Origin of the sequence: Kribbella jiaozuonensis, from assembly GCF_005233875.1 — a bacterium.
Classification (GTDB): domain Bacteria; phylum Actinomycetota; class Actinomycetes; order Propionibacteriales; family Kribbellaceae; genus Kribbella; species Kribbella jiaozuonensis.
The window spans coordinates 2,203,496-2,260,187 of record NZ_SZPZ01000001.1; the positions used below are offsets into that span (position 1 = coordinate 2,203,496).

The window sequence follows — 56,692 nt, forward strand, 5'->3', positions numbered from 1 at the left end:
CGGCGCCGTACCGAACGAGGTCACCGCCGAGGGGTGACCCGCAGGCAGGGTGGTCGACCCGGCTGCGTCTAGGCTCGTTGTGCAAGGCATCGATCATGACGAGAGCGCGGCCCCGACCAGACCGCGCGGCGGACGAAGGACGAACTGATGGCGAACGAGGCGGAATTCGCCCACTACACCGACCAGATCGCGAAGGCGGTCATCGAGGTGAATGCGACGCTACGGTCGGTGACCTACGATCTCGGCGACGATCAGATCGGCCGGGTGCTGGGCAGCCGCTCGGACGATCTCGCGATGCTGAGACCGGGTGTCGACGGCCTGGCCGCAGCGGAGCTGACGGTGCAGCGGGCCGAAGGCGCCGCCGTTGCTCCGGCCAAGGGGAACCTGGTCCACACGCTCGCGGCGTACCAGGGCGACGTCGAGGCGCAGTCAGCCCGCATCGGCGGCGTCCAGCGAACGCTGGGTGAGCAGCGCACCGGCACGAACCCGCAGGACCGCCACTGCCTGCAGGCCGGCTCGCAGGCGCTGGAGAGCGCGCTGAAGGATCTGGACAGGATCGAGCAGCTGCCCGGTCGGGCGACGGCCGACGTGGCGAAGCTCCGGACCGGCGTCGAGTACCTGAAGAACGTCGTCGATGTCGTCGACAGCCGGGTAGATCAGATGACCGCCCAACTGTCGGAGGGCAGGCAGGCGGCGTACAAGTTCCACACCGCCGCGCCCAGCGAGCTCCAGCCGTCTGCCGATCTCGGCCGGACCATCGGCCGGATGCAGGACTCGATCGCCGACACGCGTGACAACGCGCAACGTCTGCACGCGGACCTCGCGAAGAGCAGCGGCGGTTTCCAGTCGGTCGCCGAGTTCGCCGTCGGCGTCGCCAACGGCGCGCATGCCGAGCAGCAGGACGCAGCCCAGGAAGCCGAACAGCTGGCCGATGCGGTGCGAGCCGGCGTGAACCCGACCGCTCGCGCCGACCAGCACCCCGTCGCGCACCAGCCGGAGTCGGATCTCAGCCGCCGGCTCAACGGTCCCGCCCAGGAAGGCGGCCTGAAGCTCTAGCGACCCGGTGACGGCAGCAGGCCGCGCTCGATGGCGACCGTCACGGCGCGCGTGCGGTCGTCGACGTCCAGCTTGGCAAAGAGCCGCTGCAGATGGGTCTTCACCGTGGCCTCGCCGATGAACAGCTCACGCCCGATCTCCGCGTTGCTGAGCCCGCGCGCCACCGCGGCCAGCACCTCCAGCTCACGGGGCGACGGCGAAGCCGCGGCAGGTGCAGCCGGCGTACGAAGACGAGACATCAACCGCGCCGCAACCGGCGGAGCCAACACGGTCTCACCACGAGCAGCCGCGCGGATCCCGTTGAGCAGTTCGGCGTGCGGGGTGTCCTTCAGCAGATACCCGGCCGCGCCCGCCTCGACCGCGTGCAGGATGTCCGTGTCGGTGTCGTACGTCGTCAACACCAGCACCCGCGTCGACGGGTACCCGGACACGATCGCCCCGGTCGCGGTCACGCCGTCCATCCGCGGCATCCGCAGATCCATCAGTACGACGTCAGGCCGCGTCGACTCGACCAGCGCCACCGCTTCCGAACCGTCGCCGGCCTCGCCGACCACGGAGATGTCCTCGGTCACCGACAACATCCCGGTCAGCCCCGACCGTACGACCGGATGATCGTCGACCACCAGAACCCGAATCACGCATCCTCCTGCACAGCCGGGATCAACACCTGCACGCGCGTACCGCGTCCCGGCGCACTCTCCACCTGGACCGAACCGCCCGACTCCTCGACCCGCCCGCGCATCGCGTTCAACCCGAACCCGCCGGACACGGTCGCCGGCGTGAACCCGGAGCCGTCGTCCCGGATCTCGATCCACACCCCGTCGTCGGACAACCCGAGCGTGATCCGCACCTGCGTCGCGCGCGCATGCTTGCGTACGTTGGCCAGCGCCTCCTGCGCCGACCGCAACAGTACGACCTGCTGCGCCTGCGGCAGCGCCGCGACCTCGTCATCAGGCAGGTCCAGCGACACCTGTACGTCGACACCGGTCTCGGTCGCGAACCGCTCCGCCTGCCGCCGCAGTACCTCGGTCAACGTTGCCTCCGACAACGCAACCGGGGTGAACGCGGCAACCAACGCCCGCGCCTCCGCCAGGTTCTCCCGGGCAGTGTCCTCGATCGCCGCCAGCCGCGCCGAAGCGTCGGCCCCGCGTGAAAGCTCGACCGCCGCCGCCTGCGCCAGCATCACGATGCTCGTCATCCCCTGCGCGAGCGTGTCGTGGATCTCCCGCGCCATCCGCTCCCGCTCGGCCATCACACCCGCACTGTGGTGCGCCTCGGCGAGCTCGTCCCGCGCGGCCTCGAGCTGCTCGATCAGCTCGGCGCGCTGCTGGCTCTGCGTGATGACCTTCTCGATCCAGATCCCGAACAGCAGGCTGACCACGAGGCTGACCAGCATCCACGGCAGGATCTCCCAGAACGCCTTCCAGCCCCACCCCGCGCTCCACAACTGCGCCGTACCCACGCCGAGTATCAGCAGGACACTGAGCCCGATCCCCTCACGGATGTCCTCGCACAGCAACCAGATCTGCGCCGACCCGATGAACATCAGGAACACCGACTGCGGATAGATCCCGATCAGCACCACCAGCGCCGCGATCAGTACCAGCCGATACGCGTACCGCGGAAGCCGCTCCCGCGACCGGATCGCGGGCAGCCCGATGAACTGGTACGCCGCTCCGAGCACCACGACCGTACCGGCGAACACCGACTGCCGGACCGTCCCGAGATGCCCCAGGAACGACAGCGCCAGCGTCATCCCGAGCAGCACCCAGAAAACGATGTGCCAACCGATCAACGCCCGGGTCCACACGGGCTGTCCGGCGCCACCGCTCGAGCTCTGCACGGACCCCATCTTCCTCCACAACAGGATCCACACACGAGGTCCGGTCCAGGCAGGCTCAGGAGACAGCTCGGTACGACGCCGGTCCGGAAGGGCCGACGTCGTACCGGTGACCTCGTTCATCAGCCCGCGTCCCGGCGGGTCCAGCGGAACACCCGCTGGGCGAGGAACAGGCCGACGACCAGCCAGATCGACAGCACGATCGCGCCGGTGCCGAGCTGCCACGACTTGGCCGGCTCGGTCAGTTCGAAGCCGTCCGGCAGGAACACCGACCGCATGCCCTGGGCCAGCCACTTCAGCGGGAAGATCGCGGCGACGTTGCGCATCCAGGCCGGGAGGCTGCTGTAGACGAAGTACACGCCGGACATGAACTGCAGCAGCAGGACGATCGGCGTGATCACCGCGGACGCCGCCTTGCCGGACTTCGGTACGACGCTGAACGCGATCCCGAGCACCGATCCGGACGCCGTACCGAGGATGAAGATCCAGACGAAGTTCGCCCACTTGCCCGGCTCGGTCGGCAGGTCGACGCCGAGCAGCAGCCCGGAGATCGCCAGCAGCAGCGCGATCTGCGCGATCGAGGTGATCAGGACCTGGCCGATCTTGCCGATGAAGTAGGCCTGCGGCGGCATCGGCGTACCGCGGAGCCGCTTCAGCAGGCCTTCGTCGCGCTCCAGCGCGATGCTGATCGAGAGCGACTGGAAGCTGCTCAGGAAGATGCCGGAGGCGATCATCCCGGGGGTGAAGTAGGTCGCGGCGTTGACGCCGTTGAAGTCGGTGTTGCCGAACACGGCGGAGAAGATGCCGAGGAAGATGATCGGGAAGAAGAACGTGAAGATCAGCGCTTCCCGCTCGCGGAAGAACTCACGGACCTCGAGCTTGGTCCGGGCCAGGCCGATCGCCAGGGTCGACGGCAACGCCTTCGAGGTCGGGCGCTGCGTGGTCGTGTTCGCCATCAGAGTGCTCCAGCTTCCATCGCGAGTGCGGCGGTGTCGGCGGCGGTGGCCTTGCCGATCAGGTCCAGGTAGATGTCTTCGAGGCTCGGACGGCGGACCTCGAGCTCGGGAACCTCGCCGCCGAAGCGGGCCATCAGGGCGGCCACCTCGGCGGTCGGCTGGTCGGTGCGCAGTTCGTGCTGTCCGTCGGCGTCGGTCCAGGAGACCCGCGCGGTCCGGGCGCCGCGGCCGCCGAGTGTTTCCGGCGTACCGATCTCGATCATCCGGCCGTCGGCGATCACGCCGACCCGGTCGGCGAGGTGCTCGGCCTCGTCGAGGTAGTGGGTGGTCAGCAGGATCGTGGTGCCCTCGGTGCGGAGCTCCTCGATCAGCGTCCAGAACTGCCGGCGCGCCTCGGGGTCGAACCCGGTCGTCGGCTCGTCGAGGAACAGCAGCTCCGGGTTGCCGATCACGCCGAGCGCCACATCGAGCCGCCGGCGCTGACCGCCAGACAGCTTGCGCGGGCGGGTCTTGCGCTTCTCCTCGAGCCCGACGGCGGCGATCACCTCGTCGGGGTCGCGCGGGTTCGGGTAGTAGCCGGCGTAGTGGTTGACCAGCTCGGAGACCGTCGACTCGGCCTCGTCGCGGGACGTCTGCAGGACGATGCCGAGTCGGCTGCGCCAGGCCCGGTCGCTGTGCGCCGGGTCCGTCCCCAGCACGCTCACTTCTCCCTCGTCGGCCCGGCGATACCCCTCCAGAATCTCCGTGGTCGTCGTCTTACCGGCCCCGTTCGGGCCGAGCAGGGCGAAGACCTCGCCCCGGTGGATGTCCAGATCGACACCGTCGACCGCGACCTTGTCCGGGTACCGCTTGACCAGGCCGCGCACCCTCACTGCGTTGTCGTTCTCCATGCCTCAACTCTCGCGGCCCGGGGCCGGTCGGCGGGAGCACCGGCTGACGGACTGTGTGTCCACCGACCGGGGGACACGGCGACGTACACGCCGAGGGGGCTGACGGGAGTGGGGGCGGGCGGTTAGGTTCGGGGAATGGCTCAGACGGTGCGTGGCGTGGTGGCGGCGGGCAAGGGTGCTCCGGTGACGATCGAGGAGATCACGATCCCGGATCCGGGTCCGGGCGAGGCAGTGGTGAAGGTCCAGGCCTGCGGGGTCTGCCACACCGACCTGCACTACCGGGAGGGCGGGATCAACGACGACTTCCCGTTCCTGCTCGGGCACGAGGCGGCAGGGATCGTGGAGTCGGTCGGCGAGGGCGTGACCGACGTACAGCCGGGGGACTTCGTCGTACTGAACTGGCGGGCGGTGTGCGGGAACTGTCGCGCCTGCCTGCGCGGGCGGCCGTGGTACTGCTTCAACACCCACAACGCGAAGCAGAAGATGACGCTCGCGGATGGGACCGAGCTCAGCCCGGCGCTCGGCATCGGGGCGTTCGCCGAGAAGACGCTGGTCGCGGCGGGTCAGTGCACGAAGGTCGACCCGGCCGCGAAGCCGGAGGTCGCCGGGCTGCTCGGCTGTGGCGTGATGGCTGGTCTCGGTGCCGCGATCAACACGGGCAACGTCGGTCGCGGTGACACGGTCGCGGTCATCGGTTCGGGCGGCGTCGGTACGGCGGCTGTGGTCGGAGCCCGGCTCGCCGGCGCCGCGAAGGTCATTGCCATCGACATCGATGACCGCAAGCTGACCGTGGCGCAGGAGCTCGGCGCGACCCACGCGATCAACTCCAAGAACCTCGACCACGACGGCGTCGTCGAGGCGGTTCAGGAGCTGACCGGCGGATTCGGCGCGGACGTCGTGATCGACGCGGTCGGCCGTCCGGAGACGTGGAAGCAGGCATTCTACGCGCGGGACCTGGCCGGGACGGTCGTGCTCGTCGGCGTACCCACACCTGACATGACCCTCGAGATGCCGCTGCTCGACTTCTTCGGTCGCGGCGGGTCGCTCAAGTCCAGCTGGTACGGCGACTGCCTGCCGACCCGCGATTTCCCACTGCTGATCGACCTCCACCTGCAGGGTCGCTTGCCGCTGGACCGCTTCGTCTCCGAGACGATCGGGCTGGACGACGTGGAGGCAGCCTTCACCAAGATGCACCACGGCGACGTACTCCGCTCGGTGGTCGTCTTCTAGGCCTGGCGGACGCTGCGGGCGAGGAAGCTGCCCGCGACGATGCCGATCGCGGCGACAGCGGCGAGGTACCAACTCGTCGTGGTGAGCGAGCCTGTCGACAGGTACAGGGTTCCGAAGATCGTCACGCCGCCGACCTGGCTCAGTTGGATGGTCGTGGTGAGTACTCCGCTCGCATCGGCCGCTCTGCTCAGTGGGACGTGGACCAGGGCTTGGGTGACGAGCGGGCTGGCGGACAGGCCCATGCCGGCCCCGGCCAGTACCAGCGCCGGCCACACGAATGAACCGGCGCCGGCGTACCCGAGCATGCACAGCGCGAGGCCGGTGGGAACGACCAGGTAATGCAGCCGGCCCGGGAGGGAACGCCAGAAGAACCCGACCAGACCGAAGGTGACGGCGAACGGCAGCCAGGTGAGCCCGGAGTGGAGGGCCGATTCGCCGAGACCGTCCTGCAGGTGGAGGGTGAAGCTGAACATGAACCCGCCGAGTGCCAACAGCGTGCAGGTGAGCGTCGCGATACCCGCCACGAGGCCGCGGGCACGGAGTACGTCGAGATTCAGGAGCGGATCGTCGACCCGGCGCTCGACCCGGACGAAGACCACCGCGAGCACGAGCCCCGCGCCGAAGCAGACGAACCTCCACCGCGGCCAGCCGAGCTCGTGCCCGATCACCATCGGCAGCACCAGCAGGAGTACTGCGCAGGTCGAGATCGCCAGCCCGGTCAGGTCCAGACGACGCGCGGCCGTCGGACGGTCGGCCGGTACCAGCCGGGGGACCAGGACCGCGAGAAGGATGCCGACCGGGACGTTGATCAGGAAGCTCGGGCGCCACTGAGCGCCGAACAGGTTCGCGGCGAGGAGCAGGCCGCCGACGACCAGGCCCGCCACCTGGCCGGCGGACAGCGTCACGCCGTACGCGGACAGGGCCTTGGCGCGAGCGGGGCCGGTGAAATGGGTCTGGATCACGCTGATGATCTGCGGCACCATCACTGCGGCTGCGATGCCTTGAGCGAAGCGGAACAGCACCAGCGGCAGGATGGCCGGAGCCAGGCCGCAGGCGAGCGACGCGAGCGTGAACAGCACGACGCCGATCAGGTACATCCGGCGGCGGCCGTAGAGGTCGCCTAGCCGCGCACCGGTGATCAGGGTCATCGCGTACGCGACCATGTAGCCGCCGACGACCAGTTGCAGCCAGGCGCCCGATGCATGGAAGTCGGTGCCGATGGTGGGCATCGCGACGTTGACGACGGATGTGTCCAGCAGTGCCATGAACTGGCCGAGCAGCAACACGGCGAGCATCAGTCCGCGCCGGGTGCCGACGTCAGCCGGGCGGTCGATCATCACAGCGGCCATCAGGTTTTCTCCCTCGTTGAGTCAGGACGTGGGTATGTACCTGGCGCACCTCGCGGATTCATCGGCCGCGCTGCGATGAATTCCGGCGGCCCGCGCGGTACGTACTTCCACAGACCCTGATCAGTGGGAGGCTCGCGACGTGGACCGAGACGACTTCGACCAGCAGGTGGCGCCGTACCGGCGTGAACTGCTGGCGCACTGCTACCGGATGCTCGGTTCGGTGCACGACGCGGAGGATCTCGTCCAGGAGACCTTCCTCCGGGCCTGGCGCGCGATCGACTCGTACGACGCGGAGCGGGCCTCGCTGCGCACCTGGCTCTACCGGATCGCGACCAACGCCTGCCTGACAGCGCTCAAGGGACGTGGACGGCGTGCGCTCCCGTCAGGTCTGGTCGCAGCGGCGACCGATGCCCAGGCACCGATCGAGTTGGCCCTCGACGTGCCCTGGTTGCAGCCGTTCCCCACCAGTGGCGACCCTGCTGCGGCCCTGGCAGCCAAGGGGAGTCTGCGGCTCGCGCTGGTGGCCGCGATGCAGTATCTGCCCGCTCGGCAGCGGGCGGTGCTGGTACTGCGGGACGTCCTGGACTGGTCAGCCGCCGATGTCGCCGAGGCGTTGGAGACGACCCCGGCCTCGGTCAACAGCGCCCTCCAGCGTGCTCGGGCGCGCCTGGCCGAGGTAGATGTCACCGAGGACGACGTCGACGAGCCCACCGACAAGGAGATCAAGGGGATCGTCGACGATTACGTCCGCGCCTTCGAAGCCGCCGACGTACAAGAGCTGAGCCGGCTGCTCGCCGAGCGGGTCGTGCTGGAGATGCCGCCGGCGCCGCTGTGGTTCGTGGGGCGCGACGCGTACGGCGCGTTCATCGAGCGTGTCTACGCGATGCGCGGTCCGGCTTGGCGGATGGTGCCGACGACGGCGAACGGCCAGCCCGCCGTCGGCGCGTACGTGCGCACCGACGACGGGCGCTACCACCCGCACACCCTCCAGGTCTTCACCGTCACCAGGGCCGGGATCACGCACAACATCACGTTCTTCGACCAGGGCCTCTTCGAGTACTTCGGGCTGCCGTCACACCTTGAATGAGATCCACAGGTCCGGAGTCGCGTCGGGTTTGCCGGCGATCGGTCGGGCCTCCTGGGTCCAGACATCGCCGGATACCTCGGTCGCGACCCGCTGCCAGAAGCGGACTGCCTTCTCGTTGTTGCCCTGGAACGCGACGTCGCACGGACCGGGGTGGTTCGACAGCACCTCTTGTACCGCCCGCAGTCCCAGACCGCTCCGGCGTACCGGGCGCACCATGAAGAACGCGTTCAGCACATGTACCGGCTGCTGCAGCGCGCGCATGAAGCAGAAACCGACCGGGTTCTCGCCGACCGAGATCAGATACCCGGCCCACTCCGGATCGCCGGTGAGAACCTTCTCCAACCACTCGGTGCGGTAGCTGCCGTCGGGCCGCGGCAGCTGGCCCTGGAACTCGGACATGTCGTGGCGAAACATCAACCACAGCCGCTCCATCAAATCCCGGTCGGAAGGCTGGACACGGCGCACCAACAGATCAGACATACGTCTCCTCAGAACGTGATCAGAACGCAGAAAAGCCTCCCGCCGGAAGAGTCCGGTACGGAAGGCTTACTGCGGTCAGTTTATCAGTTCTGCGGGGCCGTCTCCCCGGCGACCCAGTTCATATCCGGGTAGCGCAGGCCGACCGGGGTCAGCTTCGACAGCCCGGCCACATCCTCCGCGGTCAACGAAAGCTCGACCGCCGCCGCGTTCTCCTCCAGGTACTTGCGCCGCTTCGTCCCCGGGATCGGCGCGATATCGTTGCCCTGCGCAAGCACCCAGGCGAGTGCGACCTGGCCCGGCGTGGCGTCGTACCGAGCCGCCACCGAGCGGATCTCCTCGACCAGCGCGAGATTCGCGTCGAGGTTGTCTCCGGAGAAGCGCGGCAGGGTACGGCGGAAGTCGTCGGCCGGAAGCTCCGACGGCAACGCGCCGGTGAGCATGCCGCGACCGAGCGGCGAGTACGGCACGATCCCGATGCCGAGCTCGCGACAGGTCGGCAGTACCGACTCCTCGATGTCCCGGCTGAACAGTGACCACTCGCTCTGCACGGCGGTGATCGGATGTACGGCGTGCGCCCGCCGGATCGTCTCGGCCGACGCCTCCGACAACCCGAGGTACCGAACCTTGCCCGCCTCGATCAGCGAAGCCATCGCCCCGACCGTCTCCTCGACAGGTACGGCGGGATCCATGCGGTGCTGGTAGTACAGGTCGACGTGGTCCACGCCCAGCCGCTGCAGCGACGCGTCGATCGCGGACCGGACGTACTCCGGCGTCCCGTTCACGCCGCGCTTCGACGGGTCGCGCCCGTCGCCGGTGATCCCGAACTTCGTCGCCAGGAACACCTCGTCCCGGCGGTCGGTGATCGCCGCGCCGACCAGTTCCTCGTTCGCGCCGAAGCCGTACAGGTCGGCGGTGTCGAGGAACGTGATGCCGAGGTCGAGCGCGCGGTGCAGGGTGGCGACGGACTCGTTGTCGTCGGCTGCGCCGTACGCGTAGCTCATTCCCATGCAGCCGAGTCCGAGCCGGCTGACCTCGGCGCCTTGACTACCCAGTTTCATCAGAATCTCCCAGAAGTTGGCATGGCTCCGCCCGGGTACCCCGGGGTGAGCGCGGAAAGTTACGGAGTGGCAGTGCCGCCGTACACGTCGATCTTGTAGTCGGTCACTGCGAGGGCGAGCTGCAGATCACGCAGCTGCCGGTGGATCTTGGCGCGGTGCTCCTGCATCAGGGCGAGCCGCTGGGGTGCTGTGTGGTCGCCCTCCTGCACCAGCGCCAGGTAGTGGCTGAGTGTGCCGATCGGCATTCCGGAGGCACGCAGCCGGCTGATGAACAGGATCCGCGCCATCGCCCGCCGGTCGTAGCTGCGGTAGCCGGCCGCGTCCCGGCCCACCTCGAGCAGACCGATCCGCTCGTAGTACCGCAGGGTGTGGGCGGTGAGGCCGGTGAGCTCGGCGGCCTCGGCGATCGACAGCTGCTCGGGCAGATCGTCCGGGAGCTCGAGCAGGCAGAGCAGGTCCGGGTCGATCGGTTCCAGCTCCGGGTGGTGTGCCGCGATGGCGGTACGGCGGTCCGTGAGCAGCTCGGTCGCGTTCATGTCTTCGACCGTACGCCTTAGAGCGCACTCAAAGGCAAACTCTCATCCGATCAAGTTGTGCAGCTGGTGCCGGCCGGAGATGCCGAGCTTGGGGTAGGCGCGGTAGAGGTGCGAGGCGATGGTTCGCGGGGAGAGGAAGAGACGATCGCCGATCTCGGCGTTGGTCAGGCCGCGGGCGGCGAGCAGGACGATCTCGCGTTGCTGTGCGGTGAGTTCGGCGAGGGCGTCGGTGATGGTGGTCGGGGTGAGCGGCTCGGCTACGCCGCAGGCGCGGAGTTCGGTCTCGGTACGCCGGGTCCAGGGGACCGCTCCGAGTCGGCGGAAGGTCTCCAGCGCGGCGGCGAGGACCGGCTTGGCGTCGTTGATGCGTCGTTGCCGCCGGAGCCACTCGCCGTAGTCGAGCCGGAGCAACGCCCGCTCGAACGGCCACTGCTCACCCGCGGGATCGGCCAGCGCCTGCTCGAACCACTCCGGTTCGCCGATGAGCGCCCGGGCTCGTGCGACCAACTGCCGTTGACGCGGGCCCATCGCGACTGCGTTCTCGACGAGAGCATGAACCTCGGGGGCGCGTTCGGCCCGGACGGCGGCCGCGGCCAGGTCGGCGATCGCCAGGTACGACACGTGGTGATGCAACGGCTCACCGGCATCGGAGAAGAGCCGCCGCAACTCGGTGTACGCCGAGCCGTAGTTGCCCGCACCGAATGCCGCCTTCCCCGCCGCATGGAACGCCCGCGCGGCCACCGACCGGTACTCCCGCTGATCCGCGGCCTTCGTTGCCCTGGCCAACAACCGTCGCGCTTCGGCGGCCTCACCGCGGAACGCCAGCACCGTCGCCGTACTCAGATCGGCCGACGCGGCAACAGTCTCCATTTGGTATGCCAAAGCGGCGTCGTACGCCTCCCGGCCGGCCGCGAGCGCCTCGTCCCAGCGGCCGCTGTCGATACAGGCCCACTGCAATGCCGACAGCGCCGCGCCGCTTCCGCCACGCATCCCGGGTTCGCGCAGCCGACTGAGTGCCTCGCGCAACAACTTCACGGCGAGTTCCGTTGCGTCGAGCAACCACGCGGCCGCGCCGGCCATGCCCGGATCACTGACCTTCCCGAGCCGATCCAGCTCACCGACAAGCTCCGCCGACGGCTCCACACAAGCCCACGCCCAGAGCCGAGGCACAACGTCACCGGGCGGCAACAGCTTCAACCCGTCGAGTACGGCGGACCGATCGCCCGGATCACCCGACTGGTACGCAACTGTCGCAGCCAACGCGATCGCATCCCAGGCGATCGCCGGCTGCCGTGCCGCCGCCTCCGACGAGACCGTGAGCAGCGTCGACAACGCGGCGCCGTGCTGGTTGGACCAGACCAACGCCCAGCCGATCAACTGCTGAGCAGCAATCCGCACCGACGGATCGGCGGTCAACGCCAGCGCTCGCGCAGCGAGATCCTCGACCCAGTCCGCCTGACCGCTCGACAGCGCGAGCCCGGCCGCCGTCAATAGCCGCCGAGCCCGGTCGCCCTCCGACGGACTTAGCTCGGCCGCCCGCTCCAACGCTCGTGCCGCCGCGGCCGCACCGCCACGCTGTTGTGTCTGCGCGGCCGTCGCCTCCAACAGCGCCGCGAGCTTCTCGTCGGGTTCGAGCGCCGCTGCCGCACGGTGCCAGGCGTGCCGATCCGGCTGATCGACCAGTGCATCGGCGATCCGCGCATGAGCCGCGGCCCGTTCGGCAAAGGGCACCGAGTGATAGACGGCGGCACGCACCAGCGGATGCGTGAACTGAGGCCCCGAGCCGTCCACCCGGATCAGCCCGGCCCGCTCAGCGGGAGCAAGAGCCTCCAGCCCAGGCACCTGCAACGCCAGCTCCGGACTATCGGCGACTGCGGCCAGCAGCAGCGCCGTACGCGTCGACTCAGGCAGTACGGCGACCTGTGCGGCGAGCACGCTGCGCAGTCGATCGGTCAGCGGCAACGGTTCGGCCGCCCAACGCCGGCCGGCACCTGGATCGGCGGCGATCGCCTTCGACAGTTCGATCAGTGCGAGCGGATTTCCGGCGGCCTGGGCGAGGACCTGTTCTCGCGCCCGCTCGCGTGGCGGATGCGGCTGCTGATCGAGCAGCAGCCTGGCGTCCGCAGTACCCAACGGCTGCAGGCGGAGTTCGGCGAAGTCGAACCCTGGCGGAGCCGTCGCACCACGGGCGGCGATCAACATGACGAGCGGTTCGGAGTCCAGCCGACGCGCAGCGAACGAGAGACTGTCCAGCGATGCGCGATCCAGCCACTGAGCGTCGTCGACGGCGACGAGCAGGGGAGTGGTCTCGGCCACGAGCGACAACAACGTGAGTACGGCGATTCCCGTCAGCAGGCTGTCCGCCGGGACCGGTTCGTCGGTCAGCGCGAACGCACCGAGCAGCGCCTGTGCCTGGCGGTTCGGGAGCTTCGGGACGACGTCGAGCACCGGGCGGAGCAGCTGGTGCAGACCGGCGTACGCGAGATCTCTCTCCGACTCGCGGCCGACGACGCTGAGTACGCGGCGGCCCGCGGTGCGCGCCCGTTCGGTCACGTCGGCCATGAGTGCTGTCTTGCCCAGGCCGGGATCGCCGAGCAGGACCTGTACGCGTGGCGCGGTGTGGGGTGCGGCAACGAGTTGCGCGAGCTGGAACAGCTCAGTGTCCCGTCCGATCACCCCGATGCCAGTGGGAGCCACTTGAGCAGTCTCCCACCGGGATCAGTCAACGTGCGGATACCCCTGACCGCGGCCGGCTCGCGAGCATGAACTCAAGACTGCGATGAAAGGACCTCCCGAGATGGACAACCGACCGAACATCGTCCTCGTGCACGGCGCCTGGGCCGACGGCTCGTGCTGGAGCGGCGTCATCGAACGGCTGCAGGCGGACGGGTACCGGGTGACCGCTCCGCAGTTCCCGCTCACGTCGCTCGCCGCCGACGTCGCGCGGCTGCGGCAAGTACTGGAACTCCAGGACGGTCCGACGATCGTCGCCGGGCACTCGTACGGCGGTCAGATCGTCACCGCGCTCGGCACCGAGGCGCCGAACGTGGTCGGCCTGGTCTACATTGCCGCGTTCGCCCTGGACAACGGCGAGGCGCTGGGCGCGCTGCTGTCCCAGGGGCCGACACCGGCGGCGCTCGTCCATCTGTTCACCGACCAGCAGGGCTTCAACTGGTTGTCCGAGGACGACTTCGTCGGCCACTTCGCCGGCGACCTCGAGCCCGCCAAGGCGAGGGTCCTGTACGCCGTGCAGCAGCCGCTCGCCGGGTCGACGTTCACCGACGTGATGGGCGTACCGGCGTGGAAGTCCCTGCCGACCTGGTACCTGGTCGCGAAGGGCGACGAGGCGATCCCGCCGGACGCCGAGCGTCAGTTCGCCGGCCGGATGGGTGCGACGACGGTGGAGGTCGAGTCGGGCCACGTCGCGATGGTCTCCCACCCCGACGAGGTCACCGACCTGATCCGCACCGCCGCGGAGGGCGTGCACTGATCGGGGCAGAAGCCGCCGGCAGCGCTTTGCCGGCGGCTCAGGCCTGGCAGTCCTGGCAGGTGCCGAAGATTTCGAGGGTGTGGCTGATGTCGGCGTACCCGTGCTCGGCGGCGACCTTGTCGGCCCAGCGCTCCACGGCCGGTCCCTCGACCTCGACGGTCCGGCCGCAGTTGCGGCAGACCAGGTGGTGGTGATGACCCTTCGAGCAGCGCCGGTACGCCGTCTCGCCGTCGGCGTTGCGCAGTACGTCGACCTCGCTGGAGTCCGCGAGCGCCTGCAGGGTCCGGTAGACAGTGGTCAGGCCGACGTTCTCACCGGCGGACCGGAGGTCCTGGTGGATCTCCTGGGCGGTGCGGAATTCGTCGAGCTTGTCAAGCGCTTGCGCGACCGCCGCGCGCTGACGGGTCGAGCGTGTTCCGATAGCCACCGTTCCTCCTGTCATCTCATCACCACGCCCAATTCTCTCAGAAGTCAGCAAGTGTCAGTGCTCATCCCAGTGATCCCCGTGTGCCGCGTGCAGGTGCCCGTCGTGCACATAGTCCACGTGGTCACCGTGTTCGACCTTCTTGTGACCGCAGACCTGGTTGTGCGCGTGCGGGTGCCCGGCACTCACCACATGCGGCTCAGGCGCGGGTACGCCGACCTCCGGCTCCTCGTCCGCGAGCGGACGCGCCCGCCCGGACCGCCGCCGGAGCAGCGTCCCGACCGTGGCCGCCACCACGAACCCGGCCAGCGCCAGTACGACGATGGTCGCGCCCGGAGCCACATTCGCGTTGTACGACGTGACGATCCCGGCCAGACACGCCAGCACCCCGATGATGCACGCAGTGACAAACGTACTGCGGAACGAGCGCGTCACCTGCTGCGCTGTCGCCACCGGGACCACCATCAGCGCACTGACCAGCAGCAGGCCCACGGTCCGCATCGCCACGGTGACCGTCACCGCAGCCATCACAGCGATCACGAGGTTGAGCAGCTGCACCCGGAGTCCCGTCGTACGGGCGAACTCCTCGTCCTGGCACACCGCGAACAGCTGCGGTCCCAGACCGATCGCCACGACCAGCACGGCCACGGCCAGGCCGACGACGACGTACAGGTCACTCTGGGACACCGTGGTCAGTGAACCGAACAGATAGGTGTTCAGGGTGGCCGCACCTTGACCAGCCAGCCCGATGAGCAGCACACCGCCGGCGATACCGCCGTAGAACAGCAGGGCGAGCGCCACGTCCCCAGTGGCCTTGCCGCGCGCCCGGACCAGCTCGATAGCGGTCGCACCGGCGATCGATACGAGTACGGCGGTCAGGACCGGGGCGCTCCCGGTGAGCAGCCCGAGTGCGACGCCGGTGATCGCGATGTGGCCGATGCCGTCACCCATCAGCGACAGCCGCCGCTGCACCAGGTAGGTCCCGATGGCCGGGGCGGACAGACCGGTCAGCAGGCCGGCGATCAGCGCCCGCTGCATGAACGCGAGCTCGAACATGCTCATGAAGGTGTCCACCCCGCTCCGTCGTCGATGTCGTCGGTGTGTGAGTGGTGGACGTGGGCGTGGGTCTGCGAGGCGTGCGGCGGCCCGTCGTACACGATGCGGCCGCGGCGCATCACCACCGAGCGGTCGATCAGCGCGTCCATCGGGCCGAGATCGTGGCTCACCATCACGACCGTCGTACCGCTGGCGACCCGGTCCCGGACCGCGTCGGCGAAGATCTGCTGGCTGGCCAGATCCACGCCGGCGGTCGGCTCGTCGAGGATCAGCAGCTCCGGGTCGGACACCAGCGCCCGCGCGATCAGGACCCGCTGCTGCTGCCCGCCGGACAACTCGGCGACGGCGTCCTTGCGCCGGTCGGCCATGTCGACGACCTCGAGGGCCTGCTCGATCGCCAGCTTGCCGTCCGCCCCGAGCGGGCTGAACAGTCGCCGCTTGGAGAGCAGGCCCGACGAGACCACCTCGTACACGGTCGCCGGTACGCCGCCGGCCGCGGTGATGCGCTGCGGTACGTACCCGACGCGGCGCCACTGGCGGAAGCGGGGGACCGGAGTACCGAACAGTCGCACCTCGCCGCGGGCCGCCGGCAGCAGGCCGACGATGGTCTTGATCAGCGTGGACTTGCCGGACCCGTTGGTCCCGAGCACGGCGACGACCTCGCCCTGCCGGATCCGCAGATCGATACCCCGAAGCACGAGCCGACCGCCCAGATCCACCGAAAGATCGGAGACCTGGACGGCCCTGGGGGAGTCTTCAGGTGTCATTTGCAGCCGTTCGCCGTCCGCAGTTCCTGCAGGTTCTGCTGCATGAGGGTCAGGTACGTTTCCTTGGAGTTGGCGTCGGACAGGCCCTCGATCGGGCTGAGCACGGCGGTCTTGACACCGACGTCGTTCGCGATCGTGTCGGCCACCTTCGGACTGACCAGCTCCTCGTAGAAGATCGTCGTCACTTTCTGGGCCTTCACGATGTCCTGGACCTCCTTGATCCGGCTCGGCGTCGGCTCGGCGTCCGGCGTGAACCCGGCGATCCCGACCATCGTCAGACCGTATCGCTTCGCCAGGTAGGCGAACGCCTCGTGACTCGTCACGAACGTGTTCAGCTTGCAGTCGGTCAGACCGGTCTTGTACTGCGCGTCGAGCTTGCTGATCTGACCGAGCAGGGCCTGGGCGCGTTCGTGGTACCCGGCGGCGTTGGCGCTGTCGACGCTGGCCAGCTTCTCCTCGACCGCCTTGACGACCTCGGCATACCGCACCGGGTCGAGCCAGAAGTGCGGGTCGAGCGCGTCCTCCTTGTGGGCGGCCGGCGCCGCACCGTCGCCGTGCTCCTCGAAGTCGGCGCCCGTCGTCTCCAGTTGGGCGGCCGGCGAGACGTCGAAGCCGGCGTCCTGCGCGTTCTGATCGACGGCCTCGTCGACGGCCGGCTGCAGCTTCTTCTCGTAGATCACGACCTTCGCCTCGACCATCGATCCGACCTGCTTGGGGGTCAGCTCCAGGTCGTGCGGCTCGACACCCGGTGCGGTCAGGGTGGTCACGTGCACGGCGTCGCCACCCACCGTGCGAGCGATGAACTCGAGCGGGTAGAACGAGGTCACGACGTCGAGCTTCCCGTCCGCGGCGCCGGTGGCCGACGGGCCACCGCATCCGGCCAGGGCGAGTGTCGCCGTGACGACGGCACCGGCGACAATAGCTCGAAGACCTGATCTCATGACAATCATTTTCATTTTATTGGAACTGGTTGTCAAAACAAGGAGTCACTTTGGCCAGCCGCAACGTCGGGCGTCGGCGCGCAGACCACCGGAGCAACCGGCGCCGGAAGCTGGAAATTCCCCAGGGCCACGGCCACGGTCATGGGCACGGTCACGGCGACCATGTGGTCGACACCTCAGTGGTGAACGACGATGCGATCGTCGCTCGCCGGGTCCGCATCGTGGTCGCCGCGGTGCTGATCCCGCTGCTCCTCGCCGCGGTCGTCGGCATGATCGTCATGTGGCCCAACGGCGACGTGAAGGTTGCGTCGTACCAGACCCAGACCGCCCGCGGCGAGGTCACGGCGATCAAACCGTGCCCGGCCCCGAAAGCCGGAACCCCGGCCCAGTGCGACCAGGCGACGGTCAAGCTCACCAGCGGCCCCGACAAGGGCAAGGTGATCCCGGTCGAGGTCCCGCCGGCCAATCAGACGTCGATCCCGGTCAAGGTCGGGCAGTCGATCATGCTCGGCGTGCAGGACGCGCCGACGGTCGCCGAGCGGTACTCGTACGTCGACCACGACCGCACCAACTCGCTGTTGGTGCTGGCCGCGATCTTTGCCGTGGCGGTCGTCGCGCTATCGCGCTGGCGAGGGTTCGCGGCATTGATCGCGCTTGCGGTGACGGCGGTCATGCTGACGCAGTTCATCCTCCCGGCGATCCTCCATGGCGAGAACGCGCTCCTGGTCGCGGTCGTCGGCGGCACGGTGATCATGGCGATCGCGTTGTTCCTCACGCACGGGATCAATGCCGAGAGTTCGATCGCATTGTCCGGGACAGTGGTCGCACTCGGGCTGACGGTCTTGCTCGGCTGGTTCTTCACCAAGTTCTGCCAGCTGAGCGGCCTGGCGTCCGAGGGCGCGTCGGGTGCCAAGTCCCTGGTGCCCGACATCGACCTCACCGGCCTGCTGGTCGCAGGCATGGTGATCGGCGCACTCGGCGTACTGGATGACGTGACGGTCACCCAAGCGGCGGCCGTCTGGGAGTTGTCGGCAGCGAACCCGACCGCCAACCGCCGCGAGCTCGTCGCCGCCGGCCTGCGCATCGGCCGCACCCACGTCGCCTCGGTGGTCAACACCCTCGTCCTCGCGTACGCCGGGGCAGCGTTGCCGGTGCTGCTGGTCTTCGCCATCCAGGACCTGCCCGGCCGGGCCGTCCTGTCCACCGAGTCGGTCGCGATGGAGATCGTCCGCGGTCTCGTCGGCAGCCTCGGCATCATCGCCGCCGTACCGCTGACCACCGCGCTCGCCGCGATGGCCGTCGCGGACCGCTCTCGCGAACTGGTTGCCGAACCCGAACACATCACCAACTGAAAATCAGCCCTTCCGCCCAGGCCGTCAGGCTCCTAGAGTGCTGATAGGTCACGGAGAGTCCGCCCGCAATTACCTTCGGTGGCCTAACGGGGTGAGGAGCGCTGATGAGATTCCGTCATCGGGATGGTTCGATCGTCCATCTGGGGTACTGCGCGACCGTGCATCCGGCCGGAGAGCTGGACGAGCTGATCGCCGGTCTCGACGACTGCGCCGGCCCGGTGCGGGCGGCCCTCGACGTACCTGTGCTCGGGGTCGGGCTGTGGCTCCCGCATCAGCTGGCCGATCGGCTCGCGAACTCGCCGGCTTCGCTCAGCAAGCTCCGCCGATCGCTGCAGCGCAATCGGCTCGAGGTCGTCACGCTGAACGGCACGCCGCACTCGCACTTCACCGACAAGATCGTCGGCACCAAGCTGTACTGCCCGGACTGGACCGACCCGGAGCGCCTTCGCTACACCCTCGACCTGGTCGACGTACTGGCCGAGCTGCTCCCCGCGGACGCGTCGTACGGCTCGATCTCGACCGTGCCGCTCGCCTGGCGCGTGCCGTGGTCGAAGGCGCGCAACCGTGCCGCGCGCGAAGCGTTCGACCGGGTAGAGCAGCACCTCGCCCGCACCGAGACGAGGACCGGCCGGACGATCCGGCTCGCCGTCGAGACCGAGCCCGGCTGCGTCCTCGAAATGGTCGGCCAGGCCGCTGCGTGGCTGGACCGCTACTCCAGTCCGTACGGCGGTACGTCGCGCATCGGGCTGGGATTGGATGCGTGCCATCTGGCCGTGCAGTTCGAGGAGCCGGCGGATGTGTTCCAGATGCTGTGGCGGGCGGGTGTCGATGTGGTCAAAGGGCAGTTGTCCGTTGCGCCGACGCTGGTGGACCCGTCTGATGCGGCGGCTCGGTACGTGCTCAGCCAGCTCGGCACGCCGAAGTACCTGCGTCAGGTGCGTGAGTGGGGCGGGCCGGGCGTGGATGACGTGGCGCAGGCGTATGAGCTGTCCGGGCACGCGGCCTGGCGGATGCATACGCACCTGCCGGCCCACAGTGCGGCGCCGGACGGGTTGAGCGTGACGACCGGCGTACTGGACGACTGTTTGACCAGACTGGTCGGTGGAGGCCATCCACTCACGCACCACCTCGAGTCCGAGGTGTACACGTGGCCGCGTGGTCGACACTCCTTGGTCAAACGGATCACCAAGGAGCTGGCGTGGCTACGCGGCCGCCTGACCGACCTGGGGCTGGACGAGGTCCACTGAGCTGAGCGTCTTGCCCACAGCGTTCTGCGACCAGATGAGACGCTGCACTCCGGTCGGCAGCTTCGCCAGCGATGCAGCGGCGAACGGCATCAGCCGCAGTGCCAGCGGGCTGCCCGGGATGATCGTGCCCATCAACTTCGGACCGATCCGCCGACTCTGGTCAACCAGCGGCCTGATGATCCGCTCGTAGCTCTTCAGCCCGGACGCCAGATCGTCGCGTGCCTTGGCCAGCTCGCCGGCGAGGACGTACGCCGTGATGACGGCCAGACTGGTCCCGCCGCCGACCGCTGGGCCGGGGCAATAGCCGGCGTCGCCGACCAGTCCGATGCGGCCGGTGCTCCACGTGTCCAGGGTGATCTGTGCGATCGAGTCGAAGTAGAAGTCCTCGGCCGACTCCAGGTGCTCCAGCAGCTGGGGCACCTTCCAGCCGTAGTTGCTGAACTCCCTTACCAGCAAGGCCTTCTGCTCGTCCTTGTCGCGGTAGTCGTAGTGCAGCTCGTGCGGCGTACGGAACAGGAAGCCGCTGCGGGTCTGGCCGGTCTGGTGCACGCCGTAGATGCCGACGAGCTTGTCGACCGACAGATGCGCGAGGGTGTGGTTGCCGACGTCGAAGATGTCCGGCATCGAGAAGACGGCGAGGTAACCACCGAGCCAGCGGCGCAGCGGTTCCTCCGGCCCGAACGCGAGGCGGCGTACGTTCGAGTGCAGGCCGTCGGCCCCGATGACCAGGTCGAACCGACGTTGTGTGCCGGAGTCGAAGGTGACGTCGACACCGCTGCCGTCGTCGTCCAGGCTCGCGATCGAATCGCCGAAGATGTACTCGGCCGAGTCGCGCGAGGCGTCGTACAGGATCCTGGTCAGCTCGCCGCGGAGGATCTCCACGTGGCTGCTCGAGATCCCGGCGTACATCCGGCTGAGGTCGACCTCGACAGGGCGCCGGCCGAACCGTTCCATCGTCATCGACTCGATCCGGGTGCGGGCCGCGTCGATCGCGTCCCAGCAGCCCATCCAGCGGGTCACCTCGGCGGCCGAGCTGAACAGGTCGACGGCGTGACCGCCGAGGCCGTGCCGCAGCTCGGGCGTGCGCTCGACGATCGTCGGCTCGAAACCGTAGCGGTGCAACCAGTGCGCGAGCACCGGACCGGCCACGCTGCCACCCGAGATCAGGACCTTCATCGCGAACCCCCTTTTGTTTACTTAACGGAAGGTAAGCAAACCCGCCCGGCGATGTCAATGGCTTACTTACCGGAAGGTCAGTTAATCTTCGGGGTATGCCGAGACAACGGACCGGGGACACCCGGGCGCGGATCCAGCAGGCCGCGCTGGACCTGTTCGCGGAGCAGGGCCTGCAGCAGACCAGCCTGCGCGATATCGCCGACCGGCTCGGGGTGACCAAGCCGGCGTTGTACTACCACTTCGCGTCCCGCGAGGATCTGCTGAACAGCCTGGTCGAGCCGTTGATCGCCGACTTCGAGGCGTACGCCGCCGCGCAGCAGGCCGCCGCGCCGATCGCGCCGCGCGAGCTCCTCGGCTCGTACTTCGACCTCGCCTACCGGCACCGCGCGCTGATCCAGCTCGCGATCCGCGACCTCTCGGTGCTGCACGAGCTCAAACTGGCCGAACGCTTCATCGAATGGCGTGGCGCGCTCGCGGAGCTGCTGATCGGCACGAACCCGTCGCTGTCGGATGTGGTGCGCTGCATGGTCGCACTGGGCGGCCTGTCGGACTGCGCGGTCATGCTCGACCACGATCCGGTGTCGGAGTTGCGTGAGGCCGCGGTCGAAGCGGCGTACGACAGCCTCGGCCGGCCTTGATCAGCCGTTTGCGATCCGCGACACGGCGAACAACAGAATGACGAGAATCGAGAACAGCCGCAGGAACTTCGGCCCGCCCGTCACCGCCGGCCACGACAGGAATGCCAGCCACCCCAGCAACAACGCCAGCAGCACCAGCGCCGGCACTCCGATCACCACCGGAGCGAACACTCCGGCCAGTGCGAGCACCAGGGTGATCCCCGGCAACGTCAACTTCGGCGCGGCGTGCAGCTTTGCCACATACGGATAACTGACCTTCGTGATCCGCTGCCGCAACGGACTGCTGGGGGTGCTCATACCTCTATTGTTCCAGGTCCTATGGTTGGGCCCGTGTTCGTGGTGATCAGGTTCCGGGTGGCGGAGTCCTCGCAGGCCGAGTTCGCGGAGCGGGTGAAGGCCGCGGTCGACGTGCTTTCGCAGCAGAAGGGGTTCGTCTCGGCCCGGGTCGGCCGGAACGTCGACGACCCTGAGTTGCTGGCGCTGGACCTGGAGTTCGTGAACGTCGGGAGTTACCGGCGGGCGTTGTCGCCGTACGACGTGAAAGTGGCCGCGGTGCCGCTGTTGTCGGAGGCGATCAACGAGCCGACGGCGTACGAGGACTGGCCCGGGGATTTGCTGACCTAGCACGGATTCGATGGCGGCCACCAAGGACCGATAGCCTGGACCTTTCCGTAGCTTCACCTGTGCCTGTTCTGGAGTCGAAAAGTGCCCGTGGAAACCGTCGATGCCGTCGTCAGCCTCAGCAAGCGGAGAGGCTTCGTGTATCCCTGCGGCGAGATCTACGGCGGTACCAAGTCGGCCTGGGACTACGGACCGCTCGGGGTCGAGCTGAAGAACAACGTCCGGACCCAGTGGTGGCGGACGATGGTGACCGGCCGCGACGACATCGTCGGCCTCGACTCCTCGGTGATCCTGCCGACCCAGGTCTGGGAGGCCTCCGGCCACCTGGCCGAGTTCGTCGACCCGCTGACCGAGTGCCAGTCCTGCCACAAGCGGTTCCGCGACGACCACCTCCGCGAGGACTTCGCCCGCCGGAAGAACAAGGGCGTCGACGACGTCAAGCTGGCCGAGATCGCCTGCCCGAACTGCGGTAACAAGGGCACGTTCACCGAGCCGCGGATGTTCAACGGCCTGCTGAAGACCTACCTCGGCCCGGTCGAGTCCGAGGAGGGCCTGCACTACCTCCGCCCGGAGACCGCGCAGGGCATCTTCATCAACTTCGCGAACGTGATGGGCACCGCCCGGAAGAAGCCGCCGTTCGGTATCGCCCAGGTCGGCAAGAGCTTCCGCAACGAGATCACGCCGGGCAACTTCATCTTCCGGACCCGCGAGTTCGAGCAGATGGAGATGGAGTTCTTCGTCGAGCCCGGCACCGACGAGGACTGGCACGAGTACTGGCTGAAGGCCCGCTGGGACTGGTACACCGGCCTCGGTCTGAACCCGGACAACATGCGGTTCTACGAGCACCCGAAGGAGAAGCTGAGCCACTACTCGAAGCGCACCGTCGACATCGAGTATCGGTTCAACTTCGGCGGCAAGGAGTTCGACGAGCTCGAGGGCATCGCGAACCGCACCGACTTCGACCTGTCCACACACTCCAAGCACTCCGGCGCCGACCTGTCGTACTTCGACCAGGAGAAGGGCGAGCGCTGGACGCCGTACGTGATCGAGCCCGCGGCCGGCCTCACCCGCAACGTGCTCGCGTTCCTGCTCGACGCGTACACCGAGGACGAGGCCCCGAACGCGAAGGGCGGGGTGGACAAGCGCACGGTACTGCGGTTCGACCCGCGGCTCGCGCCGGTCAAGGCCGCCGTACTCCCGCTGTCCCGCAACGCGGATCTGTCGCCGAAGGCGCGTGATCTCGCCGCCGAGCTGCGGAAGAGCTGGAACGTCGACTTCGACGACGCCGGCGCGATCGGGCGGCGGTACCGGCGACAGGACGAGATCGGTACGCCGTACTGCATCACCGTCGACTTCGACACGCTCGAGGACCAGGCCGTGACGATCCGGGAGCGCGACTCGATGAAGCAGGAGCGGGTCGCGTTGACCGAGGTCACCGGGTACCTCGCGCAGCACCTGGTGGGTTGCTGAGGATGAGGCTGTCGCGGGATCGGGTTCGCTTCGGGCTGGCCGTCTTCGGGTTGTCTGCGCTGGCGGTGTTCTTGTTGTCTGCTTGCTCGGACAGCAAGCCTTCGGCCGGGAGCTCGCCGTCCGCGTCTTCCTCCGCCAGCGCGCCGTCCAGCGCCCCGATCCCGACCGCTTCTACGCCTTCGCTGACCCCGCTGCCGACGCCGTCGAAGCCGTGGCCGACGCCGAAGGTGACAGGCGAGCCGGCCGACGACGCTCCGCTGGCGTCGCGGATCACCTTCGCGATCTCCAAGCAGGCGCAGATCGCGGCCGGCAAGGCAGCCACCACGACGGTGAAGTGCCCCGGCATCGACAAGGTCGAGACCGCGGGCCAGCACGAGCTCACGTGCACTGTCACGTACGCCGGGAAGTCGTACAGCGGCACGTTGACGGTCGACGCGAAGCAGTACTCGGCGTCGTACAAGTTCACGTCGGACTCGGTCGCGATCGTTCGCGCGAAGGTCGTCGACGCCGTGCAGCGGTCGGCCGCCGATGCCGCGAAGGTCACCTGCACGATGGATGATGTTGCCGTGGTCAAGCATTCCGACGCGGGGATCGCGTGCGACGTGACGACGACGGCGAACGCCGTACAGCCTTATAAAGCACAGGTTTCCGGCAACGGCCAGGTGCTGGTGGCGAAGGCCTGATGTTGCAGCTGGGCGGGCTCACGATCGACACGCCGGTGGTGCTGGCGCCGATGGCCGGGATCACCAACGCGGCGTACCGGCAGCTGTGCGCGGAGCAAGGTGCGGGGCTCTACGTCTGCGAGATGATCACGTCCCGCGGGATCGTCGAGGGTGACCAGAAGTCGTTGGACATGCTGACGTTCGCCGACTCCGAGACGGTGCGGTCGGTGCAGCTCTACGGCGTCGACCCGGTCTACATCGGGCGTGCTGTGCAGATCCTTTGTGATGCCTACGGTGTCGCGCACATCGATCTGAACTTCGGCTGCCCGGTCCCGAAGGTGACGCGTAAGGGCGGCGGTGCCGCACTGCCGTGGAAGCGGAACCTGCTCGGCGCGATCCTCCGCTCCGCGGTCCACGCGGCGACGCCGTACGGCATCCCTGTCACGATGAAGACGCGGATCGGGATCGACCACTCGCACCAGACGTACTTGGATGCCGGGCGGATCGCCGAGGAGTCGGGCGCGGCCGCGATCGGTCTGCACGGGCGTACGGCGGCACAGGCCTACTCCGGTCAGGCGGACTGGTCGACGATCGCCGCGCTGGTGGAGCACGTATCGATTCCCGTGCTGGGGAACGGCGACATCTGGGAAGCCGGTGACGCCCTCCGGATGGTCGCCGAGACAGGCTGCGCCGGGGTGATTGTCGGGCGCGGGTGTTTGGGGCGCCCGTGGTTGTTCCGGGATCTTGCTGTGGCGTTTGGTGGCGGCGAGGCGCTGAACCTGCCGACGCTCGGCGAAGTCGCCGTCGTGATGCGCCGCCACGCTGAGCTGCTGGCCGAGCTCATGGGCGAGCAGCGCGGGCTACGCGACTTCCGCAAGCACGTCCCCTGGTACCTGAAGGGTTTCCCCGCCGGCGGCGAACTCCGCGCCGCCCTGGGCATGGTCGACACCCTCACCCACCTGGACGAACTCCTAGCCCAACTAGACCCCATCGTCCCCTTCCCAGTAGCCGAACTAGGCGCCCCCCGAGGCCGCCAAGGCAGCCCCCGAGACCACGTCGTCCTACCCCAAGGCTGGCTAGACGACACCGACGGCCTGTCCACGGATCTAGCCGAAGCCGAGATCGGCGTCTCCGGCGGCTAACAGCTGAAGGACACCGGCCAAAGGACACCGCTTCGCGGCGACTGGTCGATTGGCCGCCTTCGGCGGCGCGGATCGTGCTCCGGCCGACCCATCTGGTGCAGATGATCGCCGGTTCGCCGGACCGCTCTCATCGGATGAGGACGAAGGCGATCGCCAGGGCGGATGTTGACTTCCCGCCCACCCACTCAAATGTGGTGAGGGACGGTGTGATTGCCGGCGTGTGGTTGCCCGCCCGCCCACCCAAATGAGGTGGGGGAGCACGTCGTGTCTGGCGTGAGGGTGGCTGCCCGGCTGCCCACCACCATGTGGTTGGGAGGATGCGGTGTCGTTCGAGTGAGCGTGGTTTCCTCCCGCGCTCGACCCTGGAACGCGCCAGGACTGTTGCCTCCGAGCCGCCGGCCAGTGGGGCTAACGCATCGACGCCTGCCAGGATCTAGATGCTGAGGGCAACTACCTGTCGACTGGTCAGCTCATGCCGACCGTCTGGTGGTCGGGTTCTACGACGATGACGACCCGCTCGTGGTCGGGGGGGTACTTGATGTCTATGTACTTCGCGACCAGCTGGTCGATGATCGCCCATGCCTCGTCGCCCTCGATCCACTCGACGGCCCGGCCGCGGATGGCGATCGGTTCGAAGGGGTTGTCGGCGGGGACGATCGAGAGAGCTAGGCGGGGATCGCGGCGTAGGTTGCGGGCTTTCTGCATGCCGGGGCCGGTGAAGAAGACGATGTGGTTGCCTCGGGTGCCGGCGTACACCGGGGTGCTGTGGGGGGAGCCGTCGGGGAGGGTTGTTGCTAGGTGGGCGAAGGCGGGGCCGGCTAGGACGCGGCGGATGGTGGGGTCGAGCATGGGTGAGGCCTTTCAGCGTGGGTTGGTGGTGCGCCAGGTGATGTAGTGGGCGACGGCTTCGGGGAAGGTGAAGGTGGGGGTGAAGCCGGTCTCCGTTGTCAGGCGGGTGATGTCTAGGTGTGGACTGGTTTCGCCGCCGGGCTCGACGGAGAGCTGGTCGGCGGCGTCGGCGTACGTGAAGGGGGTGCCGCTGGAGACGTTGTAGGTGGTGTGGTTGAGGACCTCGGCATTGACCAGGGACGCGATCGCGCGGCCCATGTCCGGCGCGTAGCACCAGTCGCCGCCGGTGTCGGCGGGTAGGGGAGTGGGGGTCTCGCCGCGGAGTACGGCGCTGACGTACGGCGGGATCGGGCTGAAGATCGACTCCGGGTCCATCAGCGGGCCCCAGGTCGAGCCGATGCGGAGCACGATCGGGTGGATGCCGGTTCCGGCGAGGCTGTGGGTCGTCACGGGCTCGACGGCCTTCTTGAAGGCGACGATCAGGTGCGGGAGGTCGGCGGTCGGGAGCGGGAGGCCTTCGTGCCAAGGGCTTTCGTCCTGCCCGATGTACACCCCGATGCTGCTGGCGACCGCAAACCGCCGTACGCCCCACGTCCGCGCCGCATCCAGCGCGTTGAGCAACCCGACGGTGTCGTGGCGGAAGTACGCGACCGGATCCTCGGCAGGAATGCTCCCCGCGAGATGCACGATGTCGCTGATCGCGTACCGATCGCCGAGCTCGAGGAAGGCGGACCGGTCGGTGACGTCGAGCTGCTCGACGACGACCTTGCCGTCCAGGAACGAAGGGGCATCGGTACGCCGGTGGGACGTGATGACGACCTCGTGCCCGAGGTCGAGGAGGGCGCGGGCGGTGTGGGCGCCGATCATGCCGAGCCCACCGGTGACGAGAATCATGCCCGCGACGCTAAGACCGCGAAGACGTCCACTGCTTGAACGAATCCCGCACGATCCCTTGACCCGACCCCCGAAATCAGGGGACGTTAGACGGCATTGGATTTACGAATCACTTCCGAACCTGGTTCGTTGAAGGAGTGTCGTGGGCATCGTGATCGGCGTCGTCAGGCACGCGACCCACCACGAGTTGTACCACGAAGCGGCCCGCACGCTCGGCGGTGTCGACCTCGAGTGGGTCAGCTACGACCACGAGGACGAGATCCGGGACAAGGTCGCCGAGTTCCTCAGCACGACGCGACTCGACGGCTTCCTCGCCGGACCGGTCCCGTACGCCGCGAGCCGCGAACTGCTGCCGCCCGGGCTCCCGGTCGGCGTGATCCGTTCGTCGGCGCTCGATCTGACGCTCGCGCTGTACCGCGCCCAAGAACGCGGTTGGGGTCCGACACCGGTCAGCATCGACACGTTCCCGGCCGAAGCGGTCGAAGCGGTGGCGAGTGCACTGGACCTCGACCAGGACCAGATCGATTGTTTGCCCTACGCACCGACCCAGACCGTGGACGAGATCGTCGACTTCCACCGTTCGGTATACCAAAAGTTCGGCGACCGCAGCTACGTGATCAGCGGCCGCGCCGCGGTCCGCGAGCAGCTGGACGGGCAGCTCCGGATCATGAGCGGTATGCCGGTGCCGGCCACGATTCGCACCGAGCTGCACGAGCTCGCGCTCAGGATCGAATCCGAGCGTGCCAGCGCCCAGCGGTTCGCCGCCGGTGTCTTCCTCATCGACCGATCGGCGGACGTCGAACGCGCCCGGATCGGGCTGATGAACCACCTGCTCAACACCCCGGAATTCGCCGGCGCCTGGATCGAGAACCGCGGGCGCCGCGGTGTCGTCGTCTTCGCCCACAAGGCGTTGTTCGAGCGCATCACCCGCAACTGGGTCGCCGTACCCGCGCTGGCCGAGGCCGCCGCAGCGCTCGGCGCACAGATCTCCGCCGGCTTCGGCGTCGGCGTGTCCGCGCGCAACTGCGTCCTCCTCGCCGAGCAAGCCGCCGCGCGTGCCGAGCTATCCGAAGAACCCTGTGCGTACCTCTTCGAGGACAGCGGCGTCGTCATCGGCCCGATGGGCCCGGCCGGCGAAGCGCTCCGGTTCTCGTACCGCGAGCACGGTGAAGAGGTCGAACAACTGGCGAAGTACGTCGGTCTGAGCGCGACCACCGTGTCACGGCTGGCCGCGCTGGACCACGAACTCCAAGGCCGCACGCTCTCGCCCGGAGAGCTTGCCGGTCATCTCGGCATCACGGATCAGAGCGGACGCCGTCTCGTCCGCACCCTCGACGCAGGCGGCCTGGTGAGCGTCGAGGGCACCGCCCAGCACCACCCCAAAGGACGCCCGACGCGTCTCTACCGACTGCGCATCGTCCAAGCGCTGGAGAACCGAGAGGAACGCTCTTGAGAGACCCCGAGAATACGACCGTCGAGGTCGAGCTGCCCGACGACTTCGACGACTTCTGGGCGACCGGTCTGGCGGACTGTGCGTCGTACCCGCTGGACCCCGTCCTCACCGAGATGCCGACGCTCTCGACCGACAAGGTGATCGTCTACGACCTGCGCTATACCAGCTACGGCGGTCTGCGGATCGCCGGCTGGTATACCATCCCGCGCGATCATCCGGCGCCGCTGCCGGCTCTGGTCACGATCCCCGGCTACATCTCCGAGCCGACGATCCCGAAGGAATGGTCCGAGCTCGGGTACGCCGCACTCGCCGTCGCGCCGCGCGGCAAGCTCAGGTCGAACGAGACGTTCAACCCGGGCTACCCGGGACTGCTGACCCACAACATCGTCGACCCCAACACCTACGGCTATCGCGGGTTCTATCTGGACGTAGTCCGCGCAGTCGAGGTGTTGCTGGATCGTCCCGACGTCGACAACGGGAGGATCGGGCTGCAGGGATCGAGCCAGGGCGGTGGGCTCGGAATCTCCACAGCCGCGCTGATGCCCGACGTGATCCGCTGCGTGGCGGCGGGAGCGCCGTACCTCTGCGGCATCATGACCGCGCCGACGCTGACCCGCTCGTACCCGTACGAGGAGATCAACGAGTACCTGCGGATCCACCCGAAGGACGTCGACCGCGTACGCGAGACGGTCGCGTACTACGACGGCCTGAACTTCGCGCCGAAGGTCCAAGCGCCAACTCTCCTGTACGTCGGCCTCGAGGACGACGTCTGCCCGCCGGAGACCGGGTTCGCACTCCACCGCGCGCTGACCTGCGAGACCACGCTGCGGACCTATCCACACTGCGCGCACCACGCCGGCCTGCCGGACGTGATGCGGGTCGTCGAGGACTTCCTCGCCGAGCACCTCACCCCGGGACGGTGAACGAATGAACTTCGACAGCTATTGGTCCGCCGTCGACGACGAGCTGGCGGCGATCCCAGGCCGGCCCGTCCTCGATGTCGTACCGGCGCGGACGACCGACGAAGCCACGTTCTACACGCTGCGGATCACCAGCACCGGCCCGTACCGCGTGTACGGCAACCTCAGCATCCCGGCCGGCGACGGACCGTTCCCCGCACTCCTCATCACCCCGCGCTACGGCAGCGTCAACAACATCCCGCACCCGAACGACCGCAGCCGGTACGTCGTACTCAGCCTCATGCACCGCGGGCAGCGGCTCGCCGACGAGGGGTTCGCGGCGGCGTACCCAGGTCTGCTGACGATGGGCATCGACGACTCCGCGACGTACATCTACCGCGGCATCGCCGCCGACTGCCTACGGGCGGCCGAGTTCCTGCACGGACTGGCCGAAGTGGATCCGGAGAAGGTCGCGGTCACCGGCGACGATCTGGCGATGCTGACGGCTGCACGGCGCCCCGGCTTCAGCTCGATTCGCGTGACGGATCTCTTGTTCTACAGGGCGATGGAGGCACGCCTCAGGTCATCCCTCTACCCGCTGGAGGAGTTGAACGATCATCTCCGCACAGGCTCCTCAGCCGAGACCCTCGCCACCACACTGTCGTACTTCGATCCGGCGCGCCACGCGCCCGCGATCAGCTGTCGGACGTTGTTTGCCATCGACAACGAAGAATGGTGCGAGTCGCTGATCTCTGCCACCCGAGATGCCGAGGTCTACCACGTGACTCACAGAGACGGCACCGACAACGACTTTCTCGACGCCTGGCTCGCGGAGCGATCCGGAGTACCTGCCATGTCAAAGTTCATCGCATGAGCACCCCGCTCGGCGTCCGCCAGGTCATCAACGCCAACGCCACGGTCACGTTCCTCGGCGGCTCGCTGATGCCGCCGCCTGTTATCCAGGCGATGGCCGACGCCGCCACCCGCTTCGTCGACCTCCCCGAGTTGCAGGTGCGCGCGGGTGAGCGTCTCGCCGAACTGACCCACAACGAATCCGCCTACGTCACGTCCGGCGCCGCGGCAGCCATCACCCTCGCGATCGCGTCGTGCATCACCACCGAATCGCAAGCGTTCCCGACCGACGCCGAGGTCGTGATGTTCGCGAGCCAACGTAACGGCTACGACTACTCGGCCCGCTTCCTCGGCGTCCACATCGTCGAGATCGGCCCGTCCGTCGAGGAGCTACAAGCAGCACTCGTACGACGGCCCGCCTGCATGCTCTGGATGGCTGGCGCGCACTACGCGGCCGGCGCTCTCCCGATCGAGGAGGTAGTCCGGGTCGCGCAGGACGCCCCCGCTACGCCAGTGATCGTCGACGCCGCGGCTCAGATCCCGCCGGTCTCGTCGCTGTGGCGGTTCACCCGGGACATCGGCGCCGACGCGGTGATCGTCAGCGGCGGCAAGGGCCTGCGCGGGCCGCAGGCGAGCGGCCTTGTGCTGGGGAAGGCCTGGCTGATCGACCGGATCCGCGCGCACTCGTCGCCCAACCACGAGATCGGCCGCGGGATGAAGGTCGGCAAGGAGGAGCTCCTCGGCCTGCTCGCCGCGGTCGAGTGGACCCTTGAGCAGGACGAGGACGCGATGCTGGCGTCGTACGAGCGGATGGTCGACGACTGGATCGCCGGCTTGCAGGCGGTCCCCGGCCTGGTGGTCGAGCGCGGGTACCCGAGCGAGGCGGGCCAACCGCACAGCCGAGCGGTGCTCAGACTCCCCGGCACCCGCGACGAGGTGATCAAGAAACTCTGGGACGGCAACCCTCGAATCGCCGTCGGAACCTTCGGCCTCTCCGACGACGCGATCGCCCTCAACCCGCAGACGCTCCAACCCGGCGAGGACAAAGTGGTTCTCGAAGCCCTCATCACCCTTCTAAGCTCTGGGGATGGCGAGCAAGCCGGATGAGACGCGGGACGGCGTAGACCTGACCAACTTGGATCAGCCGTTGTTCGACGGGGCGGAGGCGACCAAGCGGGATCTGGTCGACTACCTGGACGCGGTGCACGAGCGGATCCTCCCGGAGCTGCGGGAGCGGCCGTTGTCGGTGATCCGGATCCGTCCGGGGCAGCCGAAGTTCATGCAGAAGAACGTTCCGAAGTACACGCCGGACTGGGTGAAGACCGTGCAGGTGTGGGCCGAGGCGTCGAAGCGCGAGGTGTCGTACGCGCTGTGCGACGACCGGCGGACGCTGCTGTGGTTCGCCAACCAGCGTGCCGTCGAGTACCACCCGACACTGATGCGGGCCGGTGCCTGGGACCACGTCACGCATCTCGTCCTCGACCTCGACCCGCCGGAGGGTGAGACATTCACGATGGCGGTCCAGGCGGCCTTGCTCGTACGCCAGGCGCTGACGGACTCCGGCCTGTCCGGCGCGGTCAAGACGAGCGGCGCGAAGGGTGTGCACGTGATCGTGCCGATCGTCGACACGGTGTCGATCGAGGACGCGGCGGCCGCAACCAGGGCGATCGCGGCGCGGGCGGAGAAGATCGATCCGGCGGTCGCGACCACGGCGTACATCAAGGACGATCGGCACGGGAAGGTGTTCGTCGACTCGACCCGTTCCGGCGGCGCGACGATCGTGGCCGCGTACAGCCCAAGGGTCCGGCCTGGTACGACGGTCTCGTACCCGGTGGGCTGGGACGACCTGGAGAGCGTCACCCCGCGCGACTTCACCGTCCGGAACGCGGTCCAGCTGCTGGGCGACCGCGACCCGTGGGCCGACGAGCTCCCGGCGCCGCAAGACCTCCCCGAGGACCTCCTGGAGGAAGGCCGCGCGATCCCGATCGCCCGAGTCGTCGCCATGCACGAAGGCAAACGCCGCAAACGCGCCCGCGAAGCCGCCGGCGAGGAATCCTAGACCTCGGTAGCCGTCTTCACACTGAGCGCTTCCTGCCGTACGTCGGGATGCGGATGCTTGCGCAACTCGGCCAGCAACTCGCGCCACACCGGAGCCCAACCGGTCCGGTGACCCGCCTCGGCGATCAGCGAACCGGCCAGCAATCCCGCCGCCAGCGTCTCGCCGCGAAGCAGGGCGCGGGCCGGCTCCTCAAGCAGCTCCGGTGTCCAACGCGAGGTGAGCACGCCCAGCCGCCCGCCGAGCCGGGACGACGCGTAGTGCGCCGCCAGCGGACGCCTTTCAACGGCCTCGACGAGAGCGCCGAGATCGGCCTGCAGGTTGTGCCAGTCGAGTGAATCGACGAGCAGATCCAACCGCAGCTGCAGCAGCTCCGGGCTGTCGAGTTCCGCGGCGACCGTCCTGAGGATCTGCCGGTCCGGCTTCGCATAGAACGTCTGGGTCAGGCGCTGCACCAGCACCTCGAGCCGCTGCCTCGCGGGATGATCGCGGTCGGGCGTCGCATCGGGCCGGCGTGGGTCGGCCTCGAGCCGGACCAAGAGACGGGCGGCCCGGACGAGCTCGTCGCCTACCAGCTCGGGGTCGATTGCGACCAGGGCTGTCGTCGCGTCGTTCCACACCATCGCTGTCGACAGATCCGTGATGAAGTCCACGCAGATCGGCGCCACCGCGGGATTCCACCGCGCCCACCGCGGCAACGACCGCACCGCACTCCGCACCACCTCAGGCTCAGGCCGGTTCGTCACCGCGACCAGCAGATCGGCATACCGAGCGCGGTACTTCGCCGCCATCCCGTACGCCGGCCGCTGCGTCAGAACCGTCGCCGTAGCCGCGCTGTCATGCACGGCCTGCTGCAGCAACGCCCAACTCGCCGGCTCATGCAGCAGGTACTGCGAAGCCGCACTGGCAATCGCAGCCTTCACGTCGCGATGCGCCGAGGCCCACGCGTCCGCAAGAACGGCACTCGCACCAGGAGCGCGGAGCTTGCCCAGCAACCGCGCCGCCTCCTTGCGGGACGTGATCTTCACGCCCTCGCCGACCAGCACCGGATGCAACAACCCCGGCAACCGACTCGGCCGCACGAACATCGCCGCCCGGGTCGCCGCATACATCGCGACCCGGGCGCGGTCGTCACCCGCGTGCGCGAGCAAAACCGGCAACGCCTCCTGCGGCGAATCCGTCCACGCCAACGCCCCGAGCGCAGCCTCCTGCAGCAGCACGGATTCATCCGTCAGGAACGGCTCGAGCGTTGCCCGCCCCGCGCTCGGCACATGCCCCAGCATCGACACCGCGTTCGCACGAGCCCAGTCCGGCATCCGCTCGTCAGCGGCCGCGCCGGCCACGAGTTCGGCGTACCGCGCCTGTTGGCGGGGGAGCCAGCGGCGGATCGCGCGGTCCGAGACGTTCCAGGCCGGATGGTCCCGCTCGAACCGGCGGATCCGATCGGGATGCGCGAGTACGTCGTCCAGCAGATCGGTCCGTACTTCGGTCACCGCCTGCCAGACCGGATCCCAGCGCGCCATCCCGACATCGCGTCTGATGATCCGCTCGACCCGCTCGCCGCGCGTCGCGGACGGCCACAACCACAGCTCGGTCGCCTCGCCGACGGTGTACTCCTGGTTCGACCAGACCGCCTGTTCGAGCGCGGCCTGCAGGTGCTCGTTCGACCAGCCGCGATCGTCGAACGCTCGCGAGATCGCGAACGGCAGCCGGAACTCCTTCCGCGCCACCCCGTCGTCGACGTACTTCCGCAGTACGTCGTAGACAGCCGTCTCCTGGCCGCGCGGCAGCCCTTCGATCAGCCCGTACAGCGGGATCGAGCCCTGGTTCTCCGTCATCCGCCCGTGCGCCTTCAACCCCCACTCCAGCAGGACCGGATCGTTGCGTCGGGCACCTTCCTGGACGGCGGTGGTCGCGAGCGTGCTGAGCGCTCGTTGGGTGCCCCAACTGGTGTCGCGCGCCTCCAATGCGCTCGTCAGCAAACTCTCGAGCGAGGCTGTCAGAGCGCCGCTCAGCATCGACGGCGGAAGGTTGCTGAGGGCACGCAGGACGGTCTGCCGAACGGTGTCGCGATCGTTGCGGGCTCGCGTCACCCAGGCGACCGCAGCCTCGACGGCGGCCGGCTCCCGCGAGTGGCCGGCCGACGCTACGACTAGCTGGTATACCAAAGCGCGATCGTCTGCGTCCGGCTGCGTGATCTCCGGCTCGAGCAGCGCGAACGCTTCGTCGTACGGCAGGAACGCGGTGGTGTGCCAGCGCGAGTGGTTGCCCTCAGCAATCGTCGGCAGGGCGAGCATCCGCCGGGCCTGCTCGAAGCGCACGGAACGGGGGAGGACGGCGAGCAGGTCCTCGCCGAGCACGTGCTGGCCGAGGTCGACCGTGCTGGTGATGCCGTTGAAGACCGTCGCGCGGCGGGACGGCGGCAGGTCGCCGAGCAGCTCGGTCAGGTTCGGCCAGAGCAGTCGACCGAGCGCGATCAGTTCGTCGTCGGAGTAGCGGTAGAGCCGTCGGCGTACCGCGGGAGTCAGAGCAGCCCACCTCGGCCGCTCGGGCGTCAGCAGGATCTGCAGAACCGCTTCCGGATCCAACCGGCCGAGGATCGAGGTGATTGCTGGAGGCAACTGATCCGGCAGGAGTGCCGATGTCAGCAGCTCGGTGACCTGGGCGCGATCGTGCTCGAGCGCCCCGACCACGCCGTACGCCGTGCCTTGCCACCACTCGTCCCGATCCGGGCCGGACGGCAGCGTGCTGTGCGCGTAGGCGAGGACGACCTTCGGGTGCCGTGATCCGAGCCGCTCCCACTCGCCCGGACCGAGGATGTAGGCGAGCTCGGGCAGCAGCCGCTCGACGGTCTCGCCGTCCGTGCTGGAGAGCAGACTCGCGGCGGCCTGGTCGCCCCAGCGCTCGCGGTGGTCGTCGATCAGCCGGGAGGCGAGCGCGGATCGGCGGGTCTTCCGGATCACGTGCAGGAGCTTCGTGCGCAATACGGCGGGTGCGTCGTCGTACAGGATCCGCAGGTCGTCGTCCGAGACCGCGACACCCTTCCCGACCGCCGCGAGCGCGCGATGCTGCACCGCCGGCGTCGGGTCGTTGAGTAGCCGGGTCACATAGGCGACGTCACCCGTGACCTGCGCAATCGTGACACCAAGAGTCCGCTCGTACGGCGTTCCCCGCCCAAGCTCATCGAGCAGCTCGGCGGTCCCGCCCAACCGGCGGCCTTCGAGCGCCACATGCCGCAGCCGGTCGCCGTACGAAAGCTGGTCGATCGCCTGCAGCAGGTCCGTGGCTCGCATAACCCCATCCTGCCGAACGACCGGTCAACTCACCCGTCGCAGCTCCGCGAACGCCTCGGCGAGCTTCGGCAGCGTGTAGTGGGCGTTCAGGCCGCTCGGGTTCGGGAGGACCCAGACGCGGGTCGTGCCGATCGTGCGGTCCTGCTTGCCGATGGCCGCCGTGCGGTCGGCGAAGGCGTCGCGGTAGGCGGTGACGCCGAGGACGGCGAGCCACTCGGGCTGCACCTGGAGCACCTTGGCAACCAGGTTCTCGCCGCCGGCGACGAGCTCCGGGCGGGTGAGCTCGTCGGCGCGGGCGCTCGGCTTGTCGACCACGTTGGTGATGCCGAGCCGGTAGCTGAGCAACTCCTGCTGCTCGGCGGGCGCGAGTTGATGCGGAGTGAATCCACTCTGGTGAAGCGCCGGCCAGAACCGATTCCCCGGCCGGGCGAAGTGGTGCCCGGTCGCCGCTGACATCAGCCCCGGGTTGATCCCGCAGAACAGCACTCGCAGGCCGGGGCTGATGACATCGGGCAGAGCTTGCATGAGTGGAACGCTAACGTCAGTCGTTCTCGTTGTTCAGGTTGCCTGGCAGTTGGGACGCGATACAGCTGCGCGCCACGAACAGCCAGATCGTCTCGCCCAGGGCATCGACCCGGATCATCGCGGCGCCTAGATCGTTCGTGGAGTACCGGTAGCCGCCGCTCGCCGGCAGGGTGAAGCCGACCGGATCGTGCAGGCTGCCGCCGGCGTAGGTGCTGTCGGTGAAGTAGTTGTAGTAACCAGTGCACGCCGACGGGTTGATGCTGACGATGATCGCCCCGTTCCCGGTGTGCGGCGCCGCATCGAAGTCCCGGCCGAACGTACGGCGGTGGGACAACCGCTCACTCGTATCGTCACTGCAACTGGCCGCCACCGACGTCGAGTGCGAGGTGTCCAGCGCGCCAGGGACCAGGAACGCGCAGAAGTTCGACCCGTCCCCGGCCCGCCAGCGGCCGAAGTGGAAGTTGTTCGACGTCGTCGTGTGGACGTCGAACCTCGTCCCCGCGATCGCCGTACCCATCACGTAGCCGCACGACTTGTTCGCGAGCCAACCGCCGGCCGGCATCACCCCGTGGTTGTTGCAGGCCGCCGGCTTCTGCACGTTGCCGATCGTCGTGTACTGGTTGACCGCGTGAGCCGGCTGGGCGAACGCCACCACGCCCAGCACAACCCCGCAGACTGCCGCGATCAGCCGCCGCATCAGCAGAACCATCCGTCCTGGACCCAGCCGTCATGGTTGATATCGCCGTACGCGAACCCCCAGGCCCACTCGCCGTGGATCTCCTTCACCAGGAAGGTCTGTGGCTTGTGCAGCGTGCCCATCCGGGCGCCGCCGGGCGCGACGCGCAGTTCGAGGTCCTGCGCGCAGACGGTCTCGCGGACGCCGACGTGACCGTTGGCGGCGTTCGCCGGGACAGACGTGAGTACGGCGCCCGCGACCACGAGCGCACCGATCAGAGCGAGTCGTTTCATCACCACGACCCCCAACCGCCGAGGCACTCGATCCGGACGAAGCCCCAGTCGTTCGGGCCGAAGTCCTGGATCGAGGCCCAGCCGTTGTAGACCGGGTGCTTGCCGCGGGTGTGGCCGACCTTGTCGCCGTACGTCAGCGTCCGGATCGGGTGCACTGGACCGGGGATCGAGAAGTCGTAGTTCTCGTACATGGTCGCGTCCTGGCACACGATGATCGCGTGCTCGGGCACCTCGACCGCATCCGCCGCGGGCGCGGCGGCGGTCAGTGCGGCACCGGTGACGGCGACCGCGGTGAGGAGGAGGGCGGGTTTCCGTGTCATCAGAACCTCCGTGTCGATGTCATCTGTGATGACGGTAGGACGTGTCTTCAGAGATGGCAAGAGCTGTCATCAGTGGATACAGTGAGGCCGTGAGTGAGCGGAAGGAGTACTACGGGCTCGCCGAGATCGCCGACGCGCTCGGCCTGAACCGGCAGCTCGTCACGGCCTGGCGCCGCCGTCGCAGTCACGGCATCCCGGACCCGGACGGCGAGCTCTCGTCCGGCCCGATCTGGCGTGGTACGACGATCGAGCCCTGGATCGATGTGGTCCGCGAGCAGCGGGACGCGCCGGCACAGCCGATCAGCCCGGAGCTCGCGTTGAAGGCCGGCCGGCGGATGCTCCGCGTCGCGGCGCTGCTGCTCGAGGAGCCGATCCGGCTGAAGCTGCTCAGCCAGGCGCTGGCCGAGGCTCGCGAGTTGCTGCCGGTCATCGACGATGCCGCGGACGATCGGCTCGGCCGAGCGGTCCGGCAGCTGCTGTCGCCGCTACGTGCGACCGGTGACGATCCCGGCAATCTGCAGCGGTTCCGGCGCAAGGTCGTGGCCGAGTTGGCACAGCTGGAAACCCTGGTCGAACTGACAGCAGATTCCCTTCCGGAAGCGGACAGTGCCAGTTAGTGTGCGAGCCGTGATCGTCGACGTACCTGGCTACCGGCTGGCGGAGCCGCTGGGTGCGGGAGCGACAGGGGTGGTGTACGCCGCGAACCGGCTGGCGGACGGGGGCGCTGTCGCGATCAAGGTCGTGCATCCCGAGCTGGTCGACCCGCAGTACCGCGAACGGCTGCGGCGGGAGGCGCGGCTGGCCGCGGCCGTCGTGCATCCGGGCGTGGTGCGGGTGCACGAGGTCGGCGGTGAACGTGATCAGGCCTGGTTGGTGATGGACCGGCTGAGCGGCCCGGATCTCCAGCATCTGTTGGACGATGAAGGTCCGCTGCCGATCGAGCGGGCGGTCGGGCTGATGACGGAGGTCGCCGATGCTGTCGACGCGATGCATCGTGCGGGTGTCATTCATCGCGACCTCAAGCCGGCCAACATCATCCTGAACAACGACCGCCCGATGGTCGCGGACTTCGGCGTCGCCCGTCAGCTCGCCAGCCTCGAATCCACCACCGGCCTGGACCTGAGCGGTGACGCCGCCTGGCTGCACACCGGCGCACCGTCCGGCCCAGCGCTCGGCGCGATGGCCGGAACGATCGCGTACATGGCGCCCGAGCAGTGGCGCGGCGATCCGGTCACGCCCGCGACCGACGTCTACGCGCTCGGCGGCACGCTCTACAGCCTCCTCACTGGCAAGCGCCCGTACGAACGCCGCACGCTCCCCGAGTTGGCGTACGCCGTCGCGATGCTGCCGCCGCCGATCACGGGCATCACGCAGTACGACGCCGTGATCCGGAAGGCGATGGCGAAGGATCCGGGGGAGCGCTTCGCGACGGCGGCCGACTTCGCGAAGGCGCTCGGCACGGGAGTTGTTCCGCGGCAACGCTCGACCAGACGGCTCCTGCTCGCCGGGGCCGGCGTCCTGGTGATCGCGGCGGTCGGCGGAGTGTTTGCCCTGCGCAACCATCAGGCGAATGACGATCAGCTGACGGTGTGCGCGCAGGACGCGACGGTCAGGGACGCGCCGCGGAGCCGGACGGTGGTCGCGACGGTGTACTACGGGGACCGCTTGACGCCGATCTCGCCGCGCGACGGCGACACCTGGGTGCATGTGCGGCTGCCGGACGGCCGCACCGGATGGTCATTGACCGACTTCGTCCGGCATCACTGCTGATCGTCAACCCAGGGTTGACGCGGCTCGATCGTCAACCTAGGGTTGACGCATGACTCCTGGACCTGATCTGCAGCAGCTCATCAACACGATCAAGACCGACGCCGGCAGCGACGACGAGCTCGAGCAGCTCGCGACCGCGGCCGCGACGATCAGCGAACTCACCACGACCGGCGACGCCGCGCTCGGGTTCTTCGTCGACCGGGCCCGCGGTTCGGGGAAGTCGTGGGTCGAGATCAGCGCGGTGCTCGGCGTCAGTAAGCAGGCGGCCCACAAGCGGTTCGCCGACTCCTGGACCGCGCGGCCGGCGTTCGAGCGCTACACCCAGCGGGCGCGTTCGGTGGTGCAGGCGGCCGCCGATATCGCCAGGGCCCGCAACCACGACTTCATCGGCACCGAGCACCTCCTGCTCGGGATGTACAAGGAGCCGGGCGCGATCGCCGCCAAGGTGCTCGTCAAGCACGGCATCACCGACGAATCGGTCCTCCGAGCCGTCGATGTCGAGAGCCCGGCCGCCGAGCCGTCGACGGAACCGAAGGAGCTCGACGCCGAGAACCCGCCGTACACCCGGCGGGCGGCGCACGTCCTACAGGGCGCGGTCGGTGAGGCGCTCACCCTCGGCCACAACTACGTCGGCACCGAGCATCTCCTGCTCGCCTTCTACCGCGACCAGGCGGGTATCGCCACGAAGATCCTGCTCGAGCAGGGCCTGGACGAGTCAGCGGCCTGGGCCGATATTCGCGCGGCGCTGGAAGGATTCAAGAAGTAGGTTAGGCACATGCCTGACTGGTCTGCGCGGTTGAACGAGTTGGCGGTAGCGGCTGAGGTGCCCGGTGCGGTGCTCGGCATCTGGCAGGACGGTGCGACCACGATCACGCCGTACGGCGTGCTGAATACCGAGACCGGGGTGGAGACCACCGGTGACTCGGTCTTCCAGATCGGGTCGGTGAGCAAGCCGTGGACCGGGACGATGATCGTCCAGCTCGCCGCCGAGGGCCGGCTGCAGCTGGACGACCCGGTGGTCAAACTGTTGCCCGAGGCACCTATTGATCCGCGGATCACGGTCCGTCATCTGCTCACCCATACCAGCGGTATCGACGGCGACCTGTTCACCGACACCGGCCGCGGCGACGACTGCCTGGAGCGGTACGTCGCTCTGCTCGCCGACGTGGAGCAGCTCTTCGAGCCGGGTACGGCGTACTCGTACTGCAACGCGGGATTCGTCGTACTCGGCCGGCTGATCGAGGTCCTCGACGGCCGGGCCTGGGACGAGTCGTTGCGGGCGCGTCTGGTCGAACCACTCGGCCTGACGCACACGGTCACCCTGCCCGAGGAAGCCATCCTGTACCGGGCCGCCCGCGGTCACACGGCTGAGGACGGCTCGCCGGTCAAGACGTGGCAGCTGCCGCGCAGCATCGGCCCGGCCGGGCTGATCACGGCGAGTGCCGCGGACCTGCTCGAGTTCGCCCGGATGCACCTGGACGACGAGAGGTATGCGGCGATGCAGGAGCCGCAGGTGCCGTTCGCCGGCGGCATCGGCGGCTTCATCGATCTCGGCCTGACCTGGCGGATCTACGACTGGGACGGCCGCCGGATCTTCGGCCACGACGGCTCGACGATCTCGCAGACCGCCTTCCTGCGGGTCGATCCCGACGCCCGGCTGATCATGTGCCTGCTGACGAACTCCGGCAACGGGACCAGGCTGTTCGAGCCGCTCGCCTCCGAGGTGTTCCAGCACTACGTGGGCGTCAGCCACCCCGCGGCGCCGCAACCGGTCGACGGTCCGGTTGACGACCGGCATGTCGGACGGTACGAGCGCGCCAGCGTGCGGCTGGACGTCGTACTGCGTGGTGACCGCCTCGTGCTGACCGAGGAGGCGACCGGGGACCGGCTGGCGTTCGCCGAGGAGCCGGTGCACGAGTACGACGTACTGCCGACCGAGCCGCTCGACGGGGACCATTTCGTCGTTCGTTACTCTCCGGAGCACCCCTGGGTCCCGTTGACGTTCACACCGACTCACCTCTTCACCTCTGGACGCGTCACGCCCAGGCGGTGAGATAAACAAGGTGCAGTTTGGGCTGACCGAGCTAACGTCTTCAGCGTGACTAGTGCACCTGCTGAACTTCCCCGTAAGGCTGGTGACCTCCGGGCCGCCGGCTATCTGCCCCGGTCGATCAAGGCCGAAATCCGTGACAACCTGCTGAAACAGCTCCGGGCCGGGCGTGATCCGTGGCCCGGAATCGTCGGATTCACCCGCACGGTGATTCCGCAGCTCGAGCGCGCGCTGCTCGCCGGGCACGACGTCGTACTGCTCGGTGAGCGCGGTCAGGGCAAGACCCGGCTGCTGCGCACGCTGGTCGGGCTGCTCGACGAGTGGACCCCGGTGATCGAGGGCGCCGAGCTGCCCGAGCACCCGCTCGACCCGATTACCCCTGCTTCCAAGCGCCGCGCCGCCGAGCTCGGCGACGACCTGCCGGTCGCCTGGCTGCACCGCGACCTGCGGTACGCCGAGAAGCTGGCCACGCCGGACACCTCGGTCGGCGACCTGATCGGCGACGTGGACCCGGTGAAGGTTGCCGAGGGCCGCAGTCTCGGCGACCCCGAAACCATCCACTTCGGCCTGGTCCCGCGCTCGCATCGCGGCATCGTCGCGATCAACGAGCTGCCCGACCTCGCCGAGCGCATCCAGGTCGCATTGCTGAACGTGATGGAGGAGCGCGACATCCAGGTCCGCGGCTACACATTGCGGCTGCCGCTCGACGTGTTGCTGGTGGCAACGGCCAACCCCGAGGACTACACCAACCGCGGCCGGATCATCACGCCGCTGAAGGACCGGTTCGGCGCCGAGGTCCGGACCCACTACCCGCTCGACATCGACGCCGAGGTCGACGTGATCCGGCAGGAGGCCGAGTTCACCGCTGAGGTCGGCGAGCCGCTGCTCGAGGTACTGGCTCGATTCGTCCGGCATCTGCGCGAGTCGACCGCGATCGACCAGCGGTCGGGTGTGTCCGCCCGGTTCGCGGTCGCCGCGGCCGAGACGATCGCCGCCGCCGCGTTGCGCCGGAGCGCGATCACCGGCGAGACGCCGGCCGTCGCGCGACCGGTCGACCTGGAGGCGGTGCCCGCAGTACTGCGGGGCAAGCTCGAGTTCGAGCCGGGTGAGGAAGGGCGCGAGATCGAGCTGCTCGAGTACCTGCTGCGTCGGTCGGTGGCCGACACGGCACGCGAGCGCTTCGCCGGTCTCGACCTGACCCCGCTCGCCCATGCTGTTGCCGACGGCAACCTTGTGACGACCGGCGAGCGGGTGCCCGGCCGGGACGTGCTGGCCGCGTTGCCCGAGCTGCCCGTCCTGCACGATGTTGCCGCCCGCGCCGGCGTCGAGCCGGACGACTCGTCCGGCCGGATCGCCGCCGCCGTCGAGCTCGCCCTGGAGATGCTCTACCTGTCCAAACGAGTCGCCAAGGACGCCGACGACGACACGACGGTTTACGGCGGCTGATCATGTCGTCGATTCCAGAGGGCTGGTCGTACGGGCCGTGGCACGACGGGCCTGATCCGCTCAAGGCGCCCGCGGATCTGCGGGACGCGCTGGACGAGATCGGCCGCGACGTGATGAACGGTTCGTCGCCGCGGTCCGCGCTGGAGGAGTTGCTCCGGCGCGGGACCCGGAACACTCAGGGTCTGGACGACCTGAGTCGCCGTCTGTGGGAGCGCCGTCGCGAGATCGAGCGGCGGCACAACCTCGACGGCACGCTGCGCGACGTACAGCGGCTGCTGAACGAGGCGCTGGAGGCGGAGCGGCACGAGCTGTTCCCGAACCCGTCCGACGACGCCCGGTTCCGTGAGGCGCAGCTCGACGCGCTCCCGTCCGGTACGGCGGCCGCAGTACGGGAGCTGGCGAACTACGACTGGCAGTCGTCGGACGCTCGGGCGAAGTACGAGGAGATCCGCGAACTGCTCGGGCGTGAGCTGCTCGGGTCGCGGTTCGAGGGTATGAAGGAGGCGCTGCAGCAGACCACGCCCGAGGACGTCGAGGCGATCAACGAGATGCTGACCGACCTCAACGCGTTGCTCGCGGCGCACGCGCAGGGCCGGCCCGAGGTGCCGGAGCTGTTCGAGGAGTTCATGGCCAAGCACGGCGAGTTCTTCCCGGAGAACCCGCAGAACGTCGAGGAGCTCATCGACGTACTCGCGCAACGTGCGGCCGCGGCGCAGCGGATGATGAACTCGATGACACCCGAGCAGCGGGCCGAGTTGATGGAGCTGTCGCAGCAGGCGTTCGGCAGTCCGCAGCTCGCGCAGCAGTTGTCCCAGCTGGATGCTCAGCTGCAGGCGCTGCGACCGGGTGAGGACTGGTACGGGTCCGAGCAGATGAGCGGTGAGGATCCGCTCGGTCTCGCCGAGGGTGCGCGGGCGATGTCCGACCTCGCGGAGCTGGATGCGCTGGCCGAACAGCTGGCGCAGTCGTATCCGGGCGCGCGGCTCGAGGACATCGACCTCGACGCGCTCACCCGGCAATTGGGTGATGAGGCAACGGTCGACGCGCGTCGGCTGAGCGAGCTGGAGCGGGAGCTGCGCGATCAGGGTCTGATCGAGCGGGCGCCGGACGGTTCGCTGCGGTTGTCCCCGAAGGCGTTGCGTCAGCTCGGCCAGACGGCGTTGGCCGACGTACTGCGCGCTGCTCGCGGGGCCGGTGAGCGTGATGCGGCCAATGCCGGTGCGGCCGGTGAGCTGAGCGGGTCAACGCGGAAGTGGGAGTTCGGCGACACCCAGCCGTGGGACGTGCCGCGGACGGTGCGCAACGCCGTACTGCGGACTGCCCACACCGGTGGTGGCGGCGTGAAGCTCGACGTGGCGGATGTGGAGATCGCGGAGACCGAGCATCGCGCCCGGGCCGCGGTCGCGTTGCTGGTCGACACGTCGTGGTCGATGGTCCAGGAGGGCCGCTGGCTGCCGATGAAGCGTACGGCGCTCGCGCTGCACCAACTCATCTCGACCCGCTACCGCAACGACGCACTCCAGCTGATCACCTTCGGCCGGTACGCCGGGGTGGTGGAGCTGCCGCAGCTGATCGGGATGGAAGGCACCTGGGAGCAGGGGACCAACGCGCACCATGCGCTGCTCCTCGCCGGGCGCCACCTGCGTCGCCACCCGGACGCCCAGCCGGTCGTCCTGATGGTGACCGACGGCGAGCCGACCGCTCACCTGGAGCCCGACGGCACGGCCGAGTTCTCGTACCCACCCGAGCCGGCCACGCTTCGCAAGACGATCTTCGAGGTCGACCGCCTGGCCAAGCTGGGTGCCACGCTGACCGTCTTCCGTCTCGGTGACGATCCGCGGCTGAACGCGTTCGTCGACCTGCTCGCCCGGCGCAGTGGCGGCCGGGTCCTCGCGCCCGACCCCGACGGCCTCGGCGCCGCCGTGGTCGGCGACTACCTGAGGACACGCCGCAAGCTCTAACGCACCCTGATCGCGTGATCCGGGGCCTCGCCCTGGAGGATGGCAGCCAGTACGTCGATGCCGTCCACCAAGCGAGGCCCCGGCCGCGCGAAGTACCCGTTCGCGTCGACCGCCCACACCTGCGCGTCCGCGGGCAATGGCAACTCCGCAGTCAGCTTCGCGGCACCTTCCAGATCAAACCCGCACGGCGCCGACACAATCACCTCGGGTCGCGCGGCGCGTACGTCGTCCCAGGTGATCGAGACCGACCGCTGACCGGCTGTTCCCAGCACATTCGTCCCACCCGCAAGCTCCACCATCTCCGGCAACCAATGCCCCGGCGCAAACGGCGGATCCGTCCACTCGAGCAACGCGACCCGCGGCCCTGCAACCAGATGCTGGTGTTGCTTGAGCCTGTCGCGCAGTTCCTCAACGAGGGGCGTGCTGTCTCGACCGATCGCCTTTGCGACCGTCTCGATCGACGTCAGCACCTCGTCGAGGTTGTGCGGATCCGTGGTGACCACCTCGGCCCGGCAGCCCAGATAGCTGAGTGCTTCCTCGACGTCGGTCACCTCGATCGCGCACACCGCGCACAGGTCCTGCGTGATCACCACATCCGGCGCGAGCTCGCGCAGTACACCGGCGTCGAGGTGATACAGATCCTCCCCGGCCGCCACCTTCCGCCGTACGACGGCGTCGATCTCACCCGGCGTCAGGCCCTCGGGCAACGCCGTGGTCGACACGATCCGCCGACCGCGCGCCGCCGCCGGATAGTCGCACTCGAACGTCACGCCGACGACCTCGTCGCCGGCACCCAGCGCGAAGCAGATCTCGGTCGCCGAGGGCAGCAGGGAAACGATGCGCACCCGCCGACTCTAGCTGCCGGCAACGACCGGTACCCCGACCAAACCGCGCTACGCGTCCCGCCTGTGATTCATTTTGAGACAGCCCGATTGTCTCGCGTTGTCAACCAGGGAAGGGTTTTCCGGCCTTCGACCTGTGGGGAGCGTCACGTCAGCATCGTGAGACCAGTGTTCAACTGGACTGGTTTTTAGGCTTACCCTGAAAGCACGCCCCCGCCGCCGGAGTCGACGGGCCAGCGGGTTATCTGCCCGCGCCTGAAAGCACCCGCCTGCAACCCAGGGAGTGACCGTGCCGAAACTCGTCTACGACTTCGCCGAAGGCAACAAGGACATGAAACAGCTGCTCGGCGGGAAGGGGGCGAACCTGGCCGAGATGACCAATCTCGGCCTGCCGGTACCACCCGGCTTCACCATCACCGCCGACGCCTGCCGTGCCTACCTGGAGACCGGCGCGGTGCCGGCCGACCTCGCCGACGAGATCGACAAGCACGTCGATCTGTTGCAGCAGAAGATGGGCAAGAAGCTCGGCCAGGCCGACGACCCGCTGCTGGTCTCGGTCCGCTCCGGCGCCGCTGTATCGATGCCAGGCATGATGGAAACCGTCCTCAACGTCGGCCTCAACGACGACTCCGTGAACGGTCTCGCGCACCAGTCGGGCAACCCACGCTTCGCCTGGGACGCGTACCGGCGACTGATCCAGATGTTCGGCAAGACCGTGCTCGGTATGGAAGGCGATGTCTTCGAGGACGCGATCGAGGCGGCGAAGGAAGCCAAGGGCACCCGCAACGATCTCGACCTCGACGCCGACGACCTGAAGGCCCTGGTCGAGACGTTCAAGCGAGCCGTCCATGACCACACCGGCCGCGAGTTCCCGCAGGACCCGCGGACCCAGATGGACCTGGCGACCGAGGCGGTCTTCCGCTCGTGGAACTCCGACCGCGCAATCCTCTACCGCCGCCAGGAGCGGATCCCGACCGACCTCGGCACGGCGGTCAACATCTGCTCGATGGTCTTCGGCAACCTCGGTATGGACTCCGGCACCGGCGTCGCCTTCACCCGCGACCCCTCGACCGGTCAGCACGGCGTGTACGGCGACTACCTGCAGAACGCGCAAGGCGAGGACGTCGTCGCAGGCATCCGCAACACGGTCCCGCTCGCGGACCTCGAACAGCTCGACCAGACGTCGTACGACGACTTGATGCAGATCATGGCGACGCTCGAAGGGCACTACAAGGACCTGTGCGACATCGAGTTCACCGTCGAGCGCGGCAAGCTGTGGATGCTGCAGACCCGCGTCGGTAAGCGGACCGCGGCGGCGGCGTTCCGGATCGCGACCAGCCTGGTCGACGAAGGCGTGATCGATACCGACGAGGCGCTCCGGCGGGTGAAGGGTGCGCAGCTCGCGCAGCTGATGTTCCCGCGGTTCGACGCGGACGCCGAGAAGGAGCTGATCACCAAGGCGATCGGGGCCTCGCCGGGCGCGGCATCGGGCAAGGTCGTCTTCACCTCGGCCGCGGCGGTCGAGGCGGCCGATCGCGGTGAGAAGGTCATCCTGGTACGGCGTGAGACGAATCCGGACGACCTGCACGGCATGATCGCGGCGCAGGGCATCCTGACCAGCCGCGGCGGCAAGACCTCGCACGCGGCGGTGGTTGCCCGCGGCATGGGCAAGACCTGCGTCTGCGGCGCCGAGGACCTCGACGTGAATGTTGCCCAAGGCACCATCAAGGTCAACGGCACGATCATGGAAGCCGGTGAGCTGATCTCGATCGACGGCACCACCGGCGAGGTCTTCCGCGGCGAGGTCCCGGTCGTCCCGTCACCGGTCGTGCAGTACTTCGAGGGCTCGCTCGCCCCGGAAGCCGGCGAGGAACTCGTCGCGTCGGTGCATCGGTTGATGACCCACGCGGACGAGGTACGGCGTCTCGGCGTACGCACCAACGCGGATACCGCGGACGACGCGGCGCGGGCGCGGCGGTTCGGGGCCGAGGGCATCGGGTTGTGCCGGACCGAGCACATGTTCCTAGGGGAGCGGCGCGAGTCCGTCGAGCGGTTGATCCTCGCGGAGAGCGACGCCGAGCTCGAGGCGGCGCTGGCCGAGCTGGAGCCCTTGCAGCGTGGGGATTTCCTGGAGTTGCTGACCGCGATGGACGGCCTGCCGGTGACGATCCGGTTGATCGACCCGCCGCTGCACGAGTTCCTTCCGTCGATGGAGGAGCTCGCGGTGAAGGTCGCCGTGGCGCGTGAGCGCGGCGAGGACCCGGGTCGCAACGCGGCGCTGCTCGCGGCGGTCCAGCGGCTGCACGAGCAGAACCCGATGCTCGGCCTACGCGGCGTGCGGCTCGGACTGGTCATCCCTGGTCTGTTCGCGATGCAGGTACGGGCGATCGCGTCCGCCGCTGTCGAGCTGCGGGGCCGAGGTAAGGATCCGTGGCCGGAGATCATGATCCCGCTGGTCGGCGCCGTACAGGAGCTGCATCTGGCCCGCGACGAGGTCGAACGTGTGCTCGCCGAGGTCGGCGTCGCGGGGGAGATCCCGATCGGCACGATGATCGAGTTGCCGCGGGCCGCGGTGATCGCGGATCAGATCGCGGAAGCGGCCGACTTCTTCTCGTTCGGTACCAACGACCTGACCCAGACCACATGGGGCTTCAGCCGCGACGACGTCGAGAGCGCGTTCTTCTCGCGGTACCTGGAGAAGGGGATCTTCGCGGTGTCGCCGTTCGAGTCGATCGACCGCGAGGGCGTCGGCGCACTGGTGCGGACCGGAGTGGATCGCGGTCGCGCGACCAAGCCCGATCTCAAGCTCGGCATCTGCGGCGAACACGGCGGCGACCCGGACAGCATCCACTTCTTCCACGACGTCGGCCTCGACTACGTCTCCTGCTCGCCGTTCCGTATTCCGGTGGCGCGCCTGGAAGCCGGGCGGGCAGCATTGGCGGGTGACTAGAGAGAGTCTCCGGCAGACCTTCGGGGAGGACGCGGAGCTGTACGACCGCGTCCGCCCCACCTATCCACCCGAACTCTTCGACGACCTGGCCGGGATCGTGGGCGACCATCCACGTGTCCTCGAGATCGGCCCCGGCACCGGCCAGGCAACGTCCGCCATGGTGGACCGCGGCTGGCCGGTCACCGCCGTTGAACTCAGTCCCGACCTCGCCGGCGTGCTGAAGCGCAGGCTTCCGGGCATCGAAGTAATCGTCGCGGACTTCGACACCTGGGACCTGCCGGCGCAGACCTTCGAACTCGTCGTCTCGGCGACCGCGTTCCATTGGCTCGACCCGGCAACGCGCATGCAGCGATGTGTCGACGTCCTGCGGCCGGGTGGCGCGCTGGCGGTCGTGTCGACACATCACGTCGCGGGCGGAAGCGAGCAGTTGTTCGCCGACGTGCAGTCCTGCTACGACCGATTCACCGACGACGCCACCACGGACGGATTACCCGCGGCGGACGACGTACCTAATGATCCCGAAGGGATCGAACGAAGTGGGCTTTTCGGGTCCGTCGAGTTTCGCAGATATGTCTGGGATGTGGACTATTCGGCCGCGCAGTACCTCGAACTTTTGTCCTCATACTCGGGTCATCGGGCCTTGACAATCGAGCGGCGTGACCGACTGTACGACTGCATCGGCGCTCGCATCGAGGCAGCCGGGGGCTCGATCACGAAGCGTTATTTGAATCAACTGTCTGTAGGAATTTCTCTTAACCAACCCCTTGCGTAGCGGGTCATGGACTGGTCAGAATAACCGGGCGGGAAGGGAGATCACTCGTCGACTTTCGGGTCTGACCTGAACCAGCCGCTGTGGCGGCTCGTGACTCCCTTTCCCGCACCAAATCCCTTTGTTTCTTCGGTCGTTGTAGGGTTTCGGCATGGCCCTTTATGTCGTGCAGCTGCGCTTCGACCCCGCCGACACCGACCGCCGTCTCGAGGTCCGTCCGGCCCACCGCGAGTACCTGACCGAGCTGAAGGAAGCCGGCAAGCTCGTCACCGCCGGACCGTTCCCCGACCAGACCGGCGCCCTGCTCATCTACGACGTAGCCGACGAGGCCGAGCTCCGCGACATCCTCGCCAAGGACCCGTACACCCCGGCCGACGTCTACGAGCTCGCCACGCTCTCGGAGTGGCAGCCCCTCTTCCCGATCAGCTGAGCGACCCCAGCAACGCAAGCGTCTTCGCCCAGCCCTGCAGGAGGGCGGATTCGTTCGCAGGGCGGGTGCCACCGAGAGCGGTCGGCCCGATGATCGGGTGGTCGAGGATCGTGCCGTGCGGTAGGTACGGTGTGCCGCCGACGCCGTGACCCGCGCCGGTGACGATCACCGCCTCGTGCGGGAACTCGGCATGCGCTGTGTCGAGTTCCTGCATGATCAGCTCCGCGGACTGCCTCGAACCCCACTGCGCGTCGGCGGAGCCGGCCACGGCGAGGACCGGACCGTCCACGCCGTCGACCGGGATCGGATCCTCCGGCGCCAACGCCTTGCCCTGATAAGTCCACGCCGCGCCGCCTTGACGGGGGAAGGAGCCCGTCAGGTGGGCGCCCGGCGCGAACAGCACGGTCCCGTCGATGAGATGCGGGAAGTGATCGGCCACCAGCAACGCCGCCTCAGTGCCGAACGACGTACCCATCACGACCAGGCGCGCCGGATCGACCCCGGGTTGCCTCGCGAGCCAGGCGGCCGCCGACGCGAAGTACTCGAGCGGGATGTTGTGCAGGTCGTCCGGTACGCCGGGCGCGTGGAAGTACGCCAGCGCCAGCACCGGATATCCGTGCGACGCCAACAGGTTCGGGCTCGACTGCGGAGGTATGCCGCCTTCCGAGCCACCGAGCAGGAGGACCGCGGGATGCTTGGCGCCGTCCGGCTTCGGGGCGACGTAGATCCCGGTGAGCTTGTGCTTGGCCATCGTGAGCGACTGGCTTGTCACGCCGGCGGACGTCCACTGCCGGGTGAGCGTCGTACTCCCGAGCCGTTTCCCGTCGCGGCTCACGAAGACGTCGAGGTGCTCGACGAATCGTCCGTTGTCCGTCGGCGGGATGTACGACTGCTTGTCGGGATCGCCGTCCGGCGGGTTCATCGACCAGAACAGCCCCATCCCGTCGACGTTCTGGTAGCTCCCGCTCGTGGGCTTCGCGGTGTCGAGGTCGACGGTGCCGTGGGCGTCGGCGGTGAACGTCGCTTCGCCGTGCCACTTCTTTCCGTCCCGGTCTACCGCGTCGGCGCCGACGGTTGCCGACTCGTTCGCGGGTATGTCGGTCACCTTCAGGTGGACAGGTTGGTCGGCCAGCGTCACCGCCTGGTCGACGGTGAGGGCAGCGTGATCGGATCCGTTCGACGAACATCCCGCCACCACCAGGCAACAGGCGAGCGCAGTCGGCAACGATCGGTTCACCGATCCAGATTGACACCCGGGGGAGTCATTTCGAGCAGCGTCGAAATCAGGCTTCGGCGGCTTCGAGGTCCAGGTGGTCGACGTACGCCCAGAGCCAGACGAGCGGGGCAAGGACGAGTTCGGGTTCGTTGTCCTCGTCGGCGATGAACAGCATCGACGCCTCGCCGTTGCTGATGTCCTCGATCACCGCTTCGCACATCTCGAGCGCGAGCTCGAACGGCAGCAGTCGCGGCCCGTTCTCCCAGCGCGGCTCGGGCAGCGGCAGCACGGGCGCCTCGTCGGTCCCGTCCAGCTCGACCGATACCTTCTGCAGCTCCTCGTACAGGTCGTACGAGATCAGTCCCGCGAACGGTCGCCCGTCCAGCCCGATCAGGTACGGATCGTCGGCCCCCTCGCGGAAGGTGTCGCGGATGTCCGGCAGCGCCGCCTTGAGGTCGGTCGCCTCCAGGTACGGCGCTTCGTCCGGCTCCTCCTCGTCAACGTCCACCTCGACCAGCCCGCTGCGCATCTGGTCGAACTGATGCAGCAGCTGGTTCAACTCGTCGTACGCCCCGGCGCCCGGCGCCTGCTGCGCCCGCGCCTCCAGGTCGCGTAGGTGGTCGACCAGATCGTCCTCGAAGTGCAGCTCGTACCGCGGCAGGCCCGGCTCGCGACCAGCGTTGATCTGCGCGACGAGCTGCGTCGAGACCGGCCCGATCCGCTCGGCCAGCACCTCCAGCGGCGTGGTCGGCTTCTCCTCGTCGTCGTGAGCGCAGGAGTCGTCCTCGCCCTTGCCGTCGCCCTCCATCGCCAGCAGCACCTGGAACGCCTGGAACGAGAGCAGCGCGGCGGTCGCCATCGTCCCGTCGCCGATCAGCATCAGCGGATTCCCGCCGGCCTCGGTACGGCGTACGTGGTCGGACATCAGCGTCGCGGCCTGCTCGACGTTCACCTGGCTGGCCAGTGACGACAGCCCGTGGTCCGTGTCCACGCCGAGCAGCTCGACCAGCCGCTCCGAGCTCATGTCGAAGTTCGAGCGCAGGTAGTACCGCAGCCAGCCGGCGTCGACCGGGTTGCCGAGCAGCTCGGCGATCCGGGCGCGGAAGTCGGCCAGGTCGGCGATCGCCAGCACCACCAGAACCGGCTGGTCGCCGTCGCCGATCACCAGCGGCCGGGTATCACCGTTGTGGAATCCTTCGATTACCTGGTGCAAGCTGTCCGCGGCTGCCTCGAGCGGCCACGACTCCGCCTCGAACTCGTTGACCACCGCGGCGGAGGTGTCGTCGGGCATCTGCTGATCCTCTCCGGGGTGCGGCGGGAGTTGGGGGTAACTGTAGGCTGCGGGCGTTTCACCAGGTCACACGGGTCCTCAGGACCCTCGGGCTTCGGCTGCACGTGACATTGGATACGCTGGCACCGGCGGGTCGGTGCAGAGGTATCTCACATGTGAGATAAGGTCCGGCGCGTGACCGATGACTACCTGAGCCGGATCGGAAACCTCATCCGGGACGCCCGCAAGCATCGCGGCTGGACGCAGACGCAGCTCGCGGAAGTACTGAACACCAGCCAGAGTGCGGTGAACAGGATCGAGAAGGGTCATCAGAACCTCACCCTCGAGATGCTCGCCCGGATCGGCGAGGCGCTCGACTCGGAAATTGTCTCTCTCGGCGGCGGCCCGGTCCACCTTCGCGTCGCCGGCGGCCGGCGACTTTCCGGATCCATCGACGTCAAGTCGAGCAAGAACGCCGGTGTCGCGCTGCTGTGCGCATCGCTGCTGAACAAGGGCCGTACGACGCTGCGCAAGGTCGCCCGGATCGAAGAGGTCAACCGTCTCCTCGAGGTGCTGAACTCGATCGGCGTCCGCACCACCTGGCTGAACGACGCCGGTGACCTCGAGATCGTCCCGCCGGCACACCTCGACCTGAGCTCGATGGACGCCGAGGCGGCCCGTCGTACCCGTTCGATCATCATGTTCCTCGGCCCGCTGCTGCACCGCGAGGATGCGTTCGAGCTGCCGTACGCCGGTGGCTGCGACCTCGGCACGCGCACCGTCGAGCCGCACCTGACCGCGCTCCGCCCGTTCGGCCTCGAGGTTAAGGCGACCGGCGGGCAGTACCACGCACTGGTCAACCGGGCGATCACGCCGGGCAAGCCGATCGTGCTGACCGAGCGCGGCGACACCGTGACCGAGAACGCGATCATGGCCGCCGCGCGGTACGACGGCGTGACCGTGATCCGCAACGCCAGCCCGAACTACATGGTCCAGGACCTGTGCTTCTACCTCGACCTGCTCGGCGTGAAGATCGACGGCATCGGTACGACGACGCTCACCGTGCACGGCCGCGCAGACATCGACGTCGACGTCGACTACGCGCCGTCCGAGGACCCGATCGAGGCGATGAGCCTGCTCACCGCGGCGATCGTGACCAAGTCCGAGATCACCATCCGGCGCGCGCCGGTGGAGTTCCTCGAGATCGAGCTCGCGCTGCTCGAGGAGATGGGGCTCGACTACGACCGCAGTACGGAGTACCTGGCCGAGAACGGCCGGACCCGGCTGGTCGACCTCACCACCCGCCCGTCGAAGCTGCACGCGCCGATCGACAAGGTCCACCCGATGCCGTTCCCGGGGCTGAACATCGACAACCTGCCGTTCTTCGCGGTCATCGCGGCGATCGCGACCGGGCAGACGCTGATCCACGACTGGGTCTACGAGAACCGCGCGATCTACCTGACCGACCTGAACAAGCTCGGCGGCCGGGTCAAACTGCTCGACCCGCACCGCGTGATGGTCGAAGGCCCGACGCACTTCTCCGGCACCGAGATGATGTGCCCGCCGGCACTTCGCCCGGCCGTCGTCACGCTGATCGCGATGATGGCCGCGAAGGGTACGTCGGTACTGCGCAGCGTCTACGTGATCAACCGCGGCTACGAGGACCTCGCCACCCGGCTCAACTCGCTAGGCGCTCAGATCGAGACCTTCCGGGACATCTGAGTCCTGCAGGAAGGCGACCGCCTCGGCGATCACAGCCGGGTCCTGGAGGATCCGGCTGTGGCCGAGGCCTGTGGTGGGCAGGAAATGCGCCCGCTCGCCATAGTTCCGCAGCAACACCTGCGCCTGCGCTGGGTCCACGACGTCGTCCTCGTCGTTGTGGATCACGAGTAGCTCGGCCTTCCCGGTCGCGACCGAGAATCGGTTCCAGATCTGGTTGTCGCCGTCGAAGTACCCGCGCTCGATCGACCGGCGCAGGTGCTTGTTGATCTTCGGACCCAGCCCGAGCGCCGCGCAGAACGTATCGGCCAGGTAGCCGAAGTCCGCGACGCCGCTGATCGTCACGATCCGCCGCGCTGCCACGCCCTCGCGGACCGCGTACAACGCGAACGGCACGCCGAGCGAATGTGCGATCACGCCTTCGAACGGTCCGTGCCGTTCCTCGAGCTGCTGGATGATTCGCTGATGCCCGAGGATCGACACGATCGGCCCGGGGGAGTCGCCGTGCCCGGGCGCGTCGTACGACACCGGGCTGTATCCGAGCTCGAGCAGTCGCGTGATGAATCCGGCGTACCGCGATGCCCGTGACCGCCAGCCGTGCACGAGCAGCACCGGCCGTTTGCCGTCGCCCCACGCGTAGGTGAGCACGCCGTCGATGTCTTCGACCCGTGCCGCGTCGTGGACGTGGCGCTCGCTGTCACGGATCTGGCCGCGGGCGAGCGGGCGGCGCCACAGCCCGAACGCGAGCCGGCCGCCGAGCCGTGGCGACACCGCTCCGATGGTCCGCAGACCCGTGCCGATCAGCTGCTGCATGAACGTCCTCCCCTAACTATACGAACGGTCGTACTATTACTTTTGCACGAGATCATCGTCAAGGGCAACTAGGATCGGGAGCCGTGGAGAAGGTCGACGGACGGTTGGTGCGGGGTGACCAGACCCGCCGCGCCGTGCTGCGCCGGTCGGTCGACATCGCGTCGGTCGACGGGCTCGAAGGCTTGTCGATCGGGCGGCTCGCGACCGAGCTCGGAATCAGCAAGAGCGGGCTGTTCGCGCATTTCGGCTCCAAGGAGGAGCTGCAGCTGTCGACGATCCGGGCCGCGCGGCGGATCTACGCCGACAACGTGGTGATCCCTGCGTACGAGGTCGAGCCTGGTCTCGGGCGCGTGTGGGCGTTGAGCAAGCACTGGCTCGACTACTCGCAGCGCCGGGTGTTCCCGGGTGGCTGCTTCTTCCAGAAGGTCTCGCACGAGTACGCCGCCCGAAGCGGTGCCGTCCACGACGCCCTCCTCACGGTCCACTGGGAGTGGATGGGACTGCTCGAGGAGGCCGTCCAGGCTGCCGTCGACAACGGTGAGCTGGAGGCCGACGCCAAGCAGTTGGCGTTCGAGCTCAACGCGTACTACGAGGCCGCCAACCTCGCGTCGATCCTGCACGACGACGGCGGCGCGGCGTACGAGCTGGCGCGTCAGGCCATCCGCTCGCGGCTGGAGTCGACCGCCACCGCGGGCACGACGCTGCCCCGCTGAGTCGGGAGGTCGCGGCGCCGGCGGATCGGTGAGGCGAGCAGGACGAGACCGGCCAGCGGCACGCCGGCTGTCGTGATCCAGAGGGCTGGTGTGAGGCCGAGGGTCTGTCCGAGTACGCCGCCGAGCAGTGCGCCGAGCGGGATCGTGCCGTAGTTGACGAAGGCCGTCGTTGCGGTGAGGCGGCCGAAGAGGTCGAGCGGGCAGTAGGACTGGAGGAACGTTGCCTTCACGACGTTTCCGCCGACGACGCCGAGACTCACGCCGAACGCGCCGACCAGGTAGAACCACGGGCTCGCGCCGCTCAACGGGATCAGCAGTGCGAGCGTCGGCAATCCGAGTTCGCACAGCAGCAGCGCCCTCGCCGTACCAAACCGTATGGTATGCCGTCCAACGAAGGCGCCGAGGACTCCGCCGCTTGATGCTGCCGCGATCAGGGTGCCGACTGTGCCTGCGGTGAGGCCCGCTTCGCGGACGAGGAAGACGACGATGATCGCCTGGTATCCCATCAGTGCGAGGTTGGAGACGGCGCCGAAGAACGTGAGGGTGCGCAGCCAGACGTCCTGCGCGACCAGCCTGATGCCGGCCCGGATCGCGCCGGGCTGTCGCGGGATCGTCGTACGGCGTTCTCGATAGCGGATCGCGGCGAGACAAGCGAGGGCGACCAGGAAGCTGGCCGCGTCGACGAGGACAGCGTCGGCGGCACCAATCAGTTGCACCAGGAGCCCGCCGCAGCCCAGCCCGGCGATCTGCGCTGCCGAGGCGCTGCCATGCAGCTTCGCATTGCCCTCGGCGTGATCGGCCGAGGCCAGAAGCGTCGGCAGATATGCGGTGTATGCCGTTTGGAACACGACCGATGCCGCGCCGGCGAGCACCGCGACGACGAGCAGCAGTTGGATGGTCAGTCGGCTGCCGGACAACGGAACCAACGCGAAGAGGCCGGCAGAGACAACGCAGGAGATCAGCATGACCGGTCGACGGCGTACCCGATCGATCCAGGCGCCGGTCGGGAGTCCGATCAGCAACCACGGCGCCCAGGCGGCCGCGGTGAGCAGACCGACCTCGAAGGTTGTTGCATCGAGCATCGAAATGGCGACGAGGGGGAGTGCTACCGAGGAGGTCGCGCTGCCGAAGCGGTTGATCGTCTCGCCGGTCCAGAACAGGCGGA

The 56,692-nt window shown here is 68.3% G+C and carries 55 protein-coding genes (2 of these 55 cut by a window edge); 28 read left to right on the forward strand and 27 right to left on the reverse strand.

Translation table 11 applies throughout. The features are described from left to right. Positions 1-37, forward strand: the 3' portion of a protein-coding gene (locus FDA38_RS10610; protein WP_233714673.1) for an isoprenyl transferase. The gene continues 743 nt to the left of window position 1, outside the view; 37 of the gene's 780 nt are visible here — the last part of the coding sequence; its start codon lies off the left edge, out of view; the stop codon is at positions 35-37. A 110-nt stretch (positions 38-147) separates the two neighbouring features. After that, complete coding sequence (locus FDA38_RS10615; RefSeq protein WP_137253839.1) at positions 148-1,056, forward strand: hypothetical protein; 909 nt, start codon at positions 148-150, stop codon at positions 1,054-1,056. Here the strand turns inward: FDA38_RS10615 and FDA38_RS10620 are convergent. The 4 genes from FDA38_RS10620 to FDA38_RS10635 are packed head-to-tail and all read right to left on the reverse strand — an operon-like array spanning position 1,053 to position 4,742. Beyond that, entirely contained in the window at positions 1,053-1,694 is a 642-nt protein-coding gene (locus tag FDA38_RS10620; protein WP_137253840.1) for a response regulator transcription factor, read from the reverse strand. The genes FDA38_RS10615 and FDA38_RS10620 overlap by 4 nt on opposite strands. Beyond that, on the reverse strand, positions 1,691-3,019 hold the full coding sequence (locus FDA38_RS10625) for a sensor histidine kinase (RefSeq protein ID WP_233714631.1): 1,329 nt from the start codon (positions 3,017-3,019) through the stop codon (positions 1,691-1,693). Before FDA38_RS10625 ends, FDA38_RS10620 begins: the two co-directional genes overlap by 4 nt. Further along, complete coding sequence (locus FDA38_RS10630; RefSeq protein ID WP_137253841.1) at positions 3,019-3,852, reverse strand: ABC transporter permease; 834 nt, start codon at positions 3,850-3,852, stop codon at positions 3,019-3,021. Before FDA38_RS10630 ends, FDA38_RS10625 begins: the two co-directional genes overlap by 1 nt. Continuing rightward, a complete protein-coding gene (locus FDA38_RS10635; RefSeq protein ID WP_137253842.1) occupies positions 3,852-4,742 on the reverse strand; it encodes an ABC transporter ATP-binding protein in 891 nt (296 codons plus the stop codon). The genes FDA38_RS10630 and FDA38_RS10635 overlap by 1 nt, the downstream gene beginning before the upstream one ends. Before the next feature lie 135 nt (positions 4,743-4,877). Between FDA38_RS10635 and FDA38_RS10640 the strand changes: the two genes are divergently transcribed. After that, entirely contained in the window at positions 4,878-5,972 is a 1,095-nt protein-coding gene (locus FDA38_RS10640; RefSeq protein WP_137253843.1) for an S-(hydroxymethyl)mycothiol dehydrogenase, read from the forward strand. Here the strand turns inward: FDA38_RS10640 and FDA38_RS10645 are convergent. Then, entirely contained in the window at positions 5,969-7,321 is a 1,353-nt protein-coding gene (locus FDA38_RS10645; RefSeq protein ID WP_137253844.1) for an MFS transporter, read from the reverse strand. The genes FDA38_RS10640 and FDA38_RS10645 overlap by 4 nt on opposite strands. A 139-nt stretch (positions 7,322-7,460) precedes the next feature. Between FDA38_RS10645 and FDA38_RS10650 the strand changes: the two genes are divergently transcribed. Then, positions 7,461-8,408 carry a sigma-70 family RNA polymerase sigma factor gene (locus FDA38_RS10650; protein WP_233714632.1) on the forward strand — a complete coding sequence of 316 codons (948 nt, stop codon included), beginning with the start codon at positions 7,461-7,463 and terminating at the stop codon, positions 8,406-8,408. On the opposite strand, the gene FDA38_RS10655 is transcribed toward FDA38_RS10650, so the two are convergent. From FDA38_RS10655 to FDA38_RS10670, 4 genes are all read right to left on the reverse strand, one after another. Then, positions 8,394-8,888: a GNAT family N-acetyltransferase gene (locus FDA38_RS10655; RefSeq protein WP_137253846.1), complete on the reverse strand. Its 495-nt coding sequence runs from the start codon at positions 8,886-8,888 to the stop codon at positions 8,394-8,396. The two genes, FDA38_RS10650 and FDA38_RS10655, sit on opposite strands and share 15 nt — an antisense overlap. Before the next feature lie 83 nt (positions 8,889-8,971). Further along, positions 8,972-9,946, reverse strand: coding sequence for an aldo/keto reductase (locus FDA38_RS10660; protein WP_137253847.1), 975 nt, complete (start codon positions 9,944-9,946; stop codon positions 8,972-8,974). Between the two features lie 59 nt (positions 9,947-10,005). After that, complete coding sequence (locus tag FDA38_RS10665) at positions 10,006-10,482, reverse strand: MerR family transcriptional regulator (protein ID WP_137253848.1); 477 nt, start codon at positions 10,480-10,482, stop codon at positions 10,006-10,008. A gap of 42 nt (positions 10,483-10,524) precedes the next feature. Continuing rightward, entirely contained in the window at positions 10,525-13,179 is a 2,655-nt protein-coding gene (locus FDA38_RS10670) for a helix-turn-helix transcriptional regulator (RefSeq protein WP_202877615.1), read from the reverse strand. Positions 13,180-13,279: 100 nt separating this feature from the next. On the opposite strand from FDA38_RS10670, the gene FDA38_RS10675 reads away from it, so the two are divergent. Continuing rightward, positions 13,280-13,972, forward strand: a complete 693-nt coding sequence (locus FDA38_RS10675; protein WP_137253849.1) for an alpha/beta fold hydrolase — start codon at positions 13,280-13,282, stop codon at positions 13,970-13,972. A 37-nt stretch (positions 13,973-14,009) separates the two neighbouring features. On the opposite strand, the gene FDA38_RS10680 is transcribed toward FDA38_RS10675, so the two are convergent. From FDA38_RS10680 to FDA38_RS10695, 4 genes are read right to left on the reverse strand one after another with little or no spacing between them, the layout of a single operon-like run. Further along, a complete protein-coding gene (locus tag FDA38_RS10680; RefSeq protein ID WP_233714633.1) occupies positions 14,010-14,399 on the reverse strand; it encodes a Fur family transcriptional regulator in 390 nt (129 codons plus the stop codon). Positions 14,400-14,453: 54 nt separating this feature from the next. Then, positions 14,454-15,458 carry a metal ABC transporter permease gene (locus tag FDA38_RS10685; RefSeq protein WP_137253851.1) on the reverse strand — a complete coding sequence of 335 codons (1,005 nt, stop codon included), beginning with the start codon at positions 15,456-15,458 and terminating at the stop codon, positions 14,454-14,456. Beyond that, the gene (locus FDA38_RS10690; RefSeq protein ID WP_233714634.1) at positions 15,455-16,171 is read right to left on the reverse strand and encodes a metal ABC transporter ATP-binding protein; all 717 of its coding nucleotides are present in this window, start codon (positions 16,169-16,171) and stop codon (positions 15,455-15,457) included. The genes FDA38_RS10685 and FDA38_RS10690 overlap by 4 nt, the downstream gene beginning before the upstream one ends. 44 nt (positions 16,172-16,215) lie before the next feature. Further along, positions 16,216-17,160, reverse strand: coding sequence for a metal ABC transporter substrate-binding protein (locus FDA38_RS10695; RefSeq protein WP_137253853.1), 945 nt, complete (start codon positions 17,158-17,160; stop codon positions 16,216-16,218). A gap of 50 nt (positions 17,161-17,210) precedes the next feature. Here FDA38_RS10695 and FDA38_RS10700 point away from each other — a divergent pair, with 50 nt between their 5' ends. After that, positions 17,211-18,512 (forward strand): YibE/F family protein, encoded by a 1,302-nt coding sequence (locus FDA38_RS10700; protein ID WP_137253854.1) that lies wholly within the window; start codon positions 17,211-17,213, stop codon positions 18,510-18,512. A 104-nt stretch (positions 18,513-18,616) separates the two neighbouring features. After that, positions 18,617-19,759 (forward strand): metabolite traffic protein EboE, encoded by a 1,143-nt coding sequence (gene eboE, locus FDA38_RS10705; protein ID WP_137253855.1) that lies wholly within the window; start codon positions 18,617-18,619, stop codon positions 19,757-19,759. On the opposite strand, the gene FDA38_RS10710 is transcribed toward eboE, so the two are convergent. After that, positions 19,715-20,935, reverse strand: a complete 1,221-nt coding sequence (locus FDA38_RS10710; RefSeq protein WP_137253856.1) for an FAD-dependent monooxygenase — start codon at positions 20,933-20,935, stop codon at positions 19,715-19,717. The genes eboE and FDA38_RS10710 overlap by 45 nt on opposite strands. Before the next feature lie 95 nt (positions 20,936-21,030). On the opposite strand from FDA38_RS10710, the gene FDA38_RS10715 reads away from it, so the two are divergent. Further along, the gene (locus FDA38_RS10715) at positions 21,031-21,573 is read left to right on the forward strand and encodes a TetR/AcrR family transcriptional regulator (RefSeq protein ID WP_137253857.1); all 543 of its coding nucleotides are present in this window, start codon (positions 21,031-21,033) and stop codon (positions 21,571-21,573) included. Here FDA38_RS10715 and FDA38_RS10720 read toward each other — a convergent pair whose 3' ends face one another. Then, positions 21,574-21,870 carry a DUF6703 family protein gene (locus FDA38_RS10720; RefSeq protein WP_137253858.1) on the reverse strand — a complete coding sequence of 99 codons (297 nt, stop codon included), beginning with the start codon at positions 21,868-21,870 and terminating at the stop codon, positions 21,574-21,576. 33 nt (positions 21,871-21,903) lie between these two features. Here FDA38_RS10720 and FDA38_RS10725 point away from each other — a divergent pair, with 33 nt between their 5' ends. The 4 genes from FDA38_RS10725 to dusB all read left to right on the forward strand — a co-directional run bounded on the left by FDA38_RS10725 (position 21,904) and on the right by dusB (position 25,468). Further along, complete coding sequence (locus FDA38_RS10725; RefSeq protein ID WP_202877616.1) at positions 21,904-22,197, forward strand: antibiotic biosynthesis monooxygenase family protein; 294 nt, start codon at positions 21,904-21,906, stop codon at positions 22,195-22,197. A gap of 81 nt (positions 22,198-22,278) precedes the next feature. Beyond that, a complete protein-coding gene (locus FDA38_RS10730) occupies positions 22,279-23,664 on the forward strand; it encodes a glycine--tRNA ligase (RefSeq protein ID WP_137253860.1) in 1,386 nt (461 codons plus the stop codon). Positions 23,665-23,666: 2 nt separating this feature from the next. Then, positions 23,667-24,347: a hypothetical protein gene (locus tag FDA38_RS10735; protein ID WP_137253861.1), complete on the forward strand. Its 681-nt coding sequence runs from the start codon at positions 23,667-23,669 to the stop codon at positions 24,345-24,347. Then, the gene (gene dusB, locus FDA38_RS10740) at positions 24,347-25,468 is read left to right on the forward strand and encodes a tRNA dihydrouridine synthase DusB (RefSeq protein WP_137253862.1); all 1,122 of its coding nucleotides are present in this window, start codon (positions 24,347-24,349) and stop codon (positions 25,466-25,468) included. The genes FDA38_RS10735 and dusB overlap by 1 nt, the downstream gene beginning before the upstream one ends. 465 nt (positions 25,469-25,933) lie before the next feature. Here dusB and FDA38_RS10745 read toward each other — a convergent pair whose 3' ends face one another. Next, positions 25,934-26,317, reverse strand: coding sequence for a PPOX class F420-dependent oxidoreductase (locus tag FDA38_RS10745; protein ID WP_137253863.1), 384 nt, complete (start codon positions 26,315-26,317; stop codon positions 25,934-25,936). Between the two features lie 12 nt (positions 26,318-26,329). After that, entirely contained in the window at positions 26,330-27,211 is an 882-nt protein-coding gene (locus tag FDA38_RS10750; protein ID WP_137253864.1) for an NAD-dependent epimerase/dehydratase family protein, read from the reverse strand. Positions 27,212-27,353: 142 nt separating this feature from the next. Between FDA38_RS10750 and FDA38_RS10755 the strand changes: the two genes are divergently transcribed. From FDA38_RS10755 to ligD, 5 genes are read left to right on the forward strand one after another with little or no spacing between them, the layout of a single operon-like run. Continuing rightward, positions 27,354-28,664 carry a hypothetical protein gene (locus tag FDA38_RS10755; RefSeq protein ID WP_202877617.1) on the forward strand — a complete coding sequence of 437 codons (1,311 nt, stop codon included), beginning with the start codon at positions 27,354-27,356 and terminating at the stop codon, positions 28,662-28,664. Continuing rightward, complete coding sequence (locus tag FDA38_RS10760; protein WP_137253865.1) at positions 28,661-29,587, forward strand: acetylxylan esterase; 927 nt, start codon at positions 28,661-28,663, stop codon at positions 29,585-29,587. Before FDA38_RS10755 ends, FDA38_RS10760 begins: the two co-directional genes overlap by 4 nt. A gap of 4 nt (positions 29,588-29,591) precedes the next feature. After that, positions 29,592-30,437, forward strand: coding sequence for an acetylxylan esterase (locus tag FDA38_RS10765; RefSeq protein WP_137253866.1), 846 nt, complete (start codon positions 29,592-29,594; stop codon positions 30,435-30,437). Further along, the gene (locus FDA38_RS10770; RefSeq protein WP_137253867.1) at positions 30,434-31,522 is read left to right on the forward strand and encodes a hypothetical protein; all 1,089 of its coding nucleotides are present in this window, start codon (positions 30,434-30,436) and stop codon (positions 31,520-31,522) included. The genes FDA38_RS10765 and FDA38_RS10770 overlap by 4 nt, the downstream gene beginning before the upstream one ends. Continuing rightward, positions 31,503-32,474: a non-homologous end-joining DNA ligase gene (gene ligD / locus FDA38_RS10775; RefSeq protein WP_137253868.1), complete on the forward strand. Its 972-nt coding sequence runs from the start codon at positions 31,503-31,505 to the stop codon at positions 32,472-32,474. Before FDA38_RS10770 ends, ligD begins: the two co-directional genes overlap by 20 nt. On the opposite strand, the gene FDA38_RS10780 is transcribed toward ligD, so the two are convergent. Genes FDA38_RS10780 through FDA38_RS10800 form a run of 5 tightly spaced genes read right to left on the reverse strand, consistent with a single transcriptional unit; the run spans position 32,471 to position 37,578 of the window. Next, entirely contained in the window at positions 32,471-35,764 is a 3,294-nt protein-coding gene (locus tag FDA38_RS10780; protein WP_137253869.1) for a HEAT repeat domain-containing protein, read from the reverse strand. The two genes, ligD and FDA38_RS10780, sit on opposite strands and share 4 nt — an antisense overlap. Before the next feature lie 24 nt (positions 35,765-35,788). Further along, positions 35,789-36,289, reverse strand: coding sequence for a G/U mismatch-specific DNA glycosylase (gene mug, locus FDA38_RS10785; RefSeq protein WP_137253870.1), 501 nt, complete (start codon positions 36,287-36,289; stop codon positions 35,789-35,791). 16 nt (positions 36,290-36,305) lie between these two features. Then, positions 36,306-36,998 carry a hypothetical protein gene (locus FDA38_RS10790; RefSeq protein WP_137253871.1) on the reverse strand — a complete coding sequence of 231 codons (693 nt, stop codon included), beginning with the start codon at positions 36,996-36,998 and terminating at the stop codon, positions 36,306-36,308. After that, a complete protein-coding gene (locus FDA38_RS10795; RefSeq protein ID WP_137253872.1) occupies positions 36,986-37,258 on the reverse strand; it encodes a hypothetical protein in 273 nt (90 codons plus the stop codon). The genes FDA38_RS10790 and FDA38_RS10795 overlap by 13 nt, the downstream gene beginning before the upstream one ends. Next, positions 37,258-37,578, reverse strand: a complete 321-nt coding sequence (locus tag FDA38_RS10800) for a hypothetical protein (RefSeq protein WP_137253873.1) — start codon at positions 37,576-37,578, stop codon at positions 37,258-37,260. The genes FDA38_RS10795 and FDA38_RS10800 overlap by 1 nt, the downstream gene beginning before the upstream one ends. 89 nt (positions 37,579-37,667) lie before the next feature. Between FDA38_RS10800 and FDA38_RS10805 the strand changes: the two genes are divergently transcribed. From FDA38_RS10805 to FDA38_RS10830, 6 genes are read left to right on the forward strand one after another with little or no spacing between them, the layout of a single operon-like run. Continuing rightward, positions 37,668-38,195: a hypothetical protein gene (locus tag FDA38_RS10805; protein WP_137253874.1), complete on the forward strand. Its 528-nt coding sequence runs from the start codon at positions 37,668-37,670 to the stop codon at positions 38,193-38,195. A gap of 10 nt (positions 38,196-38,205) precedes the next feature. Then, complete coding sequence (locus FDA38_RS10810; protein WP_137253875.1) at positions 38,206-39,348, forward strand: serine/threonine protein kinase; 1,143 nt, start codon at positions 38,206-38,208, stop codon at positions 39,346-39,348. Between the two features lie 49 nt (positions 39,349-39,397). Further along, a complete protein-coding gene (locus tag FDA38_RS10815; RefSeq protein WP_137253876.1) occupies positions 39,398-40,114 on the forward strand; it encodes a Clp protease N-terminal domain-containing protein in 717 nt (238 codons plus the stop codon). Between the two features lie 9 nt (positions 40,115-40,123). Next, positions 40,124-41,401: a serine hydrolase domain-containing protein gene (locus tag FDA38_RS10820; RefSeq protein WP_137253877.1), complete on the forward strand. Its 1,278-nt coding sequence runs from the start codon at positions 40,124-40,126 to the stop codon at positions 41,399-41,401. A gap of 45 nt (positions 41,402-41,446) precedes the next feature. Continuing rightward, positions 41,447-42,844: a sigma 54-interacting transcriptional regulator gene (locus FDA38_RS10825; RefSeq protein WP_137253878.1), complete on the forward strand. Its 1,398-nt coding sequence runs from the start codon at positions 41,447-41,449 to the stop codon at positions 42,842-42,844. Between the two features lie 2 nt (positions 42,845-42,846). Then, positions 42,847-44,805, forward strand: coding sequence for a vWA domain-containing protein (locus tag FDA38_RS10830; RefSeq protein ID WP_137253879.1), 1,959 nt, complete (start codon positions 42,847-42,849; stop codon positions 44,803-44,805). Here FDA38_RS10830 and FDA38_RS10835 read toward each other — a convergent pair. Next, positions 44,802-45,650 carry a cobalamin-binding protein gene (locus FDA38_RS10835; RefSeq protein WP_137253880.1) on the reverse strand — a complete coding sequence of 283 codons (849 nt, stop codon included), beginning with the start codon at positions 45,648-45,650 and terminating at the stop codon, positions 44,802-44,804. The two genes, FDA38_RS10830 and FDA38_RS10835, sit on opposite strands and share 4 nt — an antisense overlap. 286 nt (positions 45,651-45,936) lie before the next feature. Here FDA38_RS10835 and ppdK point away from each other — a divergent pair, with 286 nt between their 5' ends. From ppdK to FDA38_RS10850, 3 genes are all read left to right on the forward strand, one after another. Continuing rightward, positions 45,937-48,597, forward strand: coding sequence for a pyruvate, phosphate dikinase (gene ppdK / locus FDA38_RS10840; protein WP_137253881.1), 2,661 nt, complete (start codon positions 45,937-45,939; stop codon positions 48,595-48,597). Then, entirely contained in the window at positions 48,590-49,369 is a 780-nt protein-coding gene (locus FDA38_RS10845; RefSeq protein WP_137253882.1) for a class I SAM-dependent methyltransferase, read from the forward strand. The genes ppdK and FDA38_RS10845 overlap by 8 nt, the downstream gene beginning before the upstream one ends. A 148-nt stretch (positions 49,370-49,517) precedes the next feature. Further along, positions 49,518-49,796 carry a YciI family protein gene (locus tag FDA38_RS10850; protein WP_137253883.1) on the forward strand — a complete coding sequence of 93 codons (279 nt, stop codon included), beginning with the start codon at positions 49,518-49,520 and terminating at the stop codon, positions 49,794-49,796. On the opposite strand, the gene FDA38_RS10855 is transcribed toward FDA38_RS10850, so the two are convergent. Continuing rightward, a complete protein-coding gene (locus FDA38_RS10855; protein ID WP_202877618.1) occupies positions 49,789-51,033 on the reverse strand; it encodes an acyl-CoA thioesterase/bile acid-CoA:amino acid N-acyltransferase family protein in 1,245 nt (414 codons plus the stop codon). The two genes, FDA38_RS10850 and FDA38_RS10855, sit on opposite strands and share 8 nt — an antisense overlap. A gap of 46 nt (positions 51,034-51,079) precedes the next feature. Beyond that, on the reverse strand, positions 51,080-52,303 hold the full coding sequence (locus tag FDA38_RS10860; protein ID WP_137253884.1) for a hypothetical protein: 1,224 nt from the start codon (positions 52,301-52,303) through the stop codon (positions 51,080-51,082). A 174-nt stretch (positions 52,304-52,477) separates the two neighbouring features. Here FDA38_RS10860 and FDA38_RS10865 point away from each other — a divergent pair, with 174 nt between their 5' ends. Then, the gene (locus tag FDA38_RS10865) at positions 52,478-54,004 is read left to right on the forward strand and encodes a helix-turn-helix domain-containing protein (protein ID WP_137253885.1); all 1,527 of its coding nucleotides are present in this window, start codon (positions 52,478-52,480) and stop codon (positions 54,002-54,004) included. Here FDA38_RS10865 and FDA38_RS10870 read toward each other — a convergent pair. Then, positions 53,969-54,814 (reverse strand): alpha/beta hydrolase, encoded by an 846-nt coding sequence (locus FDA38_RS10870; RefSeq protein WP_137253886.1) that lies wholly within the window; start codon positions 54,812-54,814, stop codon positions 53,969-53,971. The genes FDA38_RS10865 and FDA38_RS10870 overlap by 36 nt on opposite strands. A gap of 83 nt (positions 54,815-54,897) precedes the next feature. On the opposite strand from FDA38_RS10870, the gene FDA38_RS10875 reads away from it, so the two are divergent. Further along, positions 54,898-55,527: a TetR/AcrR family transcriptional regulator gene (locus tag FDA38_RS10875; protein ID WP_137253887.1), complete on the forward strand. Its 630-nt coding sequence runs from the start codon at positions 54,898-54,900 to the stop codon at positions 55,525-55,527. Here FDA38_RS10875 and FDA38_RS10880 read toward each other — a convergent pair. Beyond that, positions 55,467-56,692 carry the 3' portion of an MFS transporter gene (locus FDA38_RS10880; RefSeq protein WP_137253888.1) on the reverse strand. 28 nt of this gene lie beyond the right edge of the window, so 1,226 of the gene's 1,254 nt are visible here — the last part of the coding sequence; the start codon falls outside the window, past its right edge — the gene reads right to left on this strand; it ends in the stop codon at positions 55,467-55,469. The two genes, FDA38_RS10875 and FDA38_RS10880, sit on opposite strands and share 61 nt — an antisense overlap.

Coding starts and splice junctions, on each gene's coding strand:
- FDA38_RS10615 (WP_137253839.1), top strand. CDS start 148: ATGGCGAACGAGGCGGAATTCGCCCACTACACCGACCAGATCGCGAAG.
- FDA38_RS10870 (WP_137253886.1), bottom strand. CDS start 54,814: ATGCAGCAGCTGATCGGCACGGGTCTGCGGACCATCGGAGCGGTGTCG.
- eboE (WP_137253855.1), top strand. CDS start 18,617: ATGAGATTCCGTCATCGGGATGGTTCGATCGTCCATCTGGGGTACTGC.
- FDA38_RS10625 (WP_233714631.1), bottom strand. CDS start 3,019: ATGAACGAGGTCACCGGTACGACGTCGGCCCTTCCGGACCGGCGTCGT.
- FDA38_RS10745 (WP_137253863.1), bottom strand. CDS start 26,317: ATGCTCGACCCCACCATCCGCCGCGTCCTAGCCGGCCCCGCCTTCGCC.
- FDA38_RS10820 (WP_137253877.1), top strand. CDS start 40,124: ATGCCTGACTGGTCTGCGCGGTTGAACGAGTTGGCGGTAGCGGCTGAG.
- FDA38_RS10710 (WP_137253856.1), bottom strand. CDS start 20,935: ATGAAGGTCCTGATCTCGGGTGGCAGCGTGGCCGGTCCGGTGCTCGCG.
- ligD (WP_137253868.1), top strand. CDS start 31,503: ATGGCGAGCAAGCCGGATGAGACGCGGGACGGCGTAGACCTGACCAAC.
- FDA38_RS10815 (WP_137253876.1), top strand. CDS start 39,398: ATGACTCCTGGACCTGATCTGCAGCAGCTCATCAACACGATCAAGACC.
- FDA38_RS10660 (WP_137253847.1), bottom strand. CDS start 9,946: ATGAAACTGGGTAGTCAAGGCGCCGAGGTCAGCCGGCTCGGACTCGGC.
- FDA38_RS10630 (WP_137253841.1), bottom strand. CDS start 3,852: ATGGCGAACACGACCACGCAGCGCCCGACCTCGAAGGCGTTGCCGTCG.
- FDA38_RS10735 (WP_137253861.1), top strand. CDS start 23,667: ATGAGGCTGTCGCGGGATCGGGTTCGCTTCGGGCTGGCCGTCTTCGGG.
- FDA38_RS10765 (WP_137253866.1), top strand. CDS start 29,592: ATGAACTTCGACAGCTATTGGTCCGCCGTCGACGACGAGCTGGCGGCG.
- FDA38_RS10860 (WP_137253884.1), bottom strand. CDS start 52,303: ATGCCCGACGACACCTCCGCCGCGGTGGTCAACGAGTTCGAGGCGGAG.
- FDA38_RS10675 (WP_137253849.1), top strand. CDS start 13,280: ATGGACAACCGACCGAACATCGTCCTCGTGCACGGCGCCTGGGCCGAC.
- FDA38_RS10830 (WP_137253879.1), top strand. CDS start 42,847: ATGTCGTCGATTCCAGAGGGCTGGTCGTACGGGCCGTGGCACGACGGG.
- FDA38_RS10780 (WP_137253869.1), bottom strand. CDS start 35,764: ATGCGAGCCACGGACCTGCTGCAGGCGATCGACCAGCTTTCGTACGGC.
- FDA38_RS10640 (WP_137253843.1), top strand. CDS start 4,878: ATGGCTCAGACGGTGCGTGGCGTGGTGGCGGCGGGCAAGGGTGCTCCG.
- FDA38_RS10655 (WP_137253846.1), bottom strand. CDS start 8,888: ATGTCTGATCTGTTGGTGCGCCGTGTCCAGCCTTCCGACCGGGATTTG.
- FDA38_RS10645 (WP_137253844.1), bottom strand. CDS start 7,321: ATGGCCGCTGTGATGATCGACCGCCCGGCTGACGTCGGCACCCGGCGC.
- FDA38_RS10685 (WP_137253851.1), bottom strand. CDS start 15,458: ATGAGCATGTTCGAGCTCGCGTTCATGCAGCGGGCGCTGATCGCCGGC.
- FDA38_RS10850 (WP_137253883.1), top strand. CDS start 49,518: ATGGCCCTTTATGTCGTGCAGCTGCGCTTCGACCCCGCCGACACCGAC.
- FDA38_RS10750 (WP_137253864.1), bottom strand. CDS start 27,211: ATGATTCTCGTCACCGGTGGGCTCGGCATGATCGGCGCCCACACCGCC.
- FDA38_RS10665 (WP_137253848.1), bottom strand. CDS start 10,482: ATGAACGCGACCGAGCTGCTCACGGACCGCCGTACCGCCATCGCGGCA.
- FDA38_RS10795 (WP_137253872.1), bottom strand. CDS start 37,258: ATGAAACGACTCGCTCTGATCGGTGCGCTCGTGGTCGCGGGCGCCGTA.
- FDA38_RS10695 (WP_137253853.1), bottom strand. CDS start 17,160: ATGAGATCAGGTCTTCGAGCTATTGTCGCCGGTGCCGTCGTCACGGCG.
- mug (WP_137253870.1), bottom strand. CDS start 36,289: ATGCAAGCTCTGCCCGATGTCATCAGCCCCGGCCTGCGAGTGCTGTTC.
- FDA38_RS10800 (WP_137253873.1), bottom strand. CDS start 37,578: ATGACACGGAAACCCGCCCTCCTCCTCACCGCGGTCGCCGTCACCGGT.
- FDA38_RS10715 (WP_137253857.1), top strand. CDS start 21,031: ATGCCGAGACAACGGACCGGGGACACCCGGGCGCGGATCCAGCAGGCC.
- FDA38_RS10790 (WP_137253871.1), bottom strand. CDS start 36,998: ATGGTTCTGCTGATGCGGCGGCTGATCGCGGCAGTCTGCGGGGTTGTG.
- dusB (WP_137253862.1), top strand. CDS start 24,347: ATGTTGCAGCTGGGCGGGCTCACGATCGACACGCCGGTGGTGCTGGCG.
- FDA38_RS10635 (WP_137253842.1), bottom strand. CDS start 4,742: ATGGAGAACGACAACGCAGTGAGGGTGCGCGGCCTGGTCAAGCGGTAC.
- FDA38_RS10720 (WP_137253858.1), bottom strand. CDS start 21,870: ATGAGCACCCCCAGCAGTCCGTTGCGGCAGCGGATCACGAAGGTCAGT.
- FDA38_RS10770 (WP_137253867.1), top strand. CDS start 30,434: ATGAGCACCCCGCTCGGCGTCCGCCAGGTCATCAACGCCAACGCCACG.